This window comes from Syntrophobacterales bacterium, assembly GCA_019429105.1.
GTDB lineage: Bacteria > Desulfobacterota > Syntrophia > Syntrophales > UBA5619 > DYTH01.
The window spans coordinates 1-57,671 of the sequence record JAHYJE010000021.1; the positions used below are offsets into that span (position 1 = coordinate 1).

45 protein-coding genes (1 of these 45 running past the window's edge) are annotated in these 57,671 nt (G+C 54.8%); 24 read left to right on the forward strand and 21 right to left on the reverse strand.

What is annotated here, in order from left to right; all coding sequences use genetic code 11:
- The 6 genes from K0B01_08630 to K0B01_08655 form a co-directional block, all read left to right on the forward strand.
- A partial coding sequence (locus tag K0B01_08630) for a glycosyltransferase (GenBank protein MBW6486196.1) occupies window positions 1–752 on the forward strand: 752 nt, incomplete at its 5' end.
- Window positions 753–1,013: 261 nt separating this feature from the next.
- Complete coding sequence (locus K0B01_08635) at window positions 1,014–2,258, forward strand: ATP-binding protein (GenBank protein MBW6486197.1); 1,245 nt, start codon at window positions 1,014–1,016, stop codon at window positions 2,256–2,258.
- Between the two features lie 39 nt (window positions 2,259–2,297).
- Entirely contained in the window at window positions 2,298–3,545 is a 1,248-nt protein-coding gene (locus tag K0B01_08640; GenBank protein ID MBW6486198.1) for a glycosyltransferase family 4 protein, read from the forward strand.
- A 61-nt stretch (window positions 3,546–3,606) separates the two neighbouring features.
- Window positions 3,607–3,816: a hypothetical protein gene (locus K0B01_08645; protein MBW6486199.1), complete on the forward strand. Its 210-nt coding sequence runs from the start codon at window positions 3,607–3,609 to the stop codon at window positions 3,814–3,816.
- Between the two features lie 186 nt (window positions 3,817–4,002).
- The gene (locus tag K0B01_08650; GenBank protein ID MBW6486200.1) at window positions 4,003–4,881 is read left to right on the forward strand and encodes a site-specific DNA-methyltransferase; all 879 of its coding nucleotides are present in this window, start codon (window positions 4,003–4,005) and stop codon (window positions 4,879–4,881) included.
- A complete protein-coding gene (locus K0B01_08655; GenBank protein MBW6486201.1) occupies window positions 4,841–5,593 on the forward strand; it encodes a cytosolic protein in 753 nt (250 codons plus the stop codon). Before K0B01_08650 ends, K0B01_08655 begins: the two co-directional genes overlap by 41 nt.
- Here the strand turns inward: K0B01_08655 and K0B01_08660 are convergent.
- Entirely contained in the window at window positions 5,556–5,777 is a 222-nt protein-coding gene (locus tag K0B01_08660; GenBank protein MBW6486202.1) for a DUF4338 domain-containing protein, read from the reverse strand. The genes K0B01_08655 and K0B01_08660 overlap by 38 nt on opposite strands.
- Window positions 5,778–5,902: 125 nt before the next feature.
- Here K0B01_08660 and K0B01_08665 point away from each other — a divergent pair, with 125 nt between their 5' ends.
- The 10 genes from K0B01_08665 (at window position 5,903) to K0B01_08710 (ending at window position 17,152) form a co-directional block, all read left to right on the forward strand.
- Window positions 5,903–7,240, forward strand: coding sequence for an ATP-binding protein (locus K0B01_08665; protein MBW6486203.1), 1,338 nt, complete (start codon window positions 5,903–5,905; stop codon window positions 7,238–7,240).
- Between the two features lie 61 nt (window positions 7,241–7,301).
- Complete coding sequence (gene asnB, locus K0B01_08670) at window positions 7,302–9,269, forward strand: asparagine synthase (glutamine-hydrolyzing) (protein ID MBW6486204.1); 1,968 nt, start codon at window positions 7,302–7,304, stop codon at window positions 9,267–9,269.
- Complete coding sequence (locus K0B01_08675; protein ID MBW6486205.1) at window positions 9,250–10,449, forward strand: glycosyltransferase family 4 protein; 1,200 nt, start codon at window positions 9,250–9,252, stop codon at window positions 10,447–10,449. Before asnB ends, K0B01_08675 begins: the two co-directional genes overlap by 20 nt.
- A 26-nt stretch (window positions 10,450–10,475) precedes the next feature.
- Entirely contained in the window at window positions 10,476–11,996 is a 1,521-nt protein-coding gene (locus K0B01_08680; GenBank protein ID MBW6486206.1) for a hypothetical protein, read from the forward strand.
- On the forward strand, window positions 11,993–12,670 hold the full coding sequence (locus K0B01_08685) for a WbqC family protein (protein MBW6486207.1): 678 nt from the start codon (window positions 11,993–11,995) through the stop codon (window positions 12,668–12,670). The genes K0B01_08680 and K0B01_08685 overlap by 4 nt, the downstream gene beginning before the upstream one ends.
- Before the next feature lie 3 nt (window positions 12,671–12,673).
- A complete protein-coding gene (locus tag K0B01_08690) occupies window positions 12,674–13,285 on the forward strand; it encodes a PIG-L family deacetylase (protein ID MBW6486208.1) in 612 nt (203 codons plus the stop codon).
- A gap of 29 nt (window positions 13,286–13,314) precedes the next feature.
- Entirely contained in the window at window positions 13,315–14,361 is a 1,047-nt protein-coding gene (locus tag K0B01_08695) for a DegT/DnrJ/EryC1/StrS family aminotransferase (GenBank protein MBW6486209.1), read from the forward strand.
- An 8-nt stretch (window positions 14,362–14,369) separates the two neighbouring features.
- Entirely contained in the window at window positions 14,370–15,548 is a 1,179-nt protein-coding gene (locus K0B01_08700; protein ID MBW6486210.1) for an undecaprenyl/decaprenyl-phosphate alpha-N-acetylglucosaminyl 1-phosphate transferase, read from the forward strand.
- Between the two features lie 71 nt (window positions 15,549–15,619).
- Complete coding sequence (locus K0B01_08705) at window positions 15,620–15,940, forward strand: hypothetical protein (protein MBW6486211.1); 321 nt, start codon at window positions 15,620–15,622, stop codon at window positions 15,938–15,940.
- A 144-nt stretch (window positions 15,941–16,084) separates the two neighbouring features.
- A complete protein-coding gene (locus K0B01_08710) occupies window positions 16,085–17,152 on the forward strand; it encodes an IS5 family transposase (GenBank protein ID MBW6486212.1) in 1,068 nt (355 codons plus the stop codon).
- A 351-nt stretch (window positions 17,153–17,503) separates the two neighbouring features.
- On the opposite strand, the gene K0B01_08715 is transcribed toward K0B01_08710, so the two are convergent.
- From K0B01_08715 to K0B01_08735, 5 genes are all read right to left on the reverse strand, one after another.
- The gene (locus K0B01_08715) at window positions 17,504–17,797 is read right to left on the reverse strand and encodes an MTH1187 family thiamine-binding protein (protein MBW6486213.1); all 294 of its coding nucleotides are present in this window, start codon (window positions 17,795–17,797) and stop codon (window positions 17,504–17,506) included.
- 347 nt (window positions 17,798–18,144) lie between these two features.
- Window positions 18,145–18,654 carry a redoxin family protein gene (locus K0B01_08720; GenBank protein MBW6486214.1) on the reverse strand — a complete coding sequence of 170 codons (510 nt, stop codon included), beginning with the start codon at window positions 18,652–18,654 and terminating at the stop codon, window positions 18,145–18,147.
- Between the two features lie 42 nt (window positions 18,655–18,696).
- On the reverse strand, window positions 18,697–19,413 hold the full coding sequence (locus K0B01_08725) for a sulfite exporter TauE/SafE family protein (protein ID MBW6486215.1): 717 nt from the start codon (window positions 19,411–19,413) through the stop codon (window positions 18,697–18,699).
- Between the two features lie 262 nt (window positions 19,414–19,675).
- Window positions 19,676–19,882 (reverse strand): hypothetical protein, encoded by a 207-nt coding sequence (locus tag K0B01_08730; GenBank protein ID MBW6486216.1) that lies wholly within the window; start codon window positions 19,880–19,882, stop codon window positions 19,676–19,678.
- Between the two features lie 324 nt (window positions 19,883–20,206).
- Window positions 20,207–21,559: a TIGR00366 family protein gene (locus K0B01_08735; GenBank protein ID MBW6486217.1), complete on the reverse strand. Its 1,353-nt coding sequence runs from the start codon at window positions 21,557–21,559 to the stop codon at window positions 20,207–20,209.
- Window positions 21,560–22,020: 461 nt separating this feature from the next.
- On the opposite strand from K0B01_08735, the gene K0B01_08740 reads away from it, so the two are divergent.
- The 3 genes from K0B01_08740 (at window position 22,021) to K0B01_08750 (ending at window position 25,519) form a co-directional block, all read left to right on the forward strand.
- On the forward strand, window positions 22,021–24,000 hold the full coding sequence (locus tag K0B01_08740) for a 3-hydroxyacyl-CoA dehydrogenase/enoyl-CoA hydratase family protein (protein MBW6486218.1): 1,980 nt from the start codon (window positions 22,021–22,023) through the stop codon (window positions 23,998–24,000).
- A 79-nt stretch (window positions 24,001–24,079) separates the two neighbouring features.
- Window positions 24,080–24,466 carry a DUF3783 domain-containing protein gene (locus K0B01_08745; protein ID MBW6486219.1) on the forward strand — a complete coding sequence of 129 codons (387 nt, stop codon included), beginning with the start codon at window positions 24,080–24,082 and terminating at the stop codon, window positions 24,464–24,466.
- Window positions 24,467–24,778: 312 nt separating this feature from the next.
- Window positions 24,779–25,519, forward strand: a complete 741-nt coding sequence (locus K0B01_08750) for a cytosolic protein (protein MBW6486220.1) — start codon at window positions 24,779–24,781, stop codon at window positions 25,517–25,519.
- A 34-nt stretch (window positions 25,520–25,553) separates the two neighbouring features.
- On the opposite strand, the gene K0B01_08755 is transcribed toward K0B01_08750, so the two are convergent.
- Window positions 25,554–25,952 carry a cobalamin B12-binding domain-containing protein gene (locus K0B01_08755; protein ID MBW6486221.1) on the reverse strand — a complete coding sequence of 133 codons (399 nt, stop codon included), beginning with the start codon at window positions 25,950–25,952 and terminating at the stop codon, window positions 25,554–25,556.
- 116 nt (window positions 25,953–26,068) lie between these two features.
- Window positions 26,069–27,724 (reverse strand): methylmalonyl-CoA mutase family protein, encoded by a 1,656-nt coding sequence (locus tag K0B01_08760; GenBank protein ID MBW6486222.1) that lies wholly within the window; start codon window positions 27,722–27,724, stop codon window positions 26,069–26,071.
- Between the two features lie 340 nt (window positions 27,725–28,064).
- Between K0B01_08760 and carB the strand changes: the two genes are divergently transcribed.
- From carB to K0B01_08780, 4 genes are all read left to right on the forward strand, one after another.
- Window positions 28,065–31,268, forward strand: a complete 3,204-nt coding sequence (gene carB, locus K0B01_08765; protein ID MBW6486223.1) for a carbamoyl-phosphate synthase large subunit — start codon at window positions 28,065–28,067, stop codon at window positions 31,266–31,268.
- A 664-nt stretch (window positions 31,269–31,932) separates the two neighbouring features.
- Window positions 31,933–33,255, forward strand: coding sequence for a DEAD/DEAH box helicase (locus tag K0B01_08770; GenBank protein MBW6486224.1), 1,323 nt, complete (start codon window positions 31,933–31,935; stop codon window positions 33,253–33,255).
- Window positions 33,256–33,483: 228 nt separating this feature from the next.
- Window positions 33,484–42,129 carry a hypothetical protein gene (locus K0B01_08775; GenBank protein ID MBW6486225.1) on the forward strand — a complete coding sequence of 2,882 codons (8,646 nt, stop codon included), beginning with the start codon at window positions 33,484–33,486 and terminating at the stop codon, window positions 42,127–42,129.
- A gap of 401 nt (window positions 42,130–42,530) precedes the next feature.
- Entirely contained in the window at window positions 42,531–43,544 is a 1,014-nt protein-coding gene (locus tag K0B01_08780; GenBank protein ID MBW6486226.1) for a hypothetical protein, read from the forward strand.
- Here the strand turns inward: K0B01_08780 and K0B01_08785 are convergent.
- Entirely contained in the window at window positions 43,520–45,169 is a 1,650-nt protein-coding gene (locus K0B01_08785) for a transposase (protein MBW6486227.1), read from the reverse strand. The two genes, K0B01_08780 and K0B01_08785, sit on opposite strands and share 25 nt — an antisense overlap.
- Before the next feature lie 278 nt (window positions 45,170–45,447).
- On the opposite strand from K0B01_08785, the gene K0B01_08790 reads away from it, so the two are divergent.
- The gene (locus K0B01_08790; protein MBW6486228.1) at window positions 45,448–46,464 is read left to right on the forward strand and encodes a hypothetical protein; all 1,017 of its coding nucleotides are present in this window, start codon (window positions 45,448–45,450) and stop codon (window positions 46,462–46,464) included.
- Window positions 46,465–46,569: 105 nt separating this feature from the next.
- Here the strand turns inward: K0B01_08790 and K0B01_08795 are convergent, their stop codons facing one another.
- The 12 genes from K0B01_08795 to K0B01_08850 form a co-directional block, all read right to left on the reverse strand.
- Entirely contained in the window at window positions 46,570–46,956 is a 387-nt protein-coding gene (locus K0B01_08795) for a MaoC family dehydratase (protein ID MBW6486229.1), read from the reverse strand.
- A gap of 184 nt (window positions 46,957–47,140) precedes the next feature.
- Entirely contained in the window at window positions 47,141–47,578 is a 438-nt protein-coding gene (locus tag K0B01_08800) for a MaoC family dehydratase N-terminal domain-containing protein (GenBank protein MBW6486230.1), read from the reverse strand.
- Window positions 47,579–47,637: 59 nt separating this feature from the next.
- Window positions 47,638–48,810, reverse strand: coding sequence for an acyl-CoA dehydrogenase family protein (locus tag K0B01_08805; GenBank protein ID MBW6486231.1), 1,173 nt, complete (start codon window positions 48,808–48,810; stop codon window positions 47,638–47,640).
- 40 nt (window positions 48,811–48,850) lie between these two features.
- Window positions 48,851–50,005, reverse strand: coding sequence for an acyl-CoA dehydrogenase family protein (locus tag K0B01_08810; protein MBW6486232.1), 1,155 nt, complete (start codon window positions 50,003–50,005; stop codon window positions 48,851–48,853).
- Window positions 50,006–50,025: 20 nt separating this feature from the next.
- On the reverse strand, window positions 50,026–50,634 hold the full coding sequence (locus K0B01_08815) for a TetR/AcrR family transcriptional regulator (protein MBW6486233.1): 609 nt from the start codon (window positions 50,632–50,634) through the stop codon (window positions 50,026–50,028).
- A 23-nt stretch (window positions 50,635–50,657) separates the two neighbouring features.
- Complete coding sequence (locus K0B01_08820) at window positions 50,658–51,122, reverse strand: Zn-ribbon domain-containing OB-fold protein (protein ID MBW6486234.1); 465 nt, start codon at window positions 51,120–51,122, stop codon at window positions 50,658–50,660.
- Between the two features lie 19 nt (window positions 51,123–51,141).
- Window positions 51,142–52,299, reverse strand: coding sequence for a thiolase family protein (locus K0B01_08825; protein MBW6486235.1), 1,158 nt, complete (start codon window positions 52,297–52,299; stop codon window positions 51,142–51,144).
- 11 nt (window positions 52,300–52,310) lie between these two features.
- Window positions 52,311–53,456, reverse strand: a complete 1,146-nt coding sequence (locus K0B01_08830; GenBank protein MBW6486236.1) for a thiolase family protein — start codon at window positions 53,454–53,456, stop codon at window positions 52,311–52,313.
- 12 nt (window positions 53,457–53,468) lie between these two features.
- The gene (locus K0B01_08835) at window positions 53,469–53,933 is read right to left on the reverse strand and encodes a Zn-ribbon domain-containing OB-fold protein (GenBank protein ID MBW6486237.1); all 465 of its coding nucleotides are present in this window, start codon (window positions 53,931–53,933) and stop codon (window positions 53,469–53,471) included.
- 48 nt (window positions 53,934–53,981) lie between these two features.
- Complete coding sequence (locus tag K0B01_08840; GenBank protein MBW6486238.1) at window positions 53,982–55,817, reverse strand: long-chain fatty acid--CoA ligase; 1,836 nt, start codon at window positions 55,815–55,817, stop codon at window positions 53,982–53,984.
- Between the two features lie 23 nt (window positions 55,818–55,840).
- A complete protein-coding gene (locus K0B01_08845; protein MBW6486239.1) occupies window positions 55,841–57,268 on the reverse strand; it encodes a 3-keto-5-aminohexanoate cleavage protein in 1,428 nt (475 codons plus the stop codon).
- Window positions 57,269–57,279: 11 nt separating this feature from the next.
- Window positions 57,280–57,671, reverse strand: partial view of an SCP2 sterol-binding domain-containing protein gene (locus K0B01_08850; protein ID MBW6486240.1) — the final stretch only. 799 nt of this gene lie beyond the right edge of the window; 392 of the gene's 1,191 nt are visible here — the last part of the coding sequence; its start codon lies beyond the right edge, outside the window; it ends in the stop codon at window positions 57,280–57,282.

A 57,671-nucleotide genomic window follows, 5' to 3' on the forward strand; every position in this document is an offset into this window, starting at 1 on the left:
GGGTTTTATCGAAATCAGCTCGGATCATCGTGTTGAGCTCCTACACGGCGGAGAAGCTTGTTCGCAACTATGCGGCGCCGCGAAAGAAAATCGCCATTGTCCCCGGGGGAATTGATCTTGTCCGCTTCGCCCCTGCGCGGGACAAGAACGCTGCCCAAGAGCTTCTGGGCCTTCCTCCGGGAAAATTTGTGATGCTTACGGTAAGAAATCTGGTCTCGCGTATGGGGCTGGAGAATCTGCTTTTGGCGATGGTCGAGGTTGTGAAAAAGTGTCCGGATTCTCTGCTTGTTATCGGCGGCACAGGGCCTCTGGAGGAAAAACTGAAAACGCAGGCGCAAGATCTGAAAATTAACGATCATCTATTATTTAAGGGGTTTATTCCGGAAGATGAACTGCCTGATTATTATCGCGCTGCGGATCTATTCGTCTTGCCAACCGTTGATCTGGAGGGGTTTGGACTGGTGACGCTTGAGGCATTAGCCTCCGGAACGCCTGTCCTGGGAACCCCCGTCGGGGGAACCAACGAAATTTTGAAACGTTTTGACTCCGATTTTTTGTTCAAGTCGCCGGTGCCGGAAGACATGGCCGAATTGATGATAAAAATCTGCAGCTTGTATAAAAAAAATCCCGAAAAACAAAAGATGGACTCTGTACGTTGTCGGATGTTTGCCCAGGAGTACTATTCCTGGGAAGCCAATGTGACGTTGACTGAGGGAATACTTACGGGTTTAGGTGATTCAACCGATCAATGATGAGCCCCGCTGAGAGACCTTTGAATAACTGCCAATATTGTCATTTCGACCGAAGGGAGAAATCTTTAACTATGCACGAGAATTAATATTTCTCGTCGCTAACGCTCCTCGAAATGACAAAATTCAAAGGTCTCACACTCTAAAGGTGTCGGAGCTCCGACACCCTTCCTCGAAACTATGGGTAACTAATTAATTTGACTTTGTGCATATATTTTTTTATGATGCACAAAAAGTAAGAATTTTATGCATCATGGATAAGCTATGTTAAGAGATATCGCCCTTCTTCAAAAACGCGAACTGGAAAGCCGTCTTCAGGAAACGTATGTTGACCGGAAGATATCGGTCCCGTGGGACCTCGGAGACGATCTGATCAAAGTCATCACCGGTCCGCGGCGTGCGGGGAAATCGTTTTATGGCGCCCATCTGATCCAACAGACCGGATCTTACGGCTACATCAACTTCGATGACGAACGGCTGGCCGCCATCGAAGATTACGATGAAATTATCAGCGCTGTAAACGCCGTGTACGACCAACCGCGCTATCTGTTTTTTGACGAGATCCAAAATCTTCCGCGCTGGGAAATGTTCGTCAATCGCCTGCAGCGACAGGGATTCAGGCTTCTGATCACCGGCAGCAACGCCAATCTGCTCTCTTCGGAACTGGCCACCCATCTCACGGGCCGCCATGCCTCCCTTGTCCTGTTTCCCTTTTCTTTCAGCGAGGTCTTGGCCGCGTCAGGGGGGGAGCGGACCGAGATCGAGAAAATGGCCGCACTGGACACGTACGCAGAGCAAGGCGGCTATCCCGAACCCCTTCTTAAAAAGATCGACCGCCGCGACTATCTTCGCAACCTTCTGCAAGCTACATTGTACAAGGACATCGTCAAACGGTTCAAGGTCAGGTCGGTTCAGGGGATCGAAGATCTGACCCTTTATCTAATGTCGAACATCGCACGCGAGTATTCGTTCAACGCACTTTCCGGGGTAACGAAGTGCCGCAGCGTCCATACGGTCGATAAATATATTCGCTATCTTCAGGAAGCCTCTCTGTTTTTCTCGCTACCGCGCTTCTCTTTCAAGGTGAAGGAGCAGGCGGTACACAACAAGAAAATATACTGCACCGACAACGGACTGGCGGTGTCGGCAGGCTTCCGTTTCAGTGAGGACAAGAGAGCGCTCTATGAAAATCTTGTAGCCGTTGCTCTGAAAAAAGAGGCAATCGCCGGCCGCATTTCCCTGTTCTATTGGAAAAGCCCGCAAAATGAGGAAGTGGATTTCATCATCAAAGAGGGCCCGAATGTCGTGCAACTGATTCAGGTCTGTGCGGACATCACGAATCCGAAGGCGCTGAAAAGGGAAATGCGGGCGCTGATCAAGGCTTCTCAGGAGCTGCATTGCGATGATCTCCTGCTGCTCAACAACCGCGTTGACCGGACTGAGACCTTCCGGTGGCAGGATGCCGAGCGCCCGATCCGGCTGATGCCGTTGTGGCAATGGCTGGGATAAAGAGGTCATCGCCTTCAAAGAAGCAGAGGTCTGCAAGTATTGAAAATATTGTTTGTTTCCGATGTTTCGATTCAGGAAGTCATCGGCGGCGCGGAGAGGGTTTTATTTGAACAGACAACCCGACTGGCCGAACGGGGGCATCTTGTTCACATCCTGACGCGCAGGCTTCCCCGCCACTCTTCCGACACTTCGGTCATCAGAGGGGTGACCGAATGGCACTATCATGTATCAACTCAAAATGCAGTCAGCTTTTGGATTTCAACACTGAAAAACGCCGGAGAACTGTTTGAGCGGTTGCAGATGGAAAATCACTATGACAGCATCAATTTTCACCAGCCCTTTTCCGCCTATGCGGTGATCCGCTCCCGTCTGTCCAAAGAAATAAGAAAAACATATACTTGTCACTCTCTTTCGTTTGAGGAATACCGCTCCCGGAATGCGCTTCCCCCTTTTGGGGCAAAGAGGATATTTTTCTTTTTGCAGATTGCCCTGCGCCGGTGGATCGAAAAAAGGGTTTTATCGAAATCAGCTCGGATCATCGTGTTGAGCTCCTACACGGCGGAGAAGCTTGTTCGCAACTATGCGGCGCCGCGAAAGAAAATCGCCATTGTCCCCGGGGGAATTGATCTTGTCCGCTTTGCACCTCCGCGGGACAAGAACGCTGCCCAAGAGCTTCTGGGCCTTCCTCCGGGAAAATTTGTGATGCTTACGGTAAGAAACCTGGTGTCGCGTATGGGGCTGGAGAATCTGCTTTTGGCGATGGTCGAGGTTTTGAAAAAGTGCCCGGATTCTCTGCTTGTTATCGGTGGTACAGGGCCGCTGGAGGAAAGACTGAAAACGCTTGCGCAAGATCTAAAAATCAACGATCATCTTTTATTTAAAGGGTTTATTCCGGAAGATGAACTGCCTGATTATTATCGCGCAGCGGATATATTCGTTTTGCCAACCGTTGACCTGGAGGGGTTTGGATTGGTAACGCTTGAGGCATTAGCCTCCGGAACACCCGTCCTGGGCACTCCTGTCGGGGGAACCAACGAAATTTTGAAACGTTTTGACTCCGATTTTTTGTTCAAGTCGCCGGTGCCGGAAGACATGGCCGAATTGATGATAAAAATCTGCAGCTTGTATAAAAAAAATCCTGAAAAACAAAATATGGATTCTGTACATTGTCGAAGGTTTGCCCAGGAACACTATTCCTGGGAAGCCAATGTGACTGCGACCGAGGAAATACTCGCAGGTTCATCAAGATCAATCTCCAAGACAAAGGCATTCATGTCCGGGGAGTAATCTCAGGCAGCGCACCATAAAAGTAAATTGACATTGAAAATTCTCGTGCTAAAGTGAAACCATGAAAGCGAAGCTTCATGTTCATAATACGGATAACCGGTACATACAGCGCAGGCTCTTGAGCGCGTTGGCGGAGCATCTGGATCATTCCGAGATAACCATGCTGATCGGACCTCGTCAAGCGGGCAAAACAACCATCCTCAGGCAACTCGATGCCCAACTGCGTGCGGGGGGAAAAAAGACCCTCTGGCTCAACCTGGGAAATATTTGAATTTCTCACTTGATTACGAAGATCGTTTGCCTAAAAACTGCCATTTTTCAAACGTCTCGGGAGAGGGATTCCGCCGCGCGCCATCTCCGCCAGTAAGCCTTACCGTTTTTCAACATAGATAAAAAGCATTGCTTATGGATTTCATAAAGTATATGTCATGGGAAAAAACGAAGCCGTGTGAAGAAAATGGAAATAAATTCAAAAATATATCATGGTGACAGCGAAGAGATTCTCAAGCAGATCCCGTCTCATTCTGTTGACCTCATCGTAACATCACCACCTTACGCAGACCAACGAAAAAACATCTATGGTGGTATTAGCCCTGATCAATATGTGAAATGGTTTTTGCCTATTTCAGCGGAGCTTTTACGTGTGCTCAATCCTTCAGGTTCGTTTATTCTCAATATCAAGGAAAAAGTTGTAGATGGTGAGCGCAGCACGTACGTTATGGAGCTTATATTAGAAATGCGTAAGCAAGGATGGTTGTGGACGGAAGAGTTTATCTGGCATAAGAAAAATTGCTACCCTGGGAAATGGCCTAACCGCTTTCGCGATGCATGGGAAAGACTGCTTCAGTTTAACAAAAATAGAAAATTTAATATGTATCAAGAAGAAGTGATGGTTCCAATGGGTGAGTGGGCAAAGTCAAGATTAAAGAAGCTTTCTGAAACGGATAAAACGCGAGACAATTCAAAAGTAGGGAGTGGCTTTGGTAAAAATATTTCTAACTGGCTTAACAGAGATAAGGCGTATCCAACAAATGTTCTTCACTTGGCAACAGAATGTAACAACAAGAATCACAGCGCGACTTTCCCTGAAGAACTTCCTGAATGGTTTATAAAACTTTTCACACGGGAATATGACACCGTTCTTGATCCGTTCATGGGTTCTGGTACAACGCTAATTGTTGCAAACCGAATGAAACGCAATTCAATAGGCATTGATAACGTCCATGCATATTGTGAAATGGCGAGAGAAAAACTGAACCAGGTTGAATTATATCTTTTTGAATCAAAGGCGGAACATGAAAAAACTAAACCTGACAGACGTCCTGCTGTACGTTGAACAAAACATCGGCAATTTTCACCAGAAACGTATCCAAAGCCTTGACAAGCTAAAGTTATCGAACGTTCTGAAACGAAAGAATCCATATTTATTCAAAGCAAAATATGTATTGACTGCCGAGCAGATCATAAAAGGATTGGTGGATGCCCATATTTCATCAAACGAAGAGACGATTTTCGGCGATTGGCTCGAAGGTCTTGCCATATTCATTAATGATAAAGTTTATGGCGGACGTAAATCTGGTATTACCGGCATTGATCTTGAATTTGACAGAAACGGTACAAGAAACATTGTAACAATTAAATCAGGGCCGAATTGGGGTAATAGTTCACAAATAGCCAAAATGGTCGCAGACTTTAAAACTGCAAAAAAGACACTGAGAACGAGCAATTCCAAATTCAACATCATTGCGGTAAACGGCTGTTGTTACGGAAGGGACAGCAACTCGGATAAAGGTGATTATTTCAAATATTGCGGCCAGCGATTTTGGGAGTTTATTTCCGGAAAAAGTGAACTTTTTACGGAAATTATTGAACCACTTGGGCATAAGGCCAAGGACAAGAATGATGTATTCATAGAATCTTATTCGCAAATGATTAATAAATTCACCAAAGAGTTTGCCAACGTATTTTGCAAAGATAATGGTGAAATCGACTGGAACAAATTGGTACGTTTCAACTCTGCAAAAGAAGAACCCCAAAAAGGAAAATAACAATACATAACCTTATAAGAAAGACATCCTTAATCAGACCGTTGACGAGATGATCATGACCCCTTTTGGCGGTTCCTTTGGTTTGCCCGACGCAAATCCAGTTGGCGGTTTTGTGGCAGGTTTCCTGAAACCTTTCTTTTTCTACAAAAGTTTCGAGGAGATATACGGGTTGTTGAGGAACAATGGTGGATTAAAAATGCCTCGGAAATCAAGGGCCAGGAGATGCTAAATTACCCCCATATATTTCATTTGCAATGCACAATAATATGATATATCGTGTATTGCAAATAAAATAAGAACGAGAGCAGTATGGAAAAGGAGAAAATCAAGGAACTTATCATCGGGCACAAGGAACGCTTTCTGGGCCGTCGCGACCTCATCCGGAGAGAAGTGCAGGCTGAGATCACCCGTTTTCTTCTCCAGCGGGAAATCATTTTTGTCACGGGGGTGCGCCGCAGCGGCAAATCCTCGCTTTTGCGCTTGATCTGCGGGGATCTCCTGGAACGGGGCGACGTCGCCCCCAATGACATCCTCTACCTGAATTTCGACGACGAGCGTTTTTCTTCATTTACCGTTCAGGACTTCGCGCCCCTATACGAAACCTTTCTCGAACTCGAAAATCCCCGGGGGCGGCGATACCTCTTCCTCGACGAGATCCAGCGAATCCCCGGCTGGGAGCGGTGGCTCAACCGCCTCTACGAATTCGAGGACGTTCGGATTTTCGTCACCGGCTCCAATGCCGCCATGCTCTCCCCGGAGGTTGCAACGTCACTAACGGGGCGGCATCGTCAGATCGCCGTCTGGCCGTTTTCTTTTCGCGAGTTTCTTGCTCTCAAGGGCCTGATCTTTGACGACAAGGATAGCGAACGCCTCCTTCACAGCCCCGAAACGAAAGCGGACATTCGGCGGCTCTTCACACAATATGTGGAAATCGGAGGGTTTCCGGAGGTGGCGCGGACAGGAGACGCAACGCTGCTGGAGCAGTATTGGCGCGACATCCTTTATCGCGACGTTATCGCCCGCCATGCCATAAAAAATATCAAGGAGATCAAGGAGATTTCCCTTTTTCTGGCTGCTAATCCGGGCTCCGTCCAGAGCTACCGGAATCTGGGAAACCTCATCGGCATCCGGAGCGTCAACACGGTGAAAAACTATCTTGGCGCTCTGGCTGATGTCTATTTGTTCCAGTTCATTGATCTTTTCGCTTACTCCCTTAAGCGGCAGATCTATAACCCGTCCAAGGTTTACTGTGTGGATGCGGCGCTCGGTGCGTCAGTGAGCTTCCGCTTCTCGCAAAACATTGGCCATACGTACGAAAACATGGTTTTTCTGGCGCTTAAACGGTGCGGCAAAGAGGTGTTCTACTGGAAATCGTCGCGGGGCAGGGAGGTGGATTTCGTATTGAAGAAAGGGCTCCGGATCACCGAGGCGATCCAGGTTAGCGCTTCTCTTGCCGATCCGAAGACCCGCGAGCGTGAGTTATGCTCCCTGTACGAGGCGGCAGAGGAGCTCAAGGCGGGACGGTTGACGGTGATTGCCGGAGACGAGGAGGGGCTCGAAAAGACCGACCGCGGCGAGATTGCCATTGTCCCGCTTTGGAAATGGTTGCTGAAAAGGGAAGGATTGGAAGCTCAGCGCTTGAGTTAAAAAGCGCCTGATACGAAACGAACGAGGACGCCGCCAATGATGGGGGTTTTGAAATCTGTATATGTGCGGAATCTGTGGAAAAATTGACTTTTCCGGCAGCCGGGTGGACGAAGGTTTGCTGCGACGGATGCATGAACGGCTGGCCCATCGCGGGCCGGATGATGCAGGCATTCATTTGAGCCATCACGAGGGAGTCAGTTGCGGCCTTGGCCACAGGCGGCTCAGCATCATAGATCTCTCCGCGGCGGGAAGGCAGCCGATGGCCAACGAGGACAAGAGCCTCTGGATGGTCTTCAACGGGGAGATTTACAATTTCGCGGAGTTGCGGGAGGAGTTAAAGGGGAAAGGGCACCACTTCTCGTCGCGCACTGACAGCGAGGTAATTCTGCACCTGTTTGAGGAGGAAGGCGCGGCAGGAATATCGCGTCTTTCCGGAATGTTCGCCTTTGCCCTCTGGTCGGAGACGACAAAAACGCTTGTTCTGGCCCGTGATGGCGTCGGGATAAAGCCGCTTGTCTATTACTGGGACGGGAAGCGGCTGCTCTTTGCCTCGGAACTACGGGCATTGCTGGCCGATTACGATGTGCAGACGGAGATTGATCTGGAGTCGCTCGATATTTACTTGAGCCTGAACTACATCCCGGCCCCTTACACCATTTTTAAGCATATCCGTAAACTTAGGCCAGGTTACACGCTGAGCGTTTGCGACGGGAAGCTCAAAGAGAGGACATTTTGGGATGTTTCGGCAAGGGGCGATGAGACTGCAAAAGACAAAAACAGCAACCAGTGCGGCAAATCCCCACGGGGGCTTGCTGATGAAAATAACCGGCTGCGCGATTTCCCCGGGATAGAACAGACGCTCTTCCGGACATTGGAGGAATCGGTCCGCTCACAGATGGTCGCCGACGTGCCGCTCGGGGCGTTTCTGAGCGGCGGGATAGATTCAAGCGTGATCGTCGGGCTGATGGCCCGCAACTCCGCCCGCCCGATCAAGACCTATTCGATCGGCTTTTCCGATATGCCGATGTTCGACGAAACCTCCTACGCCCGCGAGGTTGCCTCGTTTCATCACACCGATCACCATGAAATAAAACTGAGTTCCCGGGAGATGATCGGCGCCGTTCCGGAAATCCTGGCCGGCTTGGACGAGCCGTTCGGCGACTCCTCAGCTGTGCCGACCTGGATCGTCGCTCGGGAAACGGTGCGGGACGTTAAGGTGGCGCTCTCCGGCGATGGCGGAGACGAGCTTTTTGCCGGCTATCGGATGTACAAGGGGGAAAATTGGTTCAAGCGCTACAGATTTATTCCACGTCTGATCCGGGACGGCCTGCTGGAACCGCTGGCGATGAGGCTGCCCGAATCCCGCGACACCCGTGTCGGAGAGCTGGCAAGAAGGGCAAAAAAGTTCCTGCGCGGCGCGAAAGGATCGCTCGCGGAGCGGTTTTTTGCCTGGAACGAGCTTTTTAATGAGGACAGCAAAAACGCGCTCTTGAAGGAGGGCTGGGGCGTAAAAAAGTCGCCAGCGTCGGGGATCTTCGCTGCTGCGCTTGCCCGCCCGCAAACCGACGCGCTCAATCGGATGCTCTACGCCGATTTCAAGGTCTCGCTTCCCGGCGATATGCTCTGGAAGGTGGACAAGATGAGCATGGCCCACGCCCTCGAAGTCCGCGTCCCGCTGCTCGACCAACGTTTCTGCGAGCTGGCCTTCCGGATCGGGGGCGACTGGAAAATCCGCCACGGGCAGGGCAAGTACATCTTTATCAAGGTCTTCCGGGATATCCTGCCTAAGCGGCTGCACAACCGGCCCAAGTGGGGCTTCGAGATGCCGATTGCCCGTTGGCTGAAGACAGACCTCAAGTATCTTATTTCAGAGCATCTTTCGCAGGATACGATCGAGCAGCAGGGCATCTTCAACTATCCGGAAATTGAAAAAATGGTTGCTGATTTGCTGGAAAGCAGGCGGGATGCCGCCTGGAAACTCTGGAATCTGATCGTCTTTCAGGCATGGTATGCATCCCTCCGGAGATAAGATTAAAGTAATCCATATCATAACCCGTTTTGACAAGGGCGGGTCAGCGGAAAACACCTTTTTGACGGTATGTGGCCTCGATAAGGAGCGCTATCAGGTTGCTCTTGTGACCGGCACGCTTTCCGGAACAAACAGTAATGATCCCGAGAACATTGCTATAGCGGCGAATATCGCGGAGCTTAAGGCAAACGGGGTGCGCCTGATTTTCGTTCCTTCTCTGGTGCGGGAGTTGAACCCCGTTGCGGATTTGCGTGCATTTTTGTCTCTCTGCAAGATTATCCGGCGTGAAAAACCTGATATCGTCCACACCCACACCTCGAAGGCAGGGATGCTGGGACGGTGGGCTGCGCGGCTCTGCCGCGTTCCTGCGGTCATCCATACCCCCCACGGCCATGTCTTTTGGGGTTATTTCAACCCCGCGAAAACCCGGCTGTTTATCATGCTGGAGAGGTGGACTGCCCGAATAACCGACGCGCTTATCATGCTGACGCCGCAGGAGCTGCAGGATCATCTTGGTTGGGGAATAGCGCCAAGAGAAAAATTCACCGTCATCCACAGCGGCGTTAATCTGAAAAAATTCAGCTCCGCTCAATCACGTTCCGACAGGAAGAGAGCGATATCGGAAGTTCCTGAAAATATGGTAGTTATCGGCACAGTTGGCCGCCTGACCGCGATCAAGGGGCAGGATGTTTTGATCCGGGCGTTTGCCGAACTCAAGCAGGCAGGGGAAGATGTATTTCTTGTCCTGCTTGGCGAAGGGGAGAGGCGAGGCGAGTTGGAAGAGATGGCGCGCCACTTGCAAATATCTGATAGTGTCATGTTTTTAGGATGGCGTCCCGAGGTTGCTGCCGTTATGGCCTCCTTTGACATTTTCTGTCTGCCTTCCCTGAATGAGGGAATGGGCAAGGTTATCGTCGAGGCGATGGCTATGGGGCTGCCGGTTGTGGCAAGCAACGTTGGCGGGATAAAAGACCTTGTGCGCAAGGGAGAAAACGGGCTGCTTGTGCCTCCCGGGGATGCGACCGCTCTGGCGAAGGCGCTTTCCCTGCTTTGCTCTGCCCCGCAAGAACGGCGCCGGATGGGCGATGCCGGGCGCCTGCTAGCCCCTTCCTACAGCTCGGAGGCGATGATAAAAAAGGTTGACCGTTTATATGAGGGCGGTAATTGCAGTAGTTACTAAATTTTATGATTAGGAAAACTGCCAATATGAAGGGTTTAGTTAGCAAGACAAGGCGCCGGGCTTTGTGCAAAAACTTCACTGCCAATCTTTTACTGATTTTACTGGCTGCTTGCGGGGTGAACTGGCTCGTACCCTATCCGGCATCCGGACAGACGCGTCCCGTTTTATACAAGCAGGCGCCGGCCTTGATCGATTTGCGGACAACCTTCAGCGACGGAGTTTTTGATCCCGAAGCCCTGGCGGCGCTGGCCGTGCAAAAGGGAATAAAAATAATAATCCTGAACGACCATGACCGCATGGTCATTGAATACGGTCTTCCCCCGTTCCGGAACATCCTCAACAAGACAGAGGAGCGCAACTCGATCAATCAAGCGGGGGCAAGTGCCTATCTTGCGGCGGTTGAGCGAGCCCGGAAAAAATACCCGCAGGCGGTGATTATCCCGGGCGCGGAGAGCGCCCCCTTTTACTACTGGACGGGAAGTTTTCTGGACGGGAGCCTTACCGCAAACGACCACGAACGACGCATCCTGACGATTGGCCTCGAAAAGCCCGAAGACTACCAAACCCTTGCGGTCATCCACAGGGAATCCGCTCTCTTTGGTTATAAAACAACCATCCTGGTAAAGGCAGTTTTTGCTATCCTGCTGCTGCTGGCTGTATATCTTTTTTTCAAGAAGAACGGGAGGCGATCAGCCGGTTTGCTCTTGCTGGTCGTAGATTTTATCCTTGTCGCCGTCTTCAGCGTAATTTTGGGCAGGTCTTCACCCTTTGACGCTTATCACGGCCCGCAGGGAGCGGCCCCGTACCAGCGGTTTCTCGACGACGCCGGCCGGAAAGGGGCGCTGACATTCTGGAATTACCCGGAAACACAGTCGGGAATCAGAAAGATGGGACCGATTCAGGTAAATACCCGGCCCTACCCGCAGATGCTCATGGAGACGAACAACTATACCGGTTTTTCGGCGATATACGGGGATAACGTCACCATAACCGAGCCCGGCGAAATGTGGGACATGGTTTTGCGGGAATACTGCGGGGGATTTCGCCGCACCCCACCCTGGGGGATAGCTACATCCGATTATCACCGGGAGGGCGAGTCAGGGCAGAAACTGGGTGATTTCCAGACGGTGCTGCTGCTGCCGGAATTATCAAGGAACGCGGTTATCGACGCGCTGCGAAAAGGCAGGATGTACGCGTGCCAGGGAAAGTTCCCGAAAATGCCGCGGCTGGACGTCTTCACCGTTTCCCCCTCCGCCCTTTCCGAGAGCTACGCCCCGCCTGCCGTTTCCGGGGAGACCCTGTGGCTGAAGCGCAATCCCCGCATCAGCATCCAGGTATCAGGGTCGCCGGATGCAAAAGAGATGGTACAGGTGCGGCTTATCCGTTCGGGAGAGCTTGTTCAGGTTTTTTCGGGGACGCTTCCCCTGAAAGCGGAGTATGTTGACAACATTGAGAAGTCTGCAGGACAGGAGGTGTACTATCGCCTTGATGTGAAGGGATACGGAAAGATCGTCTCCAATCCGATTTTCGTGAGATTTGTAAAATGATGGTTGCCGTTCATCAGCCTCAATACCTTCCCTGGCTTGGCTATTTCGACAAGATTGCCGCTGCGGATGTTTTTGTCCTGCTGGACAACGTCCAGTTCAAGAAAAACGAATGGCAGAACCGCAACCGGATCAAGACCGCCGCGGGCCCGCAGTGGCTCACCGTGCCCGTCCGCTACAAATTCCCGGAGAGGATCAACGAGGTATCGGTAAACAACCAGGAACACTGGGGGAATAAGCACCGTCAGGCCATTGTTACCAATTACCGCAAAGCCCCCTGCTGGAACGAGATTTCAACTATCTTGGAGCCAATCTTTGCGGGGAGCTGGGAGAGCATCTCCCAGTTGAATATATTTACCGTCAAACTTCTGGCCAAAACGCTGGGAATAGCAACCCCTCTTTATGTCGCATCGGAGCTTCCCCCCTTTCCGGAGGATCCGGACTTGCGTCTGATTGCCATTGCAAAACACTTCGCAGCGGATACATATCTTGCCGGAAAGGGGGGAATAGACTATATGAACCTCGCCTGTTTCCGAGAAAATGGGGTCAGGGTAAAATTTCAGCAGTACAATCACCCTGTTTACCGACAGTTGTTTAATGGTTTTGAGCCGTTCATGTCTGTTGTCGATCTGCTTTTCAATTACGGTGAAGATAGTTTAAAAATACTGAGAGGATGAGAGATGAAAATACTGGCAATAGGTTCCCATCCGGACGATATCGAGGCTGGATGTGCGGGAACACTGGCTAAATACGCAAAAAACGGCCACGATATCTACATGCTTGTCATGACTGAAGGAAGCATGGGGGGCGAAGGAGCGGTAAGAAGGGCAGAACAGAAAAACGCGGCGGGAATAATCTCAGCCAAAGAGCTGCTCTGGGGTGGTTACGAGGACACGCAATTGACCTCGCAGATGAACAATCTTGTCCAGGACATCGAGGATGTAATAAAGAGGATCGCGCCCGACTTTATCTTTGTTCATTACGGCGAAGACACGCACCAGGATCACCGCACCCTTGCCAAGGCGACAATATCTGCCACCCGTTACATCCGGAATGTTCTTTTCTACGAGGGACCGACAACGCAAAATTTTTGCCCTTCCGTATTTGTCGATATTCAAGAGACAGTCGGAAAAAAACTGGAGGCGCTCCTTGCCCACAACTCCCAGGTAACAAGGACAAACATCGGGGGATTGTCGATAAAAAAAATTGTTCATTCCACCGCCGTCTTTAGGGGCATCCAGGGGCGGGTTCTGTTTGCGGAGGCTTTTGTCCCCCTGCGTATGTTCATATAAGCGCCCATTGGTTCTCAAGGCAGGATAGGATGATGAAAGAGATCCCTCACTCGCGGCCGACTATAGACGATGCGGAGATCGCCGCCGTTTCCGCTGTGCTCAGATCGCAAAATATCGCGCAGGGAAAGCAGGTTGCCCTGTTTGAAGAGGCCCTCTCGCGGCTGATCGGCGTGCGGGAGGCAGTGGCGACCTCCTCCGGCACGGCCTCCCTCCATCTTGCCCTTTTTGCTTTGGATGTTGGCGAGAATGATGAAGTCGTGATCCCCTCCTTTGTCTGCACGGCGCTTTTAAACGCCGTGCGGCTTGTCCGGGCTGTTCCTGTTATTGCCGATATAAACAGTAACTCTTTCAATATCGATGTCCACGATATCAGGCGCTGTTTGACGAAAAGAACCAAGGCTGTCATCGTCCCCCATATGTTCGGTATGCCGGCGGATATACGCGAGATAGTCTCGCTTGGCGTTCCCGTCATCGAGGACTGCGCCCAGTCCCTGGGGAGCAGATCCGGCCAAAGCTACACCGGAAGCTTCGGGGTTCTGTCGGTCTTTTCGTTTTATGCCACGAAGGTCATCTGCACCGGCGAAGGGGGAATGGTCGTCGGCAGCGATTCCCGGTTGCTGGCGAAAATCAGGGATTTCCGCGATTACGACGAAAAGAGCGACTGGGCTTTGCGTTACAACTACAAGCTTACGGATATGCAGGCGGCGATGGGCATGACGCAGCTTGCCAAACTGCCAGGGATGATCAGGCGCCGACGGGAGATCGCCGCCCTGTACGATGAAAACCTGCGAGAGTGTCCCGTCATACTGCCCACCTGTCCACCGGAAAAAGAGCATATTTACTTCCGTTACGTCCTGAGAACGGGAAAAAGCCGGGAAGTATTGGATGGCTGCCGGCAAAAGGGCGTCTCGTGTCGCCGACCGGTTTTTGAGCCTCTCCATCACTGCGGGATCAATGCAGCCTGCCCGGAGGCGGAGGCCGCCTTCAGGGAATCGGTATCCATCCCCATTTATCCATCTCTTGGCGACACAGAGGCGGTAATGATAAGTGAAACGATCCGGGAAATTTTGAGTTGAGGGGCGTTATGGTTCTGGGTAAATATTTCCAGAGGTTCTTATTCCTGCGGATATTTTGGGGTTGCTGCCTGCTCATTTTTACACTCCTTCTTCTTCCTGCCGTCCGCGAGCTGTTTTTCGGCAGCCTTGGCCGCTGGCTTTACATCTTCCTGATGGCCCTCTCTACGTCGGCCATTCTAACCCCGGTCATGATGAGCGTCGCCAAAAAACTTAATATCGTTGATACCCCCGGAGGACGAAAAATCCACGCCCGGGTGACGCCGCTGCTCGGGGGAGCGGCGATCATCATTGCCTTTATATCCTCCCTGGCGGCAAATATGATTCTCGACGGCCGGGATATCGCGCTGATTGCCGGCGGAACTTTCGTGGCAATTGTCGGCCTGATCGACGACTGGAAGAATGTCCGCGCCTTCTACAAGCTCCTGATTCAGGTGGTAGTTGTCATGCTGCTTATCCGCAGCGGGATTATCCTCGATCTTTTCCCGATCAAGACAACGTGGGGCTATCTGCTGAACGCCCTTTTTTCCATAATCTGGATCGTGGGGATCACAAACGCGATGAATTTTATCGACGGGATGGATGGTCTGGCAACGGGTGTCAGCGCGATAATTTCGCTTTTTCTCGCCCTGGTGGCGTATCAGACCAATCAGCCCTTCATGGGCTGGATCGCCATTGCGATGCTGGGGAGTTGTCTCGGTTTTTTCCCGTTCAATTTCGGCTTTAAAAGGTCGGCGAGCATTTTTCTGGGCGACGCCGGAAGCACCTTTTTCGGTTTTATCCTCTCCGCTTTGGCCATCAAGGCCGCCTGGGCCGACAACAACCCGATTGTTTCTTTCGCCACGCCAGTGCTTATTTTCTGGGTTTTGATCTACGACATGGCCTATATCTCGATAGAAAGGATCTTGACCGGCAAGGTGAGAAACTTCCCGGAATGGATTGACTATGCCGGAACTGACCACATCCATCACCGTATTTTCGCTATCTTTAATGACAAAAGAAAGGCCGTCTTTTTCATATTTTTTCTCTGCTTCACCCTCGGAATCAGCGCCATTACCCTGCGTGGGGCGAGCGCCTTCGAGGGTGTCCTGACGGTCATCCAGGCGTTTTTTATCACCGTCCTGGTCTCAATCCTCGAATATTTCGGCAATCATTACAAAAGAGGCGATCAACGAAGGAAGATAAATTAGACAAGCAGAAAGAGTGCGAAGAGGACCCTTTCCAAGAGGCTGAGGAGCAACATGCCCTGATCCAACGCAGGATGCGGCGACAGCGAATTTATCGCATCCTGACCGGCGGCTTTTTGGTCGTAGCGGCGATTGCTGCCCTCTTTTTTGCGGATATTGTCGAATATTTTTCCAGGGATCAAACAAAGCAGGCGGCTGTGCAGGCTGAAAAAACGGTCGTTTTTAATGATGCGCAGCGGCAGGCTTTTCTCGAACCGGTGAAAAGGACAATCGAGCAGGGGAATCTGTCCGAAGCGCTAAGCCTGCTTTTGAAACGAGAGCTTTGCATAACTCCGATTTCCTCCTGGCCCATTTATCGACAACCTCCTTCTCCTTCGGGTTGTTTCCGACGATGAAACCGACCACAATTTTTCGATTGAATGATCTCTAAAAACCACCTTAAAAAACTCACGAAAAATGACAATAAATATTCAATATAACTTGACATATTTCCTAATTTATGCCATATTTCCGCCATCAAATTTCTCACTGGAGGGGATATGGGATATAAACGTGCAGATAACAATATGACCTTCGCCGAAATGTCGCTTTTGAGTTCCATGGAACATAACCGCAGCCTCAAAAGGCTTGAAAAGATAAGCCAACTTATCGACTGGTCGCAGGTGCGGGAGATTCTGGATGCTCATTATACCGTCGGCACCAGCCGGGAAGGCGCCGATGCCTACTCCCCGGTGATGCTCCTTAAAGCTCTTTTGCTTCAGCAGTGGTATCATATAGATTCCGATCCGGAGTTGGAAAACCAGATCAACGACCGTGTCTCCTTCAAGAAATTCATTGGCTTGTCCTTTGACAAGCAGTCCCCTGACCATTCGACCTTCTCCCGTTTTCGGGGTCGTCTTTCCAAGGATGCGATGATCAACATCAACAGTGTTGTTCTCCAGCAGTTCGCTAAAAAGGGTTTTGTGATCAATGAAGGGGTAGCCGTTGACGCCCGCCTGGTACAGTCCGCCAGCCATCCGATCAGCAAAGAGGAGATCAAAAAGGAACTGGAAAAAAGAGAAACTCCGGAAGGGAAACTGGATAAAAATGGCAAACCGCTTAAATTCTCCAGAGATATGGAGTCGGACTGGGTAATCAAGAACGAAAAGCCTCATTACGGATTTAAGGAGCATGCGAGCGTTGACACCAAACACGGTTTGGTCCTTGCCACGGAACTGACACCGGCCTCGGTGAGCGACAGCATCTACCTTCCCTTTATCGTTGCCTCCAGTTGTCATACCGAAGAGCCAATCGAGAAGGTGTATGCCGACAAGGGATATTATGGGAAGCCGAATCGAGACTTTCTGGCGATGAATTACATAGAAGACGGCATTATGCGGAAAGACACAAAGTCAACAAAATTAACTACTACAGAGACAGAGCGGAATAAAAAGCTGTCCAAGAAGCGGTACATTGTGGAGCAATACTTCGGGATCAGCCACCTGCACTACGGGGCCTTCCGGGCGAGGTTTACCAGGATGGTCAAAAATGCATTGGACAACCTGTTCAGACAAATGGCTTTTAATCTGTTCCGAGGGAACCAGATCATCGGGACGGTGAAAATATAGGCGGATGTATGCCCGCAAACGGGGCGAGGGGCATAACAATCACAAATAGGCTCCCAAAACTGTCATTTTGAGGGAAGATCGTGTCGCCATAGGGCAAATTTTGATAGGGACTTTCAGGTAAGATTTTCAGTTCGGCTCCTCAGTTTTTGAAAAAGCCGGACGGAAAGGCACTAAAAAACGAATATCGGCAAAATTCAACCTCTCACCTTGAAAAAGCTTGGTGGCACAGGAACTTAGAAAGAGGGGGCTCGCTGTTGGGGGCCCCTTCTTTTTTGTGACAAGTGAAACACTCATGACGGCACACCGTCACCAAGAAGCATGAATGCTGTTCATAAAGTTGGAGGGACGTGTTTATATCTTATCCTCCACTGATTTTATCTTCCCTTCAATCCTGTTTTCAGCCCCCGCCCGGTAGTCCATCTGGAGCGTCATATATATTCGCTCCGCATCCTTCTGCAGTTCCTGAAAGCATCTCTCGACAACCTTCATCACCTCATCCCATTCCCCTTCAAGCGCCGTGCTCATCGGCCCCAGCTTGTAGGGTAGGCCGCTTTCCCTGATAATGCGGAGCGACCTGGCCACATAGGGGCTGACGCTTGTCCCCTTGTCGGTGGGGAATATCGAAAAATGGATCAGTACGCTCATTTTGCCTCCTTACTTGAAAAGTTTTGAATTGCGAGCCAATTGCAAAAGTCCCAACGCTGTCATTCCCGCGACGCTTCTGGGCGGAAAAACGAAGTTTAATGTTCATAATCCAGAGCCAATTGCAAAACCATTTGTCATTCCCGAAAGCGGAGCTTAATGTACACAATGCTTCTATCGGGAATACGGTTTTTCAAGCAGTTAGAACCAGATTCCCGCTTAAAATCATTGCGGGAATGACAGAATGTGAGAGTTTTGCAATTGCCTCTCCAGTTTTGAACTATTTGAAATCATGGATGCCCGACAAAAGCATTCGGGCATGACACGGAGTCTTGCAATTACCTCTTACGCTATTTATTTTTCAGGACTGCCTCAAGATAGGGCTCGATCTGTGTGCATTCGCGGCAGACAATACGACCCTTCTTGTCAACCAGCACCAGGGAAGGAACTCCCCTGATTCCGTAAAATCTGCTCACTATCCCCGATTCGTCCGTAAGCACGCGGTAGGGGAGATTATGACGAGTGGAAAATTTTGACGCTTTTGCCTTTGATTCCTGGACGTCCACATTCACGATTTCCAGCCCCTGCTTCCCGTATATCGCGTGCAGGGATTTGAAATAAGGGACCTCGCTTATGCAGGTGGGGCACCAGGTTGTGCTGAAGATAATCATAACCGGCTTCTTGCCCTTGTAATCGCCCAGACGAAATGTTTTGCCGTTCGTATCCTGGAGGATGAAATCCGGGGCCTTGTCAGCGCTGGCGGGCGCCTGCAGGGAAAGTGCGTTGTTTGCGATCAGAAAAATCACGGCAATCATTATTGCCGTGCAAGCCGACCGTTTCCAGGTCATCATTTTAACCATTGTTGTAACTCCTCATTTTAATTGGGGGAAGGGCCCTTGTTATTAAAGCCAGAGCATTCCCGCGTTGACCAGAAAATATTCGCCCGCTGCCAGCATAATCCACCCGCAGGCCTTGCCGACCCGCTCCATCCATGCGCCCGATTTGGGGATGCCTGCCAGAAGTCCGGCGAAGGTGCCGACCAGAATCAACAAAGTTCCCATTCCCAAGGCAAAAACGAACATCAGCCCGGCGGCCAGCGGCACATTCTGTCTGGTCGCCGCATAGCCGAGGACGACGGCGAGGGCTGGGGCGGTGCAAGGGCCCATCACCAGCCCGGATGCCGCACCGACAAGAAAGCTGCTTGTTCTCCCTTTTGAATTTTTGTTATCCCGGGGCCTGCTTATAAAGTCAGGCATCCTGATAGAGAAAGAAAAGACGCCGAGCATAGATAATCCCATAAGCAGACAGAGATTGCCGATCAAAAAATAGGTCCAGGGATTGGACTGTATCTGGCCGAACAGCTTGCCGGAAAGCGCGGCAAAGGCGCCGAGGATGGTGTAAGTGACGGCCACACCCGCAACGTAGAAAAGCGAGAGGATGAATCCTCTTGTTTTTGACCCTGTCCCCCGGGCGCCGATATAGGCAACAGTGATCGGCACGACCGGATACATGCAGGGGGTGAAGCTCACCAGCACCCCGGCGAGGTAAACGGCCAGAAATGACAACGCTAAAGAACCTTGCAGGTATCCGGAAAGACCGCTAATGAAATTAGCTACCATTTCGTCACTGGAAAACGAAGCCTAATGTTCATAAACTGAGACCTTTAAAATCTACTTTTTTGTCATTCCGGGTTTGACCCGGAAATCGAAGCTTGATGTTCCTAATCCAGAAGATACCGAAAATACCGGATGCCGTCTTTCGACGGTATGACGATTTGCTGAGTTTCGCGAGAAATTCGAAGGTCTCAGATTGCGTGCATAAATTACCGATTTATAATGGCTTGCCTTCCGGACAACCGCCCCAAAGCGCGTCCCGCCATTTTTATCCTTCCTTGTGGGGGGTTAGTTTGACGAGGCACTCCACCGATTCACGCAACTTCTGCGCTGCCTCTCGCAGAGCGGGCGCTATTTTTGCCCCTTCCTCAAGATCCTGAATTTTCCCTGCCCATGCCTCAAAATCAGCGGCATGTTCCTGCTCATGCTCGATCCAATGGGCGATCAAATGCTTTACTTTTTCTAAATCATTCATGATTGATCCTTTCTTGCCGTCGCTCAAAGCGAGTTTTCTTGTTCTGTTTCCCGGAGCATTGCCCCCTGTCGTTGCGACTTATATCACAAAGCATATTTTTTGGGGAGCTTCATTATCGGGGATGCGGGTTGAAAAACGATATCATATTCCCGATTACACCCTCGGGAATGACAAGGCGGGGACATTTTTTTACAGGTTTCCTTGCAGGGGCGGGTTTTAAACCCGCTCCTGCAAGGAAACGCCCACGATGGTGAAGATTTGTCAGGGGGGTGCAAGGGGGCAAAGGCCTGCAGGCGCGCCGTTGCCCTCCTTGCGAGGTTTTTTCTATAAGACGCCGGCGCCGATGAGCAGGGCAAAGATGCTGAAGATGACGCCTGCGTAAATCAGGACCATGGTTGTATAGCCCATGATATCGCGCGCCGAAAGCCCCGCCAGCCCCAAAAGCGGCAGCGCCCAGAAGGGCTGAATCATGTTTGTCCATTGATCGCCCCAGGCCACCATCATCGCCGAGCGGACAGGATCGATCCCCATCATTTTTACCGCTTCGATTGTAATTGGCCCCTGCGCGGCCCACTGCCCTCCGCCGGACGGGATGAAGACATTGATGACGCCGGCAGCCCACATCTGAAACATGTAGAAAGTGGAGGGGGAAGAGACGGCCACAAACCAGCCGGCGATCACCTTGGCCAGGCCGGTACCGATCATGAGCCCCTGGATGCCGCCGTACAGCGGAAACTGCAGCGCGATTCCGCCGGCGCCTTTGATCGCGGTGCTCACCGCCTTGATATAGTTTATCGGCTTCCCGTGCAGAATAACGCCGACGATGAAGAAGATGAAGATGACGATGTTCAGGTTGAGATCGAACCCCTTGGTTGAAAAATGGAAATAAAGGTAGATAAGCCCCATCAGCCCGAAGATCATGTTGATCGTGTAGCTGTGGTCGATCCTTTCCGCGAGAGTCGGGTTCTGCGGCATCGGCACGTTCGGTAAATCCCCGCTCAGGTCCTTGAGCCGGTCTTCCGGGATCGTTTTTACGTCTTTTTCGGCAGGATAGATCAGGGCCATCAGAAACGGCAGCGTGACGATCAAAAGAATAGCCGGGATCAGGTTGAAGGGCATCAGAATGCTCTGGGAAACAGGGGTGACCGTTCCCAGCAGCTTCTCAATGAAATTCTGGGCGCTGCCGGAAGTGGCGATAACCAGCGGGACTGACCCGGAAAATCCCTGATGCCAGAGGACAAAACCGGCGTAGGCGGAGGCGATCAAAAAAGGAAAGTCGGCTTTACGGTTGCGTTTCGCTACCTCCATCGCCAGCAGTCCGCCGACGATCAGTCCAAACCCCCAGTTCAAAAAGGAACAGATCGCCGCGACAAAGGCGACGATCATGCCGCCCTTGACGGGGGTGTTGCCGATGCCGGCAATCCAGACCAGGAGACGGTTGATCGGCGGGCTTAAGGCCAGGCAGTGCCCGGTTACCAGAATCAGGATCATCTGGAACGCAAAGGCGACTATTCCATAGATGCCGCCTCCCCAGGCCATCATCATTTTCGTAAATCCCGCGTCTGTAAAGATCAGCGCCAGGATCGCGGCCAGAAATGTCAGAAGAATGGAAAAAAGATAGGCGTCGGGAAGGTAATGTTTCATCAGATAGGTGAAAAAAGAAGCTAAACGTTGCATAATATTGAGTCCCTCCTTTTCTTGAAAAAAACCCTCTGTTTCTTTAAAAAGTGCGGGAATTGCCTGCATGCTACCCCGCAACCCCTTTGGAACCGCCGATAATACCGTTCAAAATGTTTTCGTTTGTCTAAAAAGCATCCAGCGAAACTGCTGACCAATACGTGCGAACCTGAGCCGTTTCTGAAACTGACCGGGGGAAGTGGAACAACATTAAAAGCCATTGTCTGCAAAGGATTGTGAAGCGGCGCTGACCATACGTCAGAAAAAGGCCTGGTGTCAAGAAAAAAGTATCGTACAAAAAACTTGACAGCGGCAAGGCCATTCAATATACGAAACAGCGAATATTTTCAAAATAATTTCCAAGCAACGCAGAGGTCCTGGAAGGGCGGATGTCGGGAAGTTTTCTTGACAAAACGTTTAGCGGGGCCTTGAGTCGCTATAAAATAATCAGGAGGGATTTCATGGACGTTAAAAAGGTTGTAGTTCTCGGGGCGGGCGCTATGGGACACGGCATAGCGCAGGTAGCGGCGATGGCCGGTTATAAAGTGGTATTGCGCGATATCAATGAAGAGTTTGTCCAGCGAGGTTATTCACGAATCAAGGAAGACCTGGAACGCCGGGTAAAAAAGGGCAGGATGGCGGAGGCTCAGAAGAACGATCTATTGGCTGCAATCACGCCGATTGTCGATCTGAAAAAGGCGGTGAAGGATGCAGACATCATCGTGGAAGCGGTGCCGGAGATAATGAAACTGAAGCATGAGGTTTTGAGCGAGGCCGCGAAACTTTGCCCGAAGAAGACAGTTTTTGCCACCAATACCTCTTCCCTCAGCATCACGGAGATCGCCAAGGTCCTGGACAATCCCGGCCGCGTGGTCGGCCTCCACTTTTTCAATCCGGTTCCGGTCATGAAGCTCGTGGAGATTATCTACGGGGAGAAAACTGATGAAAAGTCCGTGCAGATTATTGAATCTTTTACGAAAAAATTAGGGAAAACACCAATTTATGTGCGGAAGGACGTCCCCGGTTTTGTTGTAAACAGGATTTTCGTGCCTTTTTCGAACGAGGCTGCCTGGGTATTGCACAACAAGGAGGTTGCCACGCCCTTTGAGGTGGATGCCGCAATCAAATACCGTCTAGGCTTGCCGATGGGCATGCTCGAGCTGCTCGACGTCCTGGGCAACGGCGCCATCGACGTTCAATACCATGTCAGCAATTACTTCAGGGAAACCATTGGCGAGTCGTGGGGTCCGCCGACCAATCTGACCGAGCTATTCAAGGCCGGCTTGCTGGGGAAAAAGAGCGGGAAAGGGTTTTATGACTGGTCCGATCCTGCCAATAAAAATGAAATTCCGCTGAGCGCCGGGCGCACCTTTGACCCGCTCCGGGTAGTGGTCATCGCGATCAATGAGGCGGCAAACCTGCTGATTGACAAGGTCGCGACCAAAAGCGATATTGACGTCGGCACATTGCTGGGACTCGGCTTCCCCCGCGGCATCTTGCGGATGGCTGACGATATCGGGATTGACGTAGTGGTGGATGAACTAAACAGGCTGTATAAAAATTTTAAAGAGGCGCGCTACAAGGCATCGTCATTGCTCGTGAAGATGGTAAAAGAGGGGAAGACCGGCAGGAAGGCCGGCCAGGGATTCTATTCGGCGGCGGAACCGGAAAACATCAAATTTGCGGTTGACGACAAGATGGTGGCGACGCTCACCTTGAACAGGCCCCAGCGGGCCAACGCCCTCAACCTGGCTTTCTTGGACGAGATCAATGCAGTGCTCGATGTTGTGGAAAAAGACGTCAACATCAGGTGTCTAATCATTACCGGTGCGGGCAAGAATTTCTGCGCCGGCGCTGACATGTCCGGCTTTGCGTCGGGAATCCCCGGGGATATGATGCGCTTTTCCGATCGCGGTCATGAGGTATTTACCAGATTGGAGACCTTGTCCAAGCCCGTGATTGCAGCGATAAACGGCGCCGCAATGGGCGGAGGTCTGGAGCTGGCCTTGGCTTGCGATCTGCGGATCATGAGCAGCAAGGCCTTTGTCCAGTTGCCGGAGGTCAATCTTGGCCTTTTCCCCGGCTGGGGAGGAACCCAGCGCCTGCCCCGGCTCATCGGGATGGGCAAGGCGAAGCAGGCGATCTTCATGGCGGAGAAAATCGATGCGCAAAAGGCGCTGGACTATGGCCTGGCCAATTTCATCGCGGAGCCGGAGGGGTTTGCCGAATTTGTCCAAAAGACCGCGGAAACGTTAGCAAAAACGAGTCCGCTCGGTTTGAAAATGGCGAAGAAGATCATGTATTACGGCGCCCAGGCGGATCAGCGGACCGGGCTTTTCCTGGAAGGCGCTTCCTCCGGCGACGTCTGCACAACCGATGACATCAGCGAAGGCATCACGGCCTTTATGAATAGACGCCCGGCAGTTTACAAGGGCCGGTAATCCCCATCAGCCCGCCCGTCTCCGGGGTGATCAGGGCAGAAGGGGAATTGTTCTGTAAAGGGGCAGCAAAGGGAAGGTTATGGAAGAACTGGGGGTGTTGATCTACGGTTACAACGGTGAAGACGCGTCGCGCCTCAGCGTTTTTCTTGACGATGCGGTAGGCTGTCACGTTTTCCTGATGAGCGCCTCCGGAAAAAACGGGGAGAAGGTCATTGATATCCTGGAAAACAGGGCCAACGATTCCTTTGCTGACGAAGAGACGAAAATCCTGCTGCTCCTCGGCTTTACCGAGGAGCAGGTCAGGACGGTTCTGGGCAGCTTTCCGTCGGGCGAAGGGGCGCCCCAGCGCCCCATCTTCTGCATGCTGACAGAAGAAAACCGGAACTGGCCGCTGGATCGCCTGCTTGAACACCTCGAAGCGGAACGTCGCTACTGGGCCGAAAAAAAGCCTGACGTGCAGTCATGACGGAAGCCGACATCCGGGGCGTTGAAAATCATGGATGCCCGACAAAAGCATTGTGTACATTAAGCTCCGCTTTCGGGCATGACAAAATGTTTTGCAATTGAGCCAATTGCAAAACCATTTGTCATTCCCGAATGTCTCTATCGGGAATATGGTTTTTTCAAGCAGTTAGAACCAGATTATGAACATTAAACTTCGTTTTCCCGCTCAGAATCGTTGCGGGAATGACAAGAATGGGGAGTTTTGCAATTGCCTCAATTGGCTCAGTTAAAAAAATTTATAGGGGGAAAAGAAGTGACCGGTGCAGCCGAAAAGATGGACGAGCTTAAGCAGGAGGAATTGGTCGGACTCGTTGTCGATTTTTTTCACCGGACGATGGTTCACCACACCCTCTGGTTTAAGGAAGTGGAGCATCAGATGGGGATGGCCAAGGCTCTCGATATTATGGGAGCGGTTTGGGACAAAAGCAGCGCGCTGCAGATGAAGCGTCTCTCCGAGGCCTTCGGCTTCGAGCTGGAAAACGGCGTGCCGAAGGCGCTGGCAGCGATGCCGAAGGAGAAACTCCTGGAGGTAATCGGCGATCTGGGGAAAAACTGGCTCGCCAACGACGGCATCTGGTTCCAGGAGGTCGAGAACCGTGACAGCCTCTTTGACGCCAAACGCTGCAACGATTCCTGCTGGGCCCGTTTTTCCCCGTTTGAGGCCTGGTCGATCAAGCGTTTTCTGAATCTGCCGGAAAATCCGGGGCTTCCCGGCCTGAAGCGGGCCCTGGGCTTTCGCCTGTACGCCGGGATAAACGTGCAGACGACCATCGAAGAGGGGCCAAACAGTCTGCTTTTCCAGATGAACGACTGCCGCGTCCAGACGGCGCGCAAAAGGCGGGGGCTTGCCGATTATCCGTGCAAATCGGGTGGCAGCGTTGAATACAGCACCTTCGCTGCGCAGATCGACCCGCGAATTGAAACGACCTGCGTCGCCTGTCCGCCGGACGCCCATCCCCCGGAGTGGTTCTGTGCGTGGCGCTTCACGCTTGACCAACCCATAGCAACTCTGTAGTCAATAATGCTGGTTTCGGCAAAATCCAACGCTGTCATGCCGCCGGTAAGATCTCCCTTATGTACTGAATGATATCCTCCGTCGAGGCGCCGGGGAGAAAAATTTCTTTTATTCCCGCCGCTTTCAGCCCGGGGATATCATCAACGGGGATGATTCCGCCGCCGAAAACGAGGATGTCGCCCGCCCCCTTTTCCCGGAGGAGGTTGACCACCTTCGGGAAAAGCCGGTTGTGCGCGCCGGATAGGATGGAAAGTCCTATAAGATCAACCCCTTCCTGAATTGCCGCGCTCACGATCTGTTCCGGCGTCTGCCGGATGCCGGTGTAAATTACCTCCATTCCCGCATCCCTAAGCGCCCGGGCAATGACCTTGGCGCCCCGGTCATGGCCGTCCAGTCCGGGCTTGGCGATGAGCACTCTGATCGTCCGTGCCATATATTTTCCCCTTTCCAAAAACAGTTTTATGATGGGTGCTTAACTTCCCGGATGCGAATTGAGCGCGTCCCGTCAGTTTTATGAACATTAAGCTTCTCCCGCATTCTCAGAAGATGTTACTGCTGAGTATATTCCCCGAAGACCTCCCGGAGCGTGTCCGAGATTTCGCCGAGGGTGGCATAGGCCTTGACGGCATTCAGAATCAGCGGGATTACATTATCCTCGCCCTGCGCGGCTTTTTTCAGGGCGGCCAGGGTTTCTGCAACTTTTGCGTTGTCGCGCTCCGCCTTTACCCGGGCCAGTTTCTGCTTCTGGTATTCCTCCACTTCCGGTTTGATGCGCAGGACGTCCCGCAGGGGAACCTCTTCGGTCTGATACTGGTTGATGCCGACGATGATCTGGTTTTTGGCTTCAATATCCTTCTGGTACTGATAGGCGGCATCCGCGATTTCCTTCTGAATGTAGCCGGCGGCGATCGCCTTGATCGCCCCGCCCATCTCGTCGATTTTCCTTATATATTCCAATGATTTTCGTTCGATTTCATTGGTGAGAGCCTCAACGGCGTACGAGCCGCCCAAGGGGTCGGTCATGTCGGCAACGCCGCTTTCATGGGCGATGATCTGCTGGGTTCTCAAGGCGATTTTGACGGAGCCCTCGGTCGGCAGCGCGTACGCCTCGTCGCGGGAATTGGTATGCAGCGACTGGGTGCCGCCGAGAACCGCGGCCATCGCCTGCAGGGCGACGCGGACGACGTTGTTTTCAAACTGTTGCGCGGTGAGCGTGCAGCCTGCCGTCTGGGTGTGAAACCGCAGCATGCAGGAGGAGTCCTTTTGCGCGTGGAAGCGCTCCTTCATGATCTTTGCCCAGAGGCGGCGGGCGGCCCGGAACTTCGCCACCTCTTCGAGGAAATTGTTGTGACAGCAGAAGAAAAAGGCGATCCGGGAGGCGATCGAATCGACATCGAGCCCCACCTTCATGGCCGCCTCCAGATAGGCGATGCCGTCGGCGAGCGTGAAGGCCACCTCCTGAACGGCGGTGCATCCCGCCTCCCGCATGTGGTAGCCGCTGACGCTGATCGAGTTCCATTTGGGGATATTGCTCTTGCAGAAGGCAAAGATGTCGGTCACGACCCGCATCGATTCCTGGGGAGGAAAGATGTAGGTGCCCCGCGCCGAATATTCCTTCAGAACGTCGTTTTGAATGGTCCCCTGGAGCAGTTCGCTTTTCACTCCCTGTTTTTCGGCAACCGCGATATACATGGCAAGCAGGATCGCGGCTGTGGAGTTGATGGTCATCGAGGTGGAAACCTTGTCCATCGGGATGCCGTCGAAGAGTATTTCCATGTCCTTCAGCGTGTCGATCGCCACCCCGACCTTGCCGACCTCGCCATCGGCAAGGGGATGATCGGAATCGTAACCGATCTGCGTCGGCAAATCGAAGGCGACGCTCAGCCCCGTCTGTCCCTGGGCGAGCAGGTATTTGTAACGCTGGTTGGTCTCTTCGGCGGTGGCAAAACCTGCGTACTGCCTCATCGTCCAGAAACGCCCTCGGTACATAGTCGGCTGCACCCCGCGGGTAAAAGGAAACTCCCCCGGAAAGCCAATATCCGGCAGGTAATCAGCGTCGCCGGTATCCAGCGGGGTGAAGATATTTTTCAGTTCGATATGGGATGTGGTGGCAAACGACGGGCGCCGTTCGGGCGATTTGGAGACGGCCTTTTGCAGGGTCGTTTTCTGCCAGCGTTCCAGTTCCTCGGGGGTAAGATTCGGCATAGATTACTCCTTTGTTTGTATTATTAGCCAGGTTCATTATTAGCAAGGCATCGTTGGCAATGAGAAAAATTCTCGGATCAGCAGCGGTGGCGAAAAGCAAACGATGCCGGAAGGCTTCGGCTTCTTAACACATTTCAGGATAATTACAATCGGAAAATAGTGGTGAAACATTCATTACGCCACGCCTTGAATTAATTGGAGGGACGCTTTATCGCGTTCGGGGCATCCGGCGTGCAGCCTGATTTTTTCCGGAGAAATTGATTGACACGCAGGCGGCCTTTACCTATAACCCCACGTAAAATATGAACGAAAAATAAGCCGCCATCCAAGGAGAGTGACCATGCCGAAAAGAAGCGACATCAATAAAGTTTTGATCATTGGGTCAGGTCCGATTGTCATCGGTCAGGCCTGTGAATTCGATTACTCGGGAACCCAGGCCTGCAAGGCGCTGCGCAAGCTGGGGTACAAGATTGTGCTGGTCAATTCCAATCCGGCGACCATCATGACCGATCCCGGCATGGCCGACGTCACCTACATCGAGCCGCTCAACCTGCAGTCGCTTACGGAAATTATTGAAAATGAACGCCCCGATGCGGTGCTTCCCAATCTGGGCGGGCAAACCGGCCTCAATTTGACTTCTGAGCTCTATAAGGCCGGGGTGCTGGAAAAATACGGCGTCCAGGTGATCGGCGTGCAGGTGGAAGCGATCGAACGCGGCGAGGACCGGATCGCCTTTAAAGAGACAATGAACCGTCTCGGGATAGACATGCCGAAAAGCGAGCCGGCGTACAATGTCGAGGAGGCGGAAAAGATTGCCCTCGCCCTCGGCTACCCGGTTGTAATACGCCCCGCCTATACGATGGGCGGCACCGGCGGCGGCCTTGTCTATAATGTGGAAGAGCTCCGCCTTATTGCGAGCCGGGGCATCTCTGCAAGTCTTGTCGGCCAGATCCTTGTGGAAGAGTCCGTCCTCGGTTGGGAGGAACTGGAACTTGAGGTGGTGCGGGACTCAAAAAATCAGAAAATCACCGTCTGCTTCATCGAAAATGTTGACGCGATGGGGGTGCATACGGGAGATTCCTACTGCACCGCGCCGATGCTGACGATAAGCCCCGAGCTCCAGGCCCGGCTTCAAAAATATTCTTACGACATCGTCGATGCGATCGAGGTGATCGGCGGGACGAATGTCCAGTTTGCCCATGATCCGCAAACGGACCGGGTCGTTGTCATTGAGATCAACCCCCGCACCTCCCGCTCCTCCGCCCTGGCCTCGAAAGCTACCGGCTTCCCGATCGCGCTTATCTCTTCTCTGCTGGCCGGCGGGCTGACGCTCGATGAAATTCCCTACTGGCGGGAGGGAACGCTCGACAAATATACCCCCTGGGGCGATTATGTCGTCGTCAAGTTTTCCCGCTGGGATTTCGAGAAATTCCCCGGCGCGATCGACCGGCTCGGAACGCAGATGCGCGCCGTTGGCGAGGTGATGAGCATCGGTAAAAACTACAAAGAGGCCTTCCAGAAGGCGATTCGCTCCCTCGAAAAGGGGCGGGCTGGCCTCGGGTTTGTGAAGGATTTCCACAAAAGATCTCTGGACGATCTGCTGGAAATGCTTTCGGAGCCCTCCAGCGAACGGCAGTTCATTCTCTACGAGGCCATCCGCAAGGGGGCCGCGCTCGAGGAGTTGAGTAGAAGGACCCACATCAAGGAGTGGTTTTTACAGCAGATGAAGGAACTGGTCGAGACGGAGGAGGAGATTCTCGCTTATAAAGGGAAGGCAATGCCGGACGAGCTTCTCAAAAGGGCCAAGCAGGAAGGATTTTCCGATCGCTACCTCGCCCAGATTTTGGGAAGGGGCGAAGAAGAAATCCGGCAACAAAGAACCGCGCTGGGCGCAGTCGAATGCTGGGATGCCGTGCCGGTAAGCGGGGTGGAAAATGCCGCCTACTACTATTCGACCTACAACGCCCCCGACAAGACCCGGGCCAGTGAAAACAGGAAGAAAATCATGGTGCTCGGCGGCGGTCCCAACCGGATCGGGCAGGGGATAGAGTTTGACTATTGCTGCGTCCATGCGGCCTTCACGCTCAGGGACGAGGGCTATGAATCGATCATGGTCAACTGCAACCCGGAAACTGTTTCGACCGATTACGACACCTCGGACAAGCTCTATTTCGAGCCGCTGACGGTCGAGGATGTGCTGGCGATCTACGAAAAGGAAAAGCCGGAGGGGGTTATCGTCCAGTTCGGCGGTCAGACGCCGCTGAATCTGGCCAGGCAGCTCTCCCAGGCGGGGGTTCGCGTCATCGGCACCTCGCCCGATACGATCGACTTGGCCGAAGACCGCGATCTCTTCAAAAAAATGATGGAGAAGCTCGGCATTCCCATGCCGGCGTCGGGCATGGCGAGCAATTTCACCGAAGCGATAGGCATTGCCGAAAGGGTCGGCTATCCGCTGATGGTGAGACCGTCGTATGTCCTCGGCGGTCGCGGGATGGAGGTTGTGCATGACGAGGAGATGCTCAAGCGCTATGTCGAAGCGGCGGTCGGGGTGACCCCGGAGCGGCCGATCCTGATCGACAAATTTCTCGAAAATGCGATCGAGTGCGAGGCGGACGCGATCTGTGACGGGACGGACGCCTTTGTCCCGGCGATCATGGAGCATATAGAGCTTGCCGGCATCCATTCGGGCGATTCCGCCTGCGTGATCCCGCCGATCAGCATTTCCGCGCGTCATCAGGAGACGATCAGGGACTACACCAAACGCATTGCGATCGAGCTGGGGGTGGTCGGGCTGATGAACATCCAGTACGCCATTGCCGGGGAGATGGTCTATATCCTCGAGGCGAACCCCCGGGCCTCGCGCACAGTTCCTCTTGTTTCGAAGGTTTGCAATATCTCGATGGCCAGAGTCGCCACACAGGTCATGCTGGGAAGAAAATTGGGGGATTTGCAGATCAAGCAGGGCTCCTTTACCCACTTTGGGGTGAAGGAGTCTGTTTTCCCGTTTAACATGTTCCAGGAGGTCGATCCGGTGCTTGGTCCGGAGATGCGTTCCACCGGCGAGGTGCTTGGGCTCGCGGCTTCCTTCGGCCTGGCCTTTTACAAGGCTGAGGAGGCCGCCCAGCAGGTTCTTCCCCGGGAAGGAACGGTTCTCATTACGGTAAATGATCAAGACAAGGGCGGCGCTCTGGAGGTTGCCCGGGCCTTTGGGCAGATGGGTTTTGCGATTTTGGCGACCAGAGGGACGCAGGAATTTCTCGCTGCCAACAACGTGACGGCGCAGTCAATCCTGAAAGCGCACGAGGGCCGTCCGAATATCGTCGATGCGATCAAAAACGGGGAGATCAATCTGGTGATCAATACCCCGGCGGGAAGACTGAGCCAGACGGACGACTCCTACATCCGCAAGGCGGCAATCAAGTATAAGGTTCCATATATTACAACGATTGCGGCCGCAGTCGCCGCCGCAAAAGGGATCGCCGCCTTCCGTCAGGGACACGGCCGGGCGAAGTCCCTGCAGGATTACCATCGCGATATCCGCTGAGCTGCTGTTGTTACGACGGCCTGCGTCACGGTCGAGGACGCTGCCGATTATTCTTCCGGAAGCAGGCTCAGCAAAAATCTGTTGACAGAATGCGCCATTACGTGTTAGGAGGCACCGGAAAGTAAGCGAAAGCCGGGCGTGCAGGGTTGCAGTATCGGCGGAAAGAGTGGGTAAGAGGCAGCATGGATGTGCCGCCGCACTTTCTGTTCTTGCCGACTTCAGCAGACCATTTATGAGGGGTTAAGCGGGAGCTTGACCCTTTTTTGTTTAAGAATGCCGGTTGCTCGTTATTTGAAATGATTGTTATAGCGGTTGTCAGGGGATGTCGTTTCCGCCAGGCGAAACACGCGCACTGATCTCCGGCGTCAGGGGCTTTTGCCCATCAAACGCCACGGAACAGGACGTCTCCTTTCCAACCGTCATACGGCAGGCAACTGCCGCCGTTCACCCCCGCGAGGGAAATTTGGGAGTCATTAAACTCCGTTTTCGCGGGCATCACCGCAAAGTTATTTGCAGAGCTTCATCACGCTGAGAGTGCGACTTGGCAAGAAGGAGTCAAGGAGTATTATCAGTGAATTTTGAACAGTTTTCTTTAGATCCGCATCTATTGTCCGCAATCCGTGCGGAAGGCTACACGTCGCCTACCCCGATCCAGGAGCAGGCGATGCCCCCCGTTCTGGCCGGCAGGGACGTTCTGGGACTGGCGCAGACCGGTACCGGCAAAACCGCCGCCTTCGTGCTGCCAATCCTCCAGCGCCTGATTGCAGAACAGTGCTTGGTCGAAAGGGCCCGTCCCACTCATGAAAGGGACAAAGCCCCGGGGACGAAGCGTCATATCCGTGCCCTTATCGTCGCGCCGACCCGGGAGCTGGCCGAGCAGATCCATCAGGCGACGGTTTCCCTGGGGCGCAATACCAGCGTCAAGAGCGCCACTATTTATGGTGGGGTGAGCAAGGGGCCGCAGCTTATTACCCTGCGCCGCGGCGTGGAGATCGTCATCGCCTGCCCGGGAAGGCTCCTCGACCATCTCGGCGAAGGCAACATTGATTTGAGCCATGTCGAAGTGTTGGTTTTAGACGAGGCGGATCGCATGTGCGACATGGGTTTTTTACCCGATATCAAGCGCATAATCCGCTCCCTGCCGGCAAAGCGCCAGACGCTCTTTTTTTCCGCGACCATGCCCGATGACATCCGCTCCCTGGCGGATGGGATTTTGAGCAATCCGATCAGCGTGCAGATCGGCATGATCGCCCCGGCCAAAACCGTCACCCATGCCCTCTATCCGGCGCCGGACGGACGCAAAACGGATCTGCTTTTAGCGATGCTGCAGCAGACGCCGACCGGGCGCGTTCTGATCTTTACCCGCACCAAACACCGTGCCCGCAACCTGGCCAGCAGTCTGGAAAAGAGCAATTACCGCGTTTCGGCCCTCCAGGGAAATATGACTCAGAATCGCCGTCAGGATGCGATCAACGGGTTCAAGGGGAGCAAGTACGACATCCTCGTTGCCACCGACATCGCCGCGCGCGGCATTGACGTTTCGGAGATCTCGCATGTAATCAACTTTGACATGCCCGATACGGTGGACGCCTACACCCACCGGATAGGCCGGACGGGGCGGGCCCTGCAGACCGGCGAGGCCTTCACCTTTTCCTCCCCCGCGGACGAGATTATTATCCGGCAGATCGAACAGGTTCTGGGCGCCCGGATTGAACGCCGCCGCCTTCCCGATTTTGACTACGGCAGTCAGGTGCAGGAAAGCGCCTTTATTTCCACGCGCCCCCAGCAGCCCAGGCCGCAGGTAAGACGTTTGAATATGGGTGCGGCACGCCCTGCCCAGGGACAGGCCGCTTCCCGAACCAGGCCGGCTTATGCGGCCCAGAGGCGGGGCGGCGATCCAGCGGGCGCTCGGACTTCCCGCAGTCAAACTGCCCCCCAGCGTCGCAAAGCGCTGCCCTCGTCTGCGGCGGTGCGACGCGCCTGGTAACGGCAACGCGAAAAAGCGTCAAAAGCGGTGAGTGCGCCTCTTTCCCGGAATAAAAGGGTGTAATTTATTGAAGATTGTGCGATAATTAACCCGCAAGGGCCACCCCATACATATATGAGTTAAGCCTGATCATTTAACCCCTAACCTTTTGGGGAAATGGGCGGATACAATTTAGACCCCGTTTCTCGCAATGGCAGAAACGGGGTTTTTATTTTGGAGATATCGGGCGTGAACGTGAGCAATTACAAGATAGGGGAGCTTTTGCTCCGTCTGAAGTCGCACCTGCGCAGGGACCTTGGGAAAACACATGACGTGGATGAGCCGCCGCTGCGCGCAGAGTTGTTCAGCGCCGACCAGATGGAGCAGCACGGCAAGAAACTGGCGAGTTTACACCAATTGAATCCTGTTCATACCCCGGAGCTGCTTTTGGCGCGGCTGGCGGAAAACGAGGTCATTCTGCTGGGCGTCCGCAACCTGTTGACCGAAGCGGCTAAGGACAACCGCCGGATTACGCCTGCCGGAGAATGGCTGCTCGATAACTTCTACCTGATCGAAGAGCAGATTCGCATTGCCAGGCGGCATCTGCCAAAGGGTTATAGCCGGGAGCTGCCCCGTTTGCTGAATGGCCCCTCGGCCGACCTTCCGCGTGTTTATGACATTGCGCTTTCGACTATTTCCCACGGCGATGGGCGGGCCGATCCGGAGAGTCTTCGCCGGTTTGTTGCCGCCTATCAGGGCATAACTGTCCTCAAGTTGGGCGAGTTGTGGGCCATCCCCATCATGTTGCGCCTGGCGCTGATCGAGAATCTCCGTCGCATTGCCGCCCGGATCGCGACGGACAGAATAGACCGTAATCTGGCCGATTACTGGGCGGATCGGATGACCGAGAGCGCCGCCAAGGATCCGAAGAACCTGATTCTGGTGATTGCGGACATGGCCAGATCGAATCCGCCCTTAGTCAGTTCGTTTGTCGCAGAAATGACCCGCCGCCTGCAGGGGCAGGGCCCCGCTCTGGCGCTGCCCCTGACCTGGATCGAGCAGCGCCTCTCCGAGGACGGTCAGGCCATCAAACAACTCGTGGATGCGGAGACCCAGCAGCAGGCCGCCGACCAGATCTCCATGAGCAACAGCATCGGCAGCCTCCGTTTCCTTGGTGCGATGGACTGGCGGGAGTTCGTCGAGATGATGAGCGCAGTCAATCAGATTCTGCAGGAAGATCCCGCCGCTCTTTATGGCTTGATGGATTTTTCGACCCGGGACCGGTACCGCCATGTTATAGAGAAGATCGCGAAGTTCAGCCGATTATCCGAGGGAGAAATCGCGCGTCTGGCGATCGGGCTCGCCCGGAAGGGAGAAGCCGAAAAAGGCGTCGCTAACCGCACGGCGCATGTCGGCTTCTACCTGATCGATCAGGGAGCTGCCGAGCTGGACAGTCTGGCCGAGGTGCGCTGGCCGCCCTCCGAAGCGCTCCGGAAATGGAGCCGGCGACGTCCTTTCCTGCTCTATGGCGGCGCGATCCTCCTTTTGACACTGTCCTTTTTATGGATATTGCTGAATAACCCATATACCGGAGGATTGCGTGAGTGGCCGCTGTTGCTCACGGGCGTGCTGCTGCTTTTGGGCACCAGTCATCTGGCAATCGCCCTGGTGAACTGGTTGGCGACGCTGCTGGTTATGCCGCAGCCGTTGCCGCGCCTGGACTTCTCCGAGGGAATCCCGGCGCAATTTCGCACCCTGGCCGTGGTTCCGACGATGCTTGCCAGCGCCCGGAACATTGCGGAACTGATTGAGGCCATGGAGGTCCGTTTCCTTGCCAATCGGGACGATAACCTGCATTTCGCGCTGCTGACCGATTTTCGCGATGCCCCCGCTGAAACTTTGCCGGAGGATGAAGGTCTGCTGCGGCTGGTCCAAACGGGGATCGAAGGCCTCAATAAAAAGTACAGGAACCTGAATGGCGACAGCTTCTTCCTTTTCCATCGTCCGCGCCGCTGGAATCCGCAGGACCGGATCTGGATGGGTTACGAACGTAAGCGGGGGAAACTTGCTGATTTGAATGCCCTGCTGCGGGGCGACCCCGCGGATGGTTCCGGGGCCCGCTTTTCGCTTGTTGTCGGTGATACGGCCGCTTTGACAAATGTGAAATACGTGATCACCTTAGACACCGATACCCAGTTGCCGCGCGATGCCGCCCGTCAGTTTGCGGGGGCCATGGCGCATCCGCTCAACCGGGCCCGCTACGACGATGCCCTGGGGCGCATCAGCGAGGGATATGGAATCCTCCAGCCCCGGGTGGCGGTAAGCCTGACCGGCCTGAACCGGTCGCGGTACGCGGTTATGTGCGGGAGCGATCCCGGCATTGATCCCTATACGCGGGTCGTATCCGATGTTTACCAGGACCTGTTCGGCGAGGGATCATTCATCGGCAAGGGCATCTATGATGTGGATGCCTTCGAAGCGGCGCTCAAGGAGCGTTTTCCCGAGAACCGGATTCTCAGCCACGATCTTATCGAAGGGTGTTACGCCCGGGCGGGTCTCTTGAGCGATGTGCAGCTCTATGAGGAGCATCCCTCCCGCTACAGCGCGGATGTGAGCCGCCGTTATCGGTGGATCCGCGGGGACTGGCAGCTTTTGAGATGGCTGTTGCCAGGCGTTCCCGGCCCCACCGGGCAACCGCAAAAAAATCCGCTCTCCAATTTGTCCCGCTGGAAGATCCTCGATAATCTGCGGCGCTCTCTGACGCCGGCGGCCCTGACCTGTTTATTGCTTTTGGCCTGGACTTCCCTGTCGCCGGCCTGGTACTGGACCTGCGTGGTGCTCGGGATTATCCTGATTCCCGCGGTGCTGACTTCCCTCCTTGATGGGCTTCAGAAACCGGCGGAGGTCCTTTTCAGCCAGCATCTGAGCGTCGTCCTGCGTTCCGCCGGCAGGCGCTTCGCCCAGGCCGCCTTTACATTCGCCTGTCTGCCGTACGAGGCTTTTTTCAGCATGGAGGCAATCCTGCGCACGGCCTGGCGGATGCTGATCTCGCACCGGCGGTTTCTCGAATGGAATCCGTCGGGGGGGCCGGAGCGCAACCGCGGCGATCTGGTCGGCGCCTTTCGGACCATGTTTTTCGCCCCGGCGCTGGCCGCTGCCACTCTTATCGCCCTTACTATGTTTCGGCCGAATTCCTTGGGCGTGGCCGTGCCCATCCTGCTTTTCTGGTTTCTATCCCCCGCGCTTGCCTGGTGGATAAGCAGGCCGCTGGTGCGCCGCGAAGCGAGTCTGACGAAGGAGCAAACCCTCTTTATCAGAGTGCTGTCGCGGAAAACATGGGCATTCTTCGAGACCTTCGTTGGGCCGGAAGATCATTGGCTGCCGCCGGACAACTTTCAGGAGAAACCCTCCCCCGTGGTCGCTCACCGCACGTCGCCGACCAACATTGGCCTGGCGCTCCTTGCCAACCTGTCTGCCTATGACTTCGGCTACCTCTTGGCGGGACAACTCATCGAGCGCACGCAGAATGCCTTTCAAACCATGGAAGCCCTGGAACGTTATCAGGGACATTTCTATAACTGGTACGATACCCGCTCCCTGAAACCGCTGACGCCCCTCTACATCTCTTCAGTGGACAGCGGCAACCTGGCGGGTCACTTGCTGACGCTGCGGCCGGGGCTGCTGGCGCTTCCCGATCAAAAAATCACGGGGCCGCGACTATGGGAGGGGCTTGGCGACACACTGAAGGTCCTTGCGGACGAGGCAGCCGTCACCCCGGGAATGATTCCCCCGGTCCGACTCGCAAAGTTTACGCAGCTTCTGGAGGCCGCGCTCGCCTCCCCGCCGGCAACGCTAGCCGCAGTGATTCTTTGCCTGGAACAGCTTGCAGCTTCCGCCGCGGAATTGATCGCCGCAGGCGAAGGTCTCGACACCGATCCCGAGAGCTCCCTGCGGGTATGGACGCGGGCCCTTGCCGGACAATGCCAAGCGGCGCTCGCTGAGCTTTCCCTTTTGGCGCCGGGGGCGGCCGGGCCTGTCCCTCCCGCTGATTCCGGGGAGTGGGATGGGATTCCGACGCTGCGCCAATTAGCCAAACTGGGGGGAGGCGCGGCAAGTCAGCGCGCCGCAGAACGGATAGAGACAATCGAACAACTGGCACGGCAATGCGGCGGGCTCGCCCGGAGCGAATACGGATTCCTGTTCAATAAGGCCCGCAAGCTGCTGTCCATCGGGTACAACGTCACGGAACACAAGCAGGATCAGAGCTTTTATGACCTGCTGGCTTCTGAGGCACGGTTCAGCACCTTCGTGGCGATTGCCCAGGGGCTTCTGCCTCAGGAGAGCTGGTTCGCCCTGGGACGTCTGCTCACCACTGCCGGCGGGGAGCAGATCCTCCTTTCGTGGAGCGGCTCGATGTTCGAATACCTGATGCCGCTTCTGGTGATGCCGACTTACGAAAACACCCTGCTCGATCAGACCATGAAGGCGGCGGTGGCCAGGCAGATCGAATATGGGCGGCAGCGCGGGATGCCCTGGGGCAGTTCCGAATCGGGTTACAACGCAATCGATGTGCACCAGAACTACCAGTACCGGGCCTTTGGCGTGCCGGGCCTCGGCCTCAAACGCGGGCTTGCCGAAGATCTGGTCATTGCGCCCTATGCCTCGGCGATGGCGTTGATGGTTGCCCCGGAAGAGGCGTGCCGGAATCTCGAACGCCTCGCGGCGGAGGGGTTTGGCGGGCGCTACGGCTTCTATGAGGCGATCGACTACACGCCTTCGCGTCTGCCGCGCGGGCAGGGAAGCGCCGTGGTCCGCTCCTTCATGACCCATCACCAGGGCATGAGCCTCCTGTCTCTGGCATTTTTGCTCCTCGACCGGCCAATGCAGAAACGATTTGAGTCGGAACCCCGGTTTCAGGCGACCCTGCTGCTGCTCCAGGAACGAATTCCCCAGTCAACAGCTTTTTATGCGCACATTGCCGATTCCTCCGACAACCATCGGGACTTAAGCCCTCAGGCGCCGCCGATTCGTGTTTTCAGCAGTCCCGATTCACCGGTTCCGGAGGTGCAGTTGCTGTCGAACGGCCGCTACCATGTGATGGTGACGAGCGCGGGCGGCGGCTACAGCCGCTGGAAGGATCTCGCCGTCACGCGCTGGCGCGAAGACAGCACCTGCGACTCCTGGGGGAGCTTCTATTACATCCGTGATGTCCAGAGCGGTGAGTTCTGGGCCGCTTCCTCTCAGCCGACTCCCCAACGAGCGGACCGTTACGAGGCGATCTTTTCAGAGGGGCGGGCGGAGTTCCGTCGCCTCGACCACGGCATCGATACCCATACGGAGATCGCCGTTTCCCCCGAAGACGATATCGAGCTGCGCCGCATCACCATCACCAACGCATCTGAAAGGAAAAGAACCATTGACGTCACGAGTTACGCGGAGGTCGTGCTCGCCTCGCCGGCTGCCGATGCATTACATCCGGCGTTCAGCAATCTCTTTGTCCAGACAGAGATTCTCCACCGGGAGCGGGCGATTTTCTGCACCCGGCGCCCCCGGTCCCAGGGGGAGCCAATCCCTTGTATGTTTCATCTGATGGCCGTTCAGTGTGCGGATCTCGGGGAAATATCCTATGAAACCGATCGCCTGCAGTTTATCGGCCGCGGCAATACCGTTGCCAACCCCCGGGCGATGACGGATTTATCGGACCTGACGGGCAGGGAGGGTTCCGTACTGGATCCGATCGTCTCGATCCGTTGTCTAATCATGCTGGAGCCGGACGAAAAGGCCACTCTCAGCATTGTCACCGGGGTGGGGGAGACGCGCGCCGCCGCCCTGGGCCTGGTGGAAAAATACCAGGATCGGCGTCTGGCGGACCGGGTCTTCGATCTGGCGTGGACGTACAGTCATGTGCTTCTGCGGCAGATCAACGCCACCGAGGCCGACGCCCAGCTTTACGGGCATCTCGCCGGTTCGGTGATCTATGCCAATGCCTCGATGCGGGCCGATGCGGGCATTATCCTGAAGAACCGCCGCGGTCAATCGGGGCTGTGGGGATACTCCATCTCCGGCGATCTGCCGATCGTCCTGCTTTCGATCGAAGATCCGGCAAATATCGAGCTGGTACGCCAGCTTGTGCAGGCCCACGCGTACTGGTTGCTCAAGGGACTGGCGGTGGATCTGGTAATCTGGAACGAAGATCATGCGGGTTACCGGCAACTGCTCCACGACCAGATCATGGGGCTGATTGCCGCCGGCGTCGAAACCAACGTGACGGACAAACGCGGCAGTATCTTCGTGAGACCCGCAGACCAGATCGCGAACGAGGACCGTATCCTGATCCAGACAGTCGCCCGCGCCATCATCAGCGACTCCCGAGGATCTCTTGCCGACCAGCTCAGCCGTCAAAAGACTGTCGAGATGGCCGTGCCGCGCCTGACGCTGTCCCGGACTCACCGCGCCGCCGGCCCGGTTCTGGCCGCGCTTCCCCGCCCCGACCTGATTTTTTTCAATGGACTCGGCGGATTCACCCCCGATGGGCGTGAGTACGTCATTTCTACCGCGCCGGGCCAGACTACCCCGGCGCCGTGGGTGAATGTCCTGGCGAATCCAAATTTCGGCACGGTTCTGTCCGAAAGCGGCTCCGCCTACACCTGGGCCGAAAATGCCCACGAGTTTCGTCTGACCCCCTGGCACAACGACCCCGTAAGCGACACGAGCGGGGAGGCCTTTTACATCCGCGATGAAGAGCGCGGCGACTTCTGGTCCCCAATGTCGCTGCCTGCCCGCGGGATGACGCCGTACGTCGCCCGGCACGGATTCGGCTACAGCGTCTTCGAACACACGGAGCGCAGCATCCGCTCCGAGGTGTGGGTTTATGTGGCCCCGGACGCGCCCGTCAAGTTCACAGTGCTGAAGATCAAAAACGAGTCGGGCCGTTTTCGGCAGCTCTCCGTCACGGGCTATGCAGAGTGGGTGCTGGGGGATTTGCGACCGAAATCGGCCATGCACGTGGCGACTGAAATTGACCCCGCAAGCGGGGGGCTCTTCGCGCGGAACCCATACAATACTGAATTTCCCGGCCGGACCGCTTTTTTCAACACGGACGGCGCGAAGCGGACAGTGAGCGGCGACCGGACGGAGTTTTTGGGACGTAACGGCACGCATGCAAGTCCGGCGGCGATGAGCCGGTCGCGGCTTTCCGGCCGCGTTGGGGCTTCTTTGGATCCCTGCGCCGCGATTCAGGTTTATGTTGGGCTTGCCGACGGCGAGGAGCGGGAGATCGTCTTCACGCTCGGTGCGGAGAAGGATGTTGCCGCCGCTCGGCGCCTGGCGAATCGTTTTCGGGGAGCGGCGGCGGCGCGGGAGGCGCTGGAAGCGGTGTGGCAGTACTGGAAAAATACGCTCGGCGCCGTCCAGGTGGAAACGCCCGATGCTTCCCTCAACGTGCTGGCCAACGGCTGGCTTTTGTATCAGACCCTGGCGTGTCGCCTCTGGGCGCGCAGCGGTTATTACCAGTCCGGAGGGGCCTTCGGTTTCCGCGACCAGTTGCAGGATGTGATGGCCCTCATCCACACCGAACCGCGGCTTACCCGCGAGCATCTGCTCCTCTGCGCGTCCCGTCAGTTTTCCGAAGGGGACGTCCAGCACTGGTGGCACCCCCCCTCAGGCCGGGGCGTGCGGACCCACTGCTCGGATGATTACCTCTGGCTGCCACTGGCGACGTGCCGCTACGTCACGGCTACCGGAGACACCGGCGTCCTCGACGCGTCCATTCCTTTCGTCCTGGGGCGTCCGGTCAATGCGGAGGAAGATTCGTATTACGATCTGCCCTCCCGTTCCGGGGAAACGGCCGGGCTCTATGAACACTGTGTGCGGGCGATTCAGCGGGGGCTCCGGTTCGGAGAACATGGATTGCCGCTCATCGGCTCCGGAGACTGGGACGACGGCATGAACCTGGTGGGCGCCGAGGGAAAAGGCGAAAGCGTCTGGCTGGGGTTCTTTCTCTATGATGTTCTGACGTGGTTCGCCGGGTTGGCGCGCACACGCGGCGACATCTCCTTTGCCGACCGCTGTGAACTGGAAGCGGCGCAGTTGCGTCAGAATATAGAGAAAAATGGCTGGGATGGCAAGTGGTATCGCCGCGCCTACTTTGACGACGGCACGCCGCTGGGTTCTGCCGAAAACGCCGAATGCCAAATCTCTTCCATTTCACAGAGCTGGTCGGTTCTGTCCGGGGCAGGGGAGCCCGGCCGCTCCCGACTGGCCATGGAAGCGGTGGAGCGGCGGCTCGTGCGCAGGGAATACGGTCTGATCCAGCTCATCGATCCGCCCTTCGACAAGTCAATGCTGAATCCCGGCTACGTAAAAGGGTATGTGCCCGGTGTCAGGGAAAACGGCGGACAGTACACGCATGCGGCGATCTGGGCGGCTATGGCTTTTGCCGCCCTGGGCGACGCCCCGCACGCCTGGGAACTGCTGACGATGATCAATCCTGTGAACCATGCCAAATCTCCCGAGGCTATTGCAACCTACAAAGTCGAGCCGTACGTCGTTGCGGCTGACGTTTATTCCGTGCAGCCGCACACCGGCAGGGGCGGCTGGACATGGTACACGGGTTCGGCTGGCTGGCTCTACCGGCTCGTTATGGAGTCGCTCCTCGGCTTGACCATCGAGGGGGACAGACTGAGTTTCGCACCGCTTCTTCCTGTGGATTGGGAGGGCTTCACGGTGCATTACCGTTATCGGGAAACCGTTTACCACATCGCCGTCCTGTCCACGCCTGCCGTCGCTGGTCGGGCGGGGGTGACGGTTGACGGCGACTTGCGGACCGGGCAGTCAATTACCCTTGTGGACGATCGCCGGGAACACTCGGTCGAGGTCCGAATATTTGAAAAATAGAGCGTGACGGAGAGTGCCCATTTATATGAAACCCCCCCCTTACCCCCCTTTACCAAAGGGGGGTAAGGGGGGGGTTTTCATGCTTCGTTGTGCCCGACACGGGCATGGGGGTTCTTTACAAAAGGAAAGCATGCACTTGAAAAATATTTTTTCTTGTTATAGTCAATCACCTGCTTGTTTACTATGTGGGAATTTACCATTTCGGAAAGATTCTCTAAACGCGGTTTCGGGGGGTTATCAGAATGATTGCAAACCGGGAAAGGGACGGTAATGCTATGAATGAGGCGCTGCATCGATGGACGTTCAGCCGCATTGGCGGTGTTGACCAGGTAGTTCTAAAGAATGGAGACGATATTGCCTGTCTGCACTAGCTCGATCAGAAGCTTTGGGCGGTGCTTACCATGCCGGCCCGGCAGCATCTGATGCGCGATACCCTCGAACACCTCGATGCCGACCAGGATGGCAGAATCCGGGTGCCGGATATCATCAAAACCATTGGGGAACTGAAGGCGGCGCTATCGTCTCTCGATATTCTCTTTGAGCAGACGGATAAAATCTCCACCGGTCAGGCAGCCGATGCAGAGCTGCGTCTGGCTATTGTCAATGTTAATGAAATCATTAGTGAAAAATCGCAAAACCTTCCCACTGATTCCGGAAATACCCCGGTTCCCAGTCAGACTAACGACAGCAGCGCTGATCTCGTCGGCATCGGCAAGGCAATATCCTTGTTTTCCAAGCTGCCGCTCAACGGCGACGGGGTGGTAGTTCCCGAATCGACCGAGGACGTCGGATTGCAGACCCTGATCAAGACGCTCATTGACGCAGGTTATTCCGTCGCCGATGCCAGCGGCGCGCAAGGTCTGGATGCGGCCTGCTGCGAAAAATTTGTCTCGGATGCCAAGGCATATCTGGCGTGGGCCGAGGAGCCGGGGAAAAATCCGGAACTGCTGCCTGCCGGGGAAAAAAGCGGCGAGGCAGTTTCCCTTTTTAAGGAAATCCATCTTCAGCTTGATGAATATTTCCAACGCTGCAAGCTTCTGGCGATGGCGGAAACCAGGACTGCGACAGGCGAGTTGGAGGCGGCTTTTTCGGCTGTTCTCTCGCAAACGGTTTCCCCTGATTCAGAGGCACTGAAGGCCCTTCCGGTTGCGTTTCCCAACAGTGACGGGATATTGCATCTCGACGGACCGCTGCATCCGGAATATGAAAAAACTCTGCGCGCCTTCTTCGCCCTTGTCGAACTGGATAACGAACTGACATCGGCAAAGTGGGAGGCGGTAAAAGCCCGGTTTGCATCATATCGGGCGTGGTTGAGCGCAAAGCCGCTGATCCAGGCGGAGGCGCTGGGCGTTGAAACTCTGGGGACCATTGTTGATGAACTCGTCAAAAGTCACGCTGCGGTTTTCAACTCATAGGGGGGGTCATTTCTTGGCGGCGTGAAAACGGTTGCAAGTAACCCCAAAGTTTTCAGAAACTGCTCTTTGAAAACAAAAATAGTGTCCTGAAGGTAAAATTTAGCGTTGAGAAGGCCGGAGTTTACCGATACCGGAGTCTTAGAGGGTGTGGTGAGCACGTTGCGCACACTCGTTGCCCGGAATATATTGACGGCAATGGCCTTCAACCTGGCAAAATAGGAGACGGCAGACAGACCTCGAACCCTGAGTCGTTTGACTCCTGTTGTTTTGTCCATTGCCGAGAAGGTTGCCTCTATACCGGAACGCCACCGGTATTTGTCTTTGAATTGGGGAGAGTATTCCATTGCCCGACGCTTGGCAATTCGTATGGCCTTGATATCATAGTATAAATAATGATCGTTCTTTCCCTCTTTAACAGGGCATTGAGCCCTGAGGGGACAAACGTTACATTGCTCAGAGGCAAAGGCGACACCATGTTTCTGCTTCTTTCCTGTTGATATTCTGACAGGGGCGTGTCCTTGGGGACAGGCCGTGATGATTCCCTTCTCTGATTGATGAAAGTCGGCAAGACTCAAGGTTTTTTCTTTCGGTGTTCCCATCGTGGGGGAGATGATATCAATACCCATCTCCCGCGCTTTTTCACAGTTGTCATCACTGCCGTAGAGCGAATCCGCAAGCACTTCCGCAGGGGCCAGATCGCGCGCGCTGGTTGATTCCAGCGCGGGAATCAGCGCATGTACATCGCCGATGCAAGCGGATTCCACATCCACATGGGTGATCAGATTCAGGGTCTTGCCCCTAATATCTTCATCTTTGGAATCACAATATGTTTCCATTACTTGCGCCTGATAGCCTTGCCCCTTGTGACCACTGTACCCGGCATCGGGATCGGAAGGATTCTGCAATGAATCGGAGGGAACCTCTTTCGGGGGGATTACTTCCACCGCCTCAGGCTGATCGTCTTTCGCTTCCGTTACGCGGCATTGATTCTTCAGAACACGAAGCAGCGTGTTATAACTGTGGAGAGATTTAACATCATCGTTCTCCTCGAAAAGCCGAACCAGAGCAAAAAGATCACGAGCAACGCCCTCCAGTGTCTTTCCTGACTCTGTGGGTTTTACCAACGAAAAACAGCTAAGCGCCTTCTCGCTCAGGTAACGATTTACAAGCTCTTTATCAATTGTTTCAAAGATATCAGGATGACGTCGTTTCAGATTGACAAGAAACGTATGGATACTCTGGGAAAAAATGCCGATTCTTCCCAGGCGGCGCATGTTGGAGCGGATATGTACCGAATCTATACGCTGTTTGGTTGTGTCCACCTGAAAAGCCTTTGCCAGAGCCTCCGTTGTCTGGTTGAATAACTCGACGTCGAGCTTCTCCCTCATGACCAGATTACGCAGTTTCCAGAGGGTTTTCAGGGACAGGTACTTGGATTCATCTGATTCGCCAGGAATATCAAGGGCATAGTGCCATTGAATGTTGAAAGAAAACTGGGATACTGTTTCTTCGTCGGTCAGGTCATGCATCTGCTGGATGAGTAGAGATCCCAGGGCGGCATACAGCTCTTTGGTCGGCCTCCCGAAGTCTTCCGTAAAGAAGCCGGCAAACTTGTTTACGGGCATGGACAACAGAATTTGTTCACGGAACAGACCTGCCCAGGATTCGGATAAAAGTTTCTTCCTTTTTGGTCCAAGATAGTCCCAAGGATCAAAAAGGTAACCAGTTTGGTGATCGCGGATATGAATCATGTATGCACCTTTAAATAATTAATATTTAACATGATTTATACCATTTTACGCAAACTGTGTTAAGGAAAATATGCATGTTTATTTGATTATTTTAGTCGTTTATATCGGTTTTGACTTTTGACGAGGGCATCATTGTTGACAGCCAGGATATTGTGAAAATTGAGGCATTGATAGAAGCGGACAAGAAGATGGCGGATGTTGCCTTGCAATTGCAGAGATTGCGCCAGGTTGCCCTTTTAAAACGCGATTTCCTGCAGATTCTGAAGAACTTTGTAAATCTGGATGAGTTCTATCTGAACAGACGGGGCATTTTTCAATCGGGGCGGCTTTTTCTCGATAGCCGGGAACTGGAGCTTTGCATGGATGTTACCAACGCTGCCGCCCATGCCGCAACCGCCGGTCTTTCCTCGATGTATCTTATCTATTGCGATCTGACCAAAAAGGATGGCACGAAGAAATCAATCATGGCAGCATTTACCGCCGGGGATGCCGACGACATTTTTGTCGGCCGTAACGGAATTTTTTACGACGTCGAAAACAATGACTGGGATGCTGTCATAACGAAGGTTGTCGTGCAGCCGATCAACATCAGGGAGGCCTTTTTCAGCCCCTACAAGTGGTTTGTGCGCACAGTTGAAGAGCTTGCCATGAAACGGGCCGCGGCCGCCGAGAAGGAGTCGCTGAATAAAACGAAGGATTCCGCCGGCGCCGTGGTCGCACCGAAAGGCGGCGCTTCGGGGGGCGCTGTTCAGCCTTTGGCCGCCAAAAAGATCGATGTCGGCACAGTCGCGGCAATTGGCGTCGCGTTGGGCAGCATCGGCGTGATGGTGACCGGCTCTCTCGGCATCTTCTTCGGAACGGGCATCTGGATGCCGGTGGGCCTGCTCGGAGGGATCCTGCTCATTTCCGGCCCGTCAATGATTCTTGCCTGCATGAAACTCCGGCGGCGCAACATCGGCCCGCTCCTGAACGCGGAGGGGTGGGCGGTAAACGGCAAGTTGAAGATCAACGTTCCCTTCGGGACAACGCTCAGCCACCTTGCGGTTTTGCCGCCCGGGTCGTCAAGGCAGTTTATGGACCCCTTTGCCGAGAAAAAAAGCCATTGGCGATTGTACGTTTTTGCAGTTTTTCTGATCGCCCTGGTCTTGATTTTATATTTTACCCGGTAATTTGCATAGTGAAGCCGCTTTCATAAGTTCAACGAGTACCTATACTTTCGGGGAGCCTGCATCTGCATTCGCGCAGGGCCGGAACATCCCTCCCCTTGGCATGCTTTACGCATCGATCTCGGCTTCGACTTTCTGGAGCACTTCCGACCCGTTCTGGTTTACGACCCGGATGGCAAGCTTGGCGCGGCCCGCCTGAACGTCTGTAACGGCGCCCTCGACGGAAATCGTATCTTCCATCATGACCGGGGCGCTGAAACGACACTTTATTTTCTTAAGTCGGCCCGGGTCGCCGGTCCAATCGGTAACGACTTTCGCCGCAAAGGCCAGCGTGCACAGACCTTGGAGAATCGACCCGCCCAGCCCCACCATCTTTCCAAACTCGGGATCGATATGGATCGGGTTGAAATCGCCCGAGGCGCCGGCGTAGTATAGCGACCGGTATCTATCGACCTGCTCGCTGCCGGTGAATGTTTGCCCTTTTTCAACTGTCATCGTGAGTCTCCTGTTTGTATGAAAATCCCCCCATCCCCCCTTTGCCAAAGGGGGGCAAGGGGGGATTTTCATGCTTCGTTGTGCCCGCTTCGGGCATGGGGGTTTTTATGGGTGTCAAACCTGCACTCTTTACGGTTTTGACGCGTAGTTATCCCGTCGTTGTTAATTGCTTAATTTCTATGCCTTATTTCCTTGCGACAAAGGTATATATCCCCCGGCATACCTCATGGCCGCGCTGGTTTGTTGACTTGACCTCGATCGCAATGACGTCCAGCTTCTCCTTGTTTTGGATGGCGATGATCCGCGCGCTGCTGGTGATGGAATCGCCCGCCTTGATAACCTCCAGAAATTCCAGCTCCTGCTCGCCGTGGACGATCATCGGCATGTTCAGGTTCAGATCCTTGTCCAGGAAAACGGGTTCGATCAGATACGCGCCAATGACGACCGCGAAGGTGGGAGGCGCGATAATCGCGCCGTATTTGGATTTTTTGGCGAAATCGTCATCGAGATAATGGGGATCGAGATTCTTGATCGCCTTGGCGTACTCCTTGATTTTTTCCTTTCCCACCTCGTATGTGTAAGCCGGATATGTTTTGCCGATGAATTTGGTATCTATGGACATAGTTATCTCTCCCTGTTCCTGTCTCCCCCAAAATCCGGGCGACAGCATAATTTTACCTTTTAAGTTGAATACTTATGGATAAGATCCTTGGCGATCAGCACCCGCTGTATTTCCGAAGTTCCCTCGCCGATCTCGCCCAGTTTGGCATCGCGGTAGAGGCGCTCCACTGGAAACTCCCTGATATAGCCGTAACCGCCATGCACCTGCACCGCCATGCTGGAGATCTGCGTGGCGGCTTCGGAAGCCCAAACCTTCGCCACCGACGCCAGCACCGCTGAATCCGGCTGATTCGTCTCCTTGGCCCAGGCAGCTTGGTAAATGAGGAGCCTGGCTGTATCGGACATGATCATCATGTCCGCAATCTTGAAGGCAATTTCCTGAAAGCGGTTGATCGGTTTGCCGAAGGCCTTGCGCTCCTTGGAATACCTGTTCGCGTGTTCCAGGCACTTGGCCGCGATTCCCAGACAGACGGTCGCCATGCCGATCCTGCCGTATTCGAGGGTCTGCATCGCCTGGATAAAACCATTGCCCGCCTTGCCGAGCACCGCGCTTTCCGGAACTTCGCAATCAACCATGATTAGCTCGGCCGTGGGGGAGCCGCGGAAGCCCATTTTATCGAACGGCTTGCCCGCTGAAAATCCCGGGGTGTCGCGCTCTACAAGAAAGCAGGTAACGCCGTCCGCCGGTCCCTTCTCTTTGTCGTTATAGGCGAAGATCAGCGCGACATCGGCGATCGTCGCGTTGGTGATGAAGGTCTTGGTTCCATTAAGTACCCATCGGTCGCCCTTTTTCACAGCGGTTGTCCTGATGGAAGCAGCATCCGAGCCGGCTTCCGGTTCGGTAAGGCCAAAGCAGCCGATGAGCTCGCCCTTGATGATGCCGGGAAGGTATTTTTCTTTCTGCGCGGCAGTGCCGAACAGCCTAAGCGGCATGCCGAAGAGGCCGCTGGAGGCGCCGCAGGATAAAAACGTGGAAGCGCAGGCGGCAGCCACAGCTTCTCCGGCGATCGCCTGACTGATCAAATCGAGATTTGTACCGCCGTAAGCCTCTTCGTGGCCGATCCCCAGATAGCCGATGCCCGCCATCATTTTGATGTTTTCCTTCATCAGTCTGCCCGCTTCTTCAGGCGCAGCCCTGTCAAGAATTTCAGCGCGCGGTTCTATTTCCTTCGTGCAGAACTTCGTAAAATTGTCCTTTATGGATAACTGCTCCGGCGTCAAATCATAGTTCATGATATTATTCTCCTGTCTAATTATTCCGTTTCCGGGCGTGTCATGAGAAGTAGCTCAGGATACGGGAGATGATGAGCCGCTGAATTTCGGAGGTTCCGCCGCCGATCTGCCCGAGCTTCGCATCCCGGAGGAACCGCTCGATCGGGTATTCATGGATGTACCCGTAACCGCCGAAGACCTGGACTGCATCATTGGCGGCTTTCACGCCCCAGTCGCCCACAATCGCCTTCGCGATGGAGGTATGCATGTGATCGAGCGGTTTGCCGGAGTCCTTGTCATGGGCAACCCGGTAAACGACCATGCGCGCTGCCTCTTTGATAATCCGGAGATCCGCCAGCTTGTGCTGGATCGCCTGGAAGGCGTTCAGCGGTTTTCCAAACTGCACCCGCTCCTGCGAGTACTTGGTGCACGCCTCGATGGCGAACTGCATGCCGCCGATGAAGGGTGAAAGCAGTGAGCTTCTGTCCCAGGAGAGGGTCTCGTGGGTGTATTCAAAGCCCTTGCCGATCTCGCCCAGCAGGTTTTCCTCCGGGACATCGCAGTTGTCGAGAATCACCTCGGCGGTGGCGGAGGCCCGCACCCCCGTCTTGTGGAAGGGCTTGCCGGTTGCAAAGCCGGGGAAGCCCCGCTCGACAATGAAGGCGGTAATCCCGTTGTGCTTCAGCGCCCGATCGACCGTGGCATAAACGACGCAGACGTTGCAGACCGGGGCGTTGGTAATGAAGGTCTTTGTGCCGTTGAGGATCCATTTGTCGCCCCGTTTGACCGCCGTAGTAGTGAGCGACGCGGCGTCGGAACCGGCGCCCGGTTCGGTGAGCCCCATGCAGCCGATCCACTCGCCGCCGGCAAGCCTCGGGATGTACTTTTTGAGCTGGTCAGGCGTTCCATGCTTGAAGATGGTATCCGTGCACAAATACGTATGCGCCCCCATTGCCAGCAGATGTCCCTGATCGACGCCGGCATGTCCCAGGGCTTCGCCTGCCAGGCAACAGGTCACGACGCTGGCGCCGCCCCCGCCCAGTTCCTCCGGAAACGGCAGGCCCAGAAGCCCCATCTCTCCGAGCTTCTGCCATACCTCCAGCGAAAACTCGCCCTTGAGGTCAGCCTCCTCGACCAGCGGCACGATTTCTTTTTTCGCGTACTTATAGACCGATTCTTTAAACATTAACTGCTCGTCCGTATAACCGAATTCCATGAATGCCCCCTAATGGATTATTATTGTTTGACGACCAAAGAGAGAATCTGCGCCTTGATTTTCTCCCGGAGCTCGGGATAGAAAAAGGCCTCGTTATCAATCACGTACTGGATGATGGTCCCCTGAATCAGGGCAACGATGATGACGGAAGTAGTTTTGACATCCACGGCCATGAACACGCCTTTTGCCGCCCCCTCCTCGATAATGGCGGCGATCTCGTCGCGGTAGCTCTGGTAAAGCTTGATATTGGCCTGGCGAATCCGGCTGTCGTGATTCATCTGTCCCCAAAAATCGATCAACACGTAAAAATAAGCCTTTTCCTTATCCACCAGAGCGAACGCCTCGTCGCAGAAGGCCAGCAGTTTGTCCTGCGGTTCGGTCAGCGCTGCCAGCGCCCTTTGGAGATTATTACCGAGTTTCGCGTTCATCTCCTTCAACAGCTTGAACAGAAGTTCCGCCTTGTTCTTGAAATAATAGTGGACCAGCCCCGTTGACAGGCCGGCCTCCTCGGCGATGTCCCTGATCGTGAAATCGGAATAACCCTTCTCGCCTACGACCTTGTACGCCGCTTTGGTCAACTGGGCGCGTCGCAGATTCAATAAATCATTTTTATTTTGCTCATCCATCATTATCGGCGCTCTCTCCATCAAGATCAATCTGTTACCTTAAAATACTCAATATCCCGGATGCTGCCTTTTCGCTCCCTGGAAAATACCGGTGCGACCCGGGCGCCGATTCGGAGCCTTTTTTCCTCCTCGACGCTGATGTAGTGCTGAAAAAGGGTATCGGCGCCGTCCAGTTTGATGAAGCCGTAACCATAGGGGACCGGCTTCTGCCTGCCTGTTTCCGGATCGAGGAAGGCAAAGCGAATAATGGTAAAGGTGCCGATGACCCCTTGCGGCCCTACTTCGACCCACTCCTTCATCTCCACAAAACAGTCCCCGCAGACCGCGCGCGGCGGGATATAAACCTTTTTGCACCGGGGACACCGAACCGCCATAAAACGACAGTTGTCCCGTATCTCTGTAAAAAACCTGCTCCCGTGCATCCCCACGCTATACGCAAAGGGTTGAACCGCGTCGCCTGAGGCGATGATGAGCTGTTCTGGCCTGACCATAATTTTTACTCCCCTGAAATCAATGCGGTTTTTTCCTGCCGTGCAGGATCATATCGGTCCACCAGCAGCCGCCGAACCCACTGCTGAAGGCAAGCTTGACGTCCGGAACCTGCCTGTACTCGGCCTTCCCCATCACCTGCAGCGCCGCCTCGGCGCACCGGATAAGCCCGGTTGCCCCGATGGGATTGCAGGAGATAACGCCGCCGGACGGGTTGATGGGAAGCTCGCCGCCCATGTCGGTATTGCCGTCCCAGATATACCGCGGCGCCTCGCCGGGGCCGACAAGGCCCATGTCCTCAATCCAGATCAGACCGCCGAACGAATAGGGCTGGTAGAGCTCGATTACGTCCAGTTCCTTGCGCGGCTCCCGGATGCCCGCCTTCTTCCAGAGTTCCTGCGAGCCCTCGCGCATGCTGGTGAGCCGTCCGTAATCGGCGTCGCCGAGATAACTGTATGAATGGCGCGCCGCCGTGCCCAAAATCCAGTCGGGCTGCGGGCAGATCTTCTCCGCGACGTCTTCGCTGGCCATAATGACGGCGCATGCGCCGTCGGAACGGGGGCAGACGTCCAGCAGATGGATCGGATCGGCCAGGATCGGGGAGGCAAGCACTTGTTCGAGGGTTACCTCCCGGCGGAGATGCGCGTGGGGGTTGTTGAGTGCGTGTTTTCGGTCGCGAACGCTCACCCGGGCGGCGTCGCGGTCGGTAGCGCCGTAGCGGGCCATGTAGGCCTGCGCCTCCGCGGCCAGTCCCGAAATCGCGCCGGCGAATACCAGGCGATCCCAGATGGGATCAAAGGCGGTGGTGATGGCGCCGGTGGTGTCCGACTCGGAGTTCTTCTCCCAGCCGATGATCAAAACCCTGTCGAACATCCCCGACCCGACCAGATGATATCCGCCAATAGCTACAGTGCAGCCGGTGGTCCCGCCGGTGGTCAGCTTGATAATGGGCTTCATCGTGCCGCCGGAGCCGTCCACGCTCCAGCAATCGACGTAATTGATTCCCTCAAAGTGGTCCATATTGCCGATGACGATGGCATCGATGTCTTTCATCTGCAGATCGGCGTCGTTGAGCGCCCGGATAACCGCCTCGTTAATGAGCTCCTGTCCGTTTACATCCGGACGGTGGCTCGTATGGAATGTCTGGCCGGTTCCGACAATTGCCACTCTTTTTGCCATGTTTCTTCCTCCTACTTGTCCCGGTCCAGGATAAACACGCAGTGGGACTGGCCGGCAAGCCCGTTTACCCCGTGCGCCAGACCGGTTTTTGCCTTTTTTACCTGAAATCCTCCCGCGTCGCCCCGAATCTGCCTGACCACTGCGGCCAGGCTGTAGAGGCCGGCGGCGATAACCGGGTGGCCGGAAAGCAGTCCGCCGGAGGCATTTACCGGCAGCCGGCCGTTTCTGTCAAAATCGCCCTTTTCGAGGAGTTTCCCGGCCGTCGCCGCCTCGGCAAGCCCCATTTCCTCGAGCCACAGGAGTTCCTGATAGGTAAAGGCGTCGTGCAGTTCGACAACATCGATCTCTTTTTTCGGGTCATTGATGTCGGCCATAGCGTAGGCCTTCTTCGCCGCTGCGGCCAGCGCCCGGGCGCGGGAGAGGTTCCGGTCGCCCAAAAAGAAGCTGTCCGCGCAAAACGAAACGCCCCTGATCCAGACGGGCCTCTGCCTGAACCTGGTCGCCACCGATTCGTGGGCGATAATGACCGCCGCGCACCCATCGGACACCGGTGAGCAGTCCAGCTTGTGGAGCGGGTCGGCGATTGGCTCGGAGGCGAGTACATCCTGAACGGTGATTTTCAGCGGGAGCTGCGTAAGCGGGTTTTTGAGCGCATTGCCGTGGTTCTTCACCGATACCAGCGCCAACTGCTCCTCAGTGGTCCCGGTGCGGTGCATGTATGCCCTGGCCTGCAACGCGCAGGCGGTAACCATGTCCAGGCCGAGGGCGCGTTCGTAGATGGGATCGAAGGCCGCATTGGTGATGAGGCTCGATACGCCCTCGGAACCCTTGGAATGTCCGGTGACCAGCGTGGTTTTGTATGAGCCGGAAAGGCAGCGGGTCATCCCGTAAAGCGCCCCGTAGGCGCCGTCCCCCTCGACGCAGGAGACGTTTTTGTGGGCCGCGCCGCTGGCGTCTCCTACGGCCATGCAGGAAATCGTCCGTCCGTCCCAGAAGTCGCTGGAGGTGGTCACCACGTTGTCGATATCGGCAATCGTCATGCCCGCATCGTTCAGGGCCTTGTTTACGGCCTCCCACGCCATGTCGGCGAAGGTCTCCCGCACCTTGTTTTTTTCTATTTTGGTCATGCCGACGCCGATTATCGCCGCTCTGTCCATGTCGCTGGCTCCTTATTTTGTTGGCCGGAAATGCGAAATATCCAGGATGCCGCCCGTGCGCGCCTCGGAGAACACCGCCTTTACGCGCATGCCGATGGCCACGCCTTCCGGCTCTATTTCGTCTATATAATGCAGCAGGGCGGTGTCGGCGCCGTCGAGTTTGATCAGCCCCCAGATGACCGGTGCCTTTCGATTCTTGGGGATGGCGGCAAACTGGCGCCTTGCCACGGTAAAGGAAAGGACGCGCCCCTCGCATGCCAGCTCCACCCACTGCGTATTTTCAGTAAAGCAGATCGGGCAAACCTTGCGGGGGGGACAAAATACCCTGCCGCAGGCCGGGCATTTTGTCCCCATTATGCTTTTTTCATCCCGCAGGGCTGTAAAAAATCTGCTCGCCGTGTTGCCGGCCCACCAGGAATAGGGGATATTGATCTTGCTATGGCAGACCATCGGTTCAATGCCTGGAAATTGCGACATGCTTGTTCTCCTCTTCTTGTGCGCCAGCGCAGTTACTGCTGCAGACCATTATTTACGATACAGCTCATCTACGGCCTCTTTTTCATACATCTCGGCGATCATGGCCTGATACTTCTCGATAACCACCCGCCGCTTCAGTTTGAGCGTTGCCGTCAGCTCGCCGCCCTGTTGTGAAAAATCATCCCCGATGATTCGGTAATCCTTGATTGTTTCATACCGGGCTAAATGTGTATTGCGCTCCTCGACATGTTGCCGGACGATGGCCAGAAAAAGGGCATTATCCAGCAAATCGGCCGGTTTTTGGCAGGGGATATTTTTTTCTGCCGCGATCATCGCTGCCAGGTCCAGATCGATGTTGCAAAGCCCGGTCAGGTACTTTTTCTTTTCCCCGATGACGATAAACTGGGTGAAGAGCGGATCCGACTTGAATAAACCCTCGATCTTCTGCGGGGCGACATTCTTGCCGCCCGAGGTAATGAGGATGTCCTTTTTGCGGTCGGTGATGAGCAGATTGCCCTCTTCATCGAACTTTCCGATATCGCCCGACAGAAAATATCCATCCGGCGTAAAGGATTCGCTGGTTTCCTTCGGCAATTTCCAGTATCCCTTTGTCACGTTGCCGCCCTTGATCAAAATCTCTCCGTCGGCGGCTATCTTGATGTCCTGGCCGGGGAGCGGCTTGCCGGTGGTACCTATCCGGTAATCAGCCAGCGACTGCATGGTGGCGGGCGCCGTCGTTTCCGTCATGCCGTATCCCTGAATGACCGTAATGCCGGCGGCGTTGAAAAAGCGAATGATCTCCGGGGCAGTGGGGGCGCCGGAGGCCGTCATCCAGGTGACCCGTCCGCCTAATTTGTCCTGGAGTTTTTTGAAGATGATCGCATAGGCGAGTTTGTACTGGAGCTTCAAAAAAAACGGGATGGGCGTGTGCCTTTCGCGGAGCTCGCTGATGCGGCTGCCGACCTGCTGCCCCCAGATAAAAACCTTCTGTTTGAAGGGGGATTGCTCTTTCACCTGCGCCATGATCTTCTGGTAAACCTTTTCGCAGACGCGCGGAACGGCGAGGATCATCGTGGGCCGCTTCTCCGCAAAATCACTAAGCAGCGTGTCGATGCTCTGGGCGTAGGAAGCGGTGATGCCGCAGTACATGCCATAGAAGTGGCCGGCAATCCGTTCAAAAACATGGGAAAGGGGCAGGAACGGAACCGTGCAGTCCCGGTCGGAGGCGAAATGGGGCAGAATCCGGTCCAGGGACTGGACCACCCAGAAAACATTCCCATGGGTGATCATCGCGCCCTTGGGCAATCCGGTGGTCCCGGATGTATAAACAATCGTCGCCAAGTCGTCAGCGGTGACTTCCCGGGACAGCTTCTCAAAAAGCTTGGGGTCTGCGGCGTGTTCATTCCGGCCCAGCTCCAGCAGAGCCCGGAAACTGATAATCCGGGGGTGCCCCTTAGCCTCCGCTTCCTCCATGACAATGATCTTTTCGAGGCGGGGGCACTTATCCACAATCTCCAGCACCTTTTCGAGCTGGTTTTGGTTTTCCGGGATAATAACCTTCGCTTCGGAATTATTGACAATATATTCGATCTCCTCGGCCGCCAGCGTCGGGTAGATCGGGATGACGCAGGCGCCGATTCCGAGTGCGCCCATATCCGCATAAAGCCACTCCAGCCGGTTTTCGGAAAGGATGGCAATCATCTCCCCCTTCCGGACTCCCAGCGACCAGAGCCCAAGGCCGACGGCGCGCGCCCGTTCGTAATACTCGTTCCAGGAGGCGCCTTGCCAGACGCCGTTCATCTTTTTTTCGACGGCAAGCCGCTCCCCGTATTTTTTGGCGCGGTTCCGAAAAACATCATTCATGGTTTTTTCTGATGATTCCATAGCGCATCCCCCAAAGTTAAAGGCTATCTTGGCTTCATACCCATAATCAGACGCGCCTCGGTCGCTGTCGCCACCGGTCGCCCCAGGGCGCTGGCAATACTCACTGCCACTTCCACCAGTTCGTAACTTCCCCGGGCCAGCCGGCCGTCCGGCATCCGGATGTTGTCCTCCAGCCCCACCCGCATGTGTCCGCCGAGCAGGCACGACTGCATGATGCAGGGGAACTCGTCCGTGCCGACGCCGCAGGTGGTAAAGTTGGCCCGCGGCGGCAGCGCGTTCATCATGGCGATGAACGATTCGGCGCGGAAAGCCTGCCCGCCCGCCACTCCCCAGACAAAGTTGAAATTCATCGGGTCGCTGAAGATGCCCTGCCGGGCGATCAGCAGGGTGTTGTCCAAACCGCCCATGTCGTAGCATTCGATCTCCGGCTTCACGCCGTTTTCTTCCATCGCCCGGCTGAAATCCTGCAGCATGGTGAAGGTGTTTTCAAACACATAATCAATGAATATCTTTCCTGTTTTTCTCTCGACAATGCCGAAATTCATCGTGTTGGTGTTAAGCGACGCCATCTCGGGCTTGATCGCGACGATCTGGGAGATCCGCTGCTCGGCTGTTTTGCCCATGCCGACGGCGGAGCTCAGGTTGACGATGAGTTCCGGACACCTGTCCTTGATGGCGTCGTGGGTTGCCTTGATCCGGCCGTGATCATGGGTGGCCATGCCGCCGTCTTCCCGCGCATGCACATGCACCATGGCCGCGCCGGCCTGCCAGCACTTCCAGGCTTCTTCGGCAAATTCCTCCGGCGTGTAGGGCACGGACGGGTTTTGGTTCTTCATGGTTGCCGCGCCGGTGAGCGCTGCGGCAATGATAACTGGCGTTGCCATATCGGGTTTTCCTCCTTTTCGTTTTTCGTTAGTCGCTGGTTCGTCCGCAGGATTCCATTGCTTCCGGGCCGTGTTGAGCGCGTGAATAGAGATTTTTTCGGGCGCTGGTTTAAAATGATCGATGTCGAGGATGGTGTTCGTCGTCTCTTTGGCAAAGACCGCCTCTACCTTCATCCCGATCTTCACGTCCTCGATTTTGCACTCCTCTACGATGTGCATAAACGGCGTGCCGGCGCCGTCGAGTTGGATGAGGGCCAGGACATAGGGGGCAGGCCGCGGCAGGTGCCGGTCGTCGTAGCGCACTACCGTGAAGGTGGTCACCGTGCCGGTATTGTTCAGCTCTACCCAGTTGTCGCGGATGTCGGTAAAGTCCTTGTCGCATACCTGCCGGGGCGGGAGATAGACGGTGTTGCAGGCGGGGCATTTTACGCCCATGATTTTCTGCTGATCGCGAATGGTTGTAATAAATTTGCTGCCCACCCGCCCGGCGAAGTAGGTGTAGGGGAGCGCCATTTTACCTTCGACTTCATAGCTGTCTTCAAATCCAGCGACCTGCTCTTTTGCCATATCCCCTCTCCTTACTCATCTATCTCGAAGTATTTAATGTCCCAGATATCCCCGCTCCGGTTTTCCTCCCAGACGGGGCGGACGCGGGTTCCCTTGTTTTCGTTCCAGCCCGCCTGAATCTTTTCTATCTGATCCTTCCGGATAAAGTGCGGCAGGGTTTCATTGCCCTTGCAGCCGTCCAAAAGGATGTTGATTGATCCGTAGGGAGTTTCCCGGGCCACGCCGGTCAGTGGATCGGGCAGGGCGTAGTAAACGACGTCCATGTAGCGGACTTCACCCTTGGGTCCGACCTCCACGAATTCAGCGGCGCGCACCCGGCATTCCGCGCAAACCTCCCGCGGCGGGAGTTGCAGGCGGCCGCACCGGGGGCATTTATTGGCGTATATCTTTTTATCCTTCAACC

What these genes read in the sequence shown, in the direction of transcription:
- K0B01_08715 (MBW6486213.1), bottom strand. Translation starts at nt 17,797, where the DNA reads ATGAGCGTACTGATCCATTTTTCGATATTCCCCACCGACAAGGGGACA.
- K0B01_08830 (MBW6486236.1), bottom strand. Translation starts at nt 53,456, where the DNA reads ATGGACAGAGCGGCGATAATCGGCGTCGGCATGACCAAAATAGAAAAA.
- K0B01_08815 (MBW6486233.1), bottom strand. Translation starts at nt 50,634, where the DNA reads ATGATGGATGAGCAAAATAAAAATGATTTATTGAATCTGCGACGCGCC.
- K0B01_08690 (MBW6486208.1), top strand. Translation starts at nt 12,674, where the DNA reads ATGAAAATACTGGCAATAGGTTCCCATCCGGACGATATCGAGGCTGGA.
- K0B01_08795 (MBW6486229.1), bottom strand. Translation starts at nt 46,956, where the DNA reads ATGACAGTTGAAAAAGGGCAAACATTCACCGGCAGCGAGCAGGTCGAT.
- K0B01_08805 (MBW6486231.1), bottom strand. Translation starts at nt 48,810, where the DNA reads ATGAACTATGATTTGACGCCGGAGCAGTTATCCATAAAGGACAATTTT.
- K0B01_08645 (MBW6486199.1), top strand. Translation starts at nt 3,607, where the DNA reads ATGAAAGCGAAGCTTCATGTTCATAATACGGATAACCGGTACATACAG.
- K0B01_08710 (MBW6486212.1), top strand. Translation starts at nt 16,085, where the DNA reads ATGGGATATAAACGTGCAGATAACAATATGACCTTCGCCGAAATGTCG.
- K0B01_08785 (MBW6486227.1), bottom strand. Translation starts at nt 45,169, where the DNA reads ATGCCCGTAAACAAGTTTGCCGGCTTCTTTACGGAAGACTTCGGGAGG.
- K0B01_08725 (MBW6486215.1), bottom strand. Translation starts at nt 19,413, where the DNA reads ATGGTAGCTAATTTCATTAGCGGTCTTTCCGGATACCTGCAAGGTTCT.
- K0B01_08825 (MBW6486235.1), bottom strand. Translation starts at nt 52,299, where the DNA reads ATGGCAAAAAGAGTGGCAATTGTCGGAACCGGCCAGACATTCCATACG.
- asnB (MBW6486204.1), top strand. Translation starts at nt 7,302, where the DNA reads ATGTGCGGAATCTGTGGAAAAATTGACTTTTCCGGCAGCCGGGTGGAC.
- K0B01_08705 (MBW6486211.1), top strand. Translation starts at nt 15,620, where the DNA reads ATGCGGCGACAGCGAATTTATCGCATCCTGACCGGCGGCTTTTTGGTC.
- K0B01_08820 (MBW6486234.1), bottom strand. Translation starts at nt 51,122, where the DNA reads ATGGTCAGGCCAGAACAGCTCATCATCGCCTCAGGCGACGCGGTTCAA.
- K0B01_08750 (MBW6486220.1), top strand. Translation starts at nt 24,779, where the DNA reads ATGGACGAGCTTAAGCAGGAGGAATTGGTCGGACTCGTTGTCGATTTT.
- K0B01_08680 (MBW6486206.1), top strand. Translation starts at nt 10,476, where the DNA reads ATGAAGGGTTTAGTTAGCAAGACAAGGCGCCGGGCTTTGTGCAAAAAC.
- K0B01_08695 (MBW6486209.1), top strand. Translation starts at nt 13,315, where the DNA reads ATGATGAAAGAGATCCCTCACTCGCGGCCGACTATAGACGATGCGGAG.
- K0B01_08665 (MBW6486203.1), top strand. Translation starts at nt 5,903, where the DNA reads ATGGAAAAGGAGAAAATCAAGGAACTTATCATCGGGCACAAGGAACGC.
- K0B01_08700 (MBW6486210.1), top strand. Translation starts at nt 14,370, where the DNA reads ATGGTTCTGGGTAAATATTTCCAGAGGTTCTTATTCCTGCGGATATTT.
- K0B01_08780 (MBW6486226.1), top strand. Translation starts at nt 42,531, where the DNA reads ATGCCGGCCCGGCAGCATCTGATGCGCGATACCCTCGAACACCTCGAT.
- K0B01_08810 (MBW6486232.1), bottom strand. Translation starts at nt 50,005, where the DNA reads ATGGAATTCGGTTATACGGACGAGCAGTTAATGTTTAAAGAATCGGTC.
- K0B01_08650 (MBW6486200.1), top strand. Translation starts at nt 4,003, where the DNA reads ATGGAAATAAATTCAAAAATATATCATGGTGACAGCGAAGAGATTCTC.
- K0B01_08745 (MBW6486219.1), top strand. Translation starts at nt 24,080, where the DNA reads ATGGAAGAACTGGGGGTGTTGATCTACGGTTACAACGGTGAAGACGCG.
- K0B01_08635 (MBW6486197.1), top strand. Translation starts at nt 1,014, where the DNA reads ATGTTAAGAGATATCGCCCTTCTTCAAAAACGCGAACTGGAAAGCCGT.
- K0B01_08800 (MBW6486230.1), bottom strand. Translation starts at nt 47,578, where the DNA reads ATGTCCATAGATACCAAATTCATCGGCAAAACATATCCGGCTTACACA.
- K0B01_08685 (MBW6486207.1), top strand. Translation starts at nt 11,993, where the DNA reads ATGATGGTTGCCGTTCATCAGCCTCAATACCTTCCCTGGCTTGGCTAT.
- K0B01_08840 (MBW6486238.1), bottom strand. Translation starts at nt 55,817, where the DNA reads ATGGAATCATCAGAAAAAACCATGAATGATGTTTTTCGGAACCGCGCC.
- K0B01_08730 (MBW6486216.1), bottom strand. Translation starts at nt 19,882, where the DNA reads ATGAATGATTTAGAAAAAGTAAAGCATTTGATCGCCCATTGGATCGAG.
- K0B01_08675 (MBW6486205.1), top strand. Translation starts at nt 9,250, where the DNA reads ATGCATCCCTCCGGAGATAAGATTAAAGTAATCCATATCATAACCCGT.
- K0B01_08770 (MBW6486224.1), top strand. Translation starts at nt 31,933, where the DNA reads ATGCCCCCCGTTCTGGCCGGCAGGGACGTTCTGGGACTGGCGCAGACC.
- K0B01_08755 (MBW6486221.1), bottom strand. Translation starts at nt 25,952, where the DNA reads ATGGCACGGACGATCAGAGTGCTCATCGCCAAGCCCGGACTGGACGGC.
- K0B01_08655 (MBW6486201.1), top strand. Translation starts at nt 4,841, where the DNA reads ATGAAAAAACTAAACCTGACAGACGTCCTGCTGTACGTTGAACAAAAC.
- K0B01_08760 (MBW6486222.1), bottom strand. Translation starts at nt 27,724, where the DNA reads ATGCCGAATCTTACCCCCGAGGAACTGGAACGCTGGCAGAAAACGACC.
- K0B01_08845 (MBW6486239.1), bottom strand. Translation starts at nt 57,268, where the DNA reads ATGGCAAAAGAGCAGGTCGCTGGATTTGAAGACAGCTATGAAGTCGAA.
- K0B01_08735 (MBW6486217.1), bottom strand. Translation starts at nt 21,559, where the DNA reads ATGCAACGTTTAGCTTCTTTTTTCACCTATCTGATGAAACATTACCTT.
- K0B01_08720 (MBW6486214.1), bottom strand. Translation starts at nt 18,654, where the DNA reads ATGGTTAAAATGATGACCTGGAAACGGTCGGCTTGCACGGCAATAATG.
- K0B01_08740 (MBW6486218.1), top strand. Translation starts at nt 22,021, where the DNA reads ATGGACGTTAAAAAGGTTGTAGTTCTCGGGGCGGGCGCTATGGGACAC.
- K0B01_08835 (MBW6486237.1), bottom strand. Translation starts at nt 53,933, where the DNA reads ATGTCGCAATTTCCAGGCATTGAACCGATGGTCTGCCATAGCAAGATC.
- carB (MBW6486223.1), top strand. Translation starts at nt 28,065, where the DNA reads ATGCCGAAAAGAAGCGACATCAATAAAGTTTTGATCATTGGGTCAGGT.